General features: G+C 59.6%; 47 protein-coding genes and 7 pseudogenes. 27 read left to right on the forward strand and 27 right to left on the reverse strand.

Annotated elements, in window-relative coordinates; genetic code table 11:
• Both ABIB91_RS22845 and ABIB91_RS22850 read left to right on the forward strand, forming a co-directional pair.
• Window positions 1-123: pseudogene (locus ABIB91_RS22845) on the forward strand (LabA-like NYN domain-containing protein); the annotation flags it as partial.
• A 124-nt stretch (window positions 124-247) separates the two neighbouring features.
• Complete coding sequence (locus ABIB91_RS22850; RefSeq protein WP_354166979.1) at window positions 248-580, forward strand: hypothetical protein; 333 nt, start codon at window positions 248-250, stop codon at window positions 578-580.
• Window positions 581-849: 269 nt separating this feature from the next.
• On the opposite strand, the gene ABIB91_RS22855 is transcribed toward ABIB91_RS22850, so the two are convergent.
• The gene (locus ABIB91_RS22855) at window positions 850-1062 is read right to left on the reverse strand and encodes a hypothetical protein (protein ID WP_354166982.1); all 213 of its coding nucleotides are present in this window, start codon (window positions 1060-1062) and stop codon (window positions 850-852) included.
• Between the two features lie 914 nt (window positions 1063-1976).
• On the opposite strand from ABIB91_RS22855, the gene ABIB91_RS22860 reads away from it, so the two are divergent.
• Both ABIB91_RS22860 and ABIB91_RS22865 read left to right on the forward strand, forming a co-directional pair.
• Window positions 1977-2192 carry a hypothetical protein gene (locus tag ABIB91_RS22860; protein ID WP_354166985.1) on the forward strand — a complete coding sequence of 72 codons (216 nt, stop codon included), beginning with the start codon at window positions 1977-1979 and terminating at the stop codon, window positions 2190-2192.
• 4589 nt (window positions 2193-6781) lie between these two features.
• A complete protein-coding gene (locus ABIB91_RS22865; RefSeq protein WP_083869768.1) occupies window positions 6782-6997 on the forward strand; it encodes a hypothetical protein in 216 nt (71 codons plus the stop codon).
• Between the two features lie 265 nt (window positions 6998-7262).
• Here the strand turns inward: ABIB91_RS22865 and ABIB91_RS41755 are convergent.
• The 9 genes and pseudogenes from ABIB91_RS41755 to ABIB91_RS22905 form a co-directional block, all read right to left on the reverse strand.
• Window positions 7263-7454 (reverse strand): annotated as a pseudogene (locus ABIB91_RS41755) (hypothetical protein); the annotation flags it as partial.
• 1431 nt (window positions 7455-8885) lie between these two features.
• Window positions 8886-9050 (reverse strand): DUF2934 domain-containing protein, encoded by a 165-nt coding sequence (locus ABIB91_RS22870; protein WP_009859288.1) that lies wholly within the window; start codon window positions 9048-9050, stop codon window positions 8886-8888.
• A gap of 1053 nt (window positions 9051-10103) precedes the next feature.
• A complete protein-coding gene (locus ABIB91_RS22875; protein ID WP_354166989.1) occupies window positions 10104-10403 on the reverse strand; it encodes a nitroreductase family protein in 300 nt (99 codons plus the stop codon).
• Between the two features lie 124 nt (window positions 10404-10527).
• Entirely contained in the window at window positions 10528-10725 is a 198-nt protein-coding gene (locus ABIB91_RS22880) for a nitroreductase family protein (RefSeq protein WP_256375780.1), read from the reverse strand.
• A gap of 170 nt (window positions 10726-10895) precedes the next feature.
• Window positions 10896-11537, reverse strand: coding sequence for an HD domain-containing protein (locus ABIB91_RS22885; RefSeq protein ID WP_354166993.1), 642 nt, complete (start codon window positions 11535-11537; stop codon window positions 10896-10898).
• A 176-nt stretch (window positions 11538-11713) separates the two neighbouring features.
• Complete coding sequence (locus ABIB91_RS22890; protein ID WP_354166996.1) at window positions 11714-12688, reverse strand: GlxA family transcriptional regulator; 975 nt, start codon at window positions 12686-12688, stop codon at window positions 11714-11716.
• Window positions 12689-12782: 94 nt separating this feature from the next.
• Window positions 12783-13169, reverse strand: a complete 387-nt coding sequence (locus tag ABIB91_RS22895) for a cupin domain-containing protein (RefSeq protein ID WP_051058374.1) — start codon at window positions 13167-13169, stop codon at window positions 12783-12785.
• A gap of 131 nt (window positions 13170-13300) precedes the next feature.
• On the reverse strand, window positions 13301-13945 hold the full coding sequence (locus ABIB91_RS22900; protein ID WP_009859292.1) for an HD domain-containing protein: 645 nt from the start codon (window positions 13943-13945) through the stop codon (window positions 13301-13303).
• 76 nt (window positions 13946-14021) lie between these two features.
• Window positions 14022-14957: an NADP-dependent oxidoreductase gene (locus ABIB91_RS22905; RefSeq protein WP_354167344.1), complete on the reverse strand. Its 936-nt coding sequence runs from the start codon at window positions 14955-14957 to the stop codon at window positions 14022-14024.
• 359 nt (window positions 14958-15316) lie between these two features.
• Here ABIB91_RS22905 and ABIB91_RS22910 point away from each other — a divergent pair, with 359 nt between their 5' ends.
• From ABIB91_RS22910 to ABIB91_RS22920, 3 genes are read left to right on the forward strand one after another with little or no spacing between them, the layout of a single operon-like run.
• Window positions 15317-15628: an ArsR/SmtB family transcription factor gene (locus ABIB91_RS22910; RefSeq protein ID WP_009859294.1), complete on the forward strand. Its 312-nt coding sequence runs from the start codon at window positions 15317-15319 to the stop codon at window positions 15626-15628.
• On the forward strand, window positions 15625-16149 hold the full coding sequence (locus ABIB91_RS22915; protein WP_354167000.1) for an SRPBCC family protein: 525 nt from the start codon (window positions 15625-15627) through the stop codon (window positions 16147-16149). Before ABIB91_RS22910 ends, ABIB91_RS22915 begins: the two co-directional genes overlap by 4 nt.
• A 51-nt stretch (window positions 16150-16200) precedes the next feature.
• Window positions 16201-16614: an MAPEG family protein gene (locus tag ABIB91_RS22920; protein WP_354167003.1), complete on the forward strand. Its 414-nt coding sequence runs from the start codon at window positions 16201-16203 to the stop codon at window positions 16612-16614.
• Window positions 16615-16711: 97 nt separating this feature from the next.
• Here the strand turns inward: ABIB91_RS22920 and ABIB91_RS22925 are convergent.
• Window positions 16712-17082 (reverse strand): annotated as a pseudogene (locus ABIB91_RS22925) (efflux RND transporter periplasmic adaptor subunit); the annotation flags it as partial.
• Window positions 17079-17312, reverse strand: a pseudogene (locus tag ABIB91_RS22930) (FixH family protein); the annotation flags it as partial. The pseudogenes ABIB91_RS22925 and ABIB91_RS22930, both read right to left, overlap by 4 nt.
• A gap of 290 nt (window positions 17313-17602) precedes the next feature.
• Here ABIB91_RS22930 and ABIB91_RS22935 point away from each other — a divergent pair.
• Together ABIB91_RS22935 and ABIB91_RS22940 are read left to right on the forward strand one after the other, a co-directional pair.
• Window positions 17603-18037: a hypothetical protein gene (locus ABIB91_RS22935; RefSeq protein WP_354167006.1), complete on the forward strand. Its 435-nt coding sequence runs from the start codon at window positions 17603-17605 to the stop codon at window positions 18035-18037.
• A 299-nt stretch (window positions 18038-18336) separates the two neighbouring features.
• The gene (locus ABIB91_RS22940) at window positions 18337-19101 is read left to right on the forward strand and encodes an outer membrane protein (RefSeq protein WP_354167009.1); all 765 of its coding nucleotides are present in this window, start codon (window positions 18337-18339) and stop codon (window positions 19099-19101) included.
• 137 nt (window positions 19102-19238) lie between these two features.
• Here ABIB91_RS22940 and ABIB91_RS22945 read toward each other — a convergent pair.
• Window positions 19239-19340: pseudogene (locus ABIB91_RS22945) on the reverse strand (LuxR C-terminal-related transcriptional regulator); the annotation flags it as partial.
• A gap of 301 nt (window positions 19341-19641) precedes the next feature.
• On the opposite strand from ABIB91_RS22945, the gene ABIB91_RS22950 reads away from it, so the two are divergent.
• The 7 genes and pseudogenes from ABIB91_RS22950 (at window position 19642) to ABIB91_RS22980 (ending at window position 27116) form a co-directional block, all read left to right on the forward strand.
• Window positions 19642-19836, forward strand: a complete 195-nt coding sequence (locus ABIB91_RS22950) for a hypothetical protein (protein WP_354167012.1) — start codon at window positions 19642-19644, stop codon at window positions 19834-19836.
• A 363-nt stretch (window positions 19837-20199) separates the two neighbouring features.
• Entirely contained in the window at window positions 20200-20409 is a 210-nt protein-coding gene (locus ABIB91_RS22955; RefSeq protein ID WP_354167015.1) for a hypothetical protein, read from the forward strand.
• A 980-nt stretch (window positions 20410-21389) separates the two neighbouring features.
• Complete coding sequence (locus tag ABIB91_RS22960) at window positions 21390-21794, forward strand: hypothetical protein (RefSeq protein ID WP_354167347.1); 405 nt, start codon at window positions 21390-21392, stop codon at window positions 21792-21794.
• A gap of 143 nt (window positions 21795-21937) precedes the next feature.
• Window positions 21938-22567, forward strand: a complete 630-nt coding sequence (locus tag ABIB91_RS22965; protein WP_354167017.1) for a lysozyme family protein — start codon at window positions 21938-21940, stop codon at window positions 22565-22567.
• 1084 nt (window positions 22568-23651) lie between these two features.
• Window positions 23652-24974 carry an MFS transporter gene (locus tag ABIB91_RS22970; RefSeq protein ID WP_354167020.1) on the forward strand — a complete coding sequence of 441 codons (1323 nt, stop codon included), beginning with the start codon at window positions 23652-23654 and terminating at the stop codon, window positions 24972-24974.
• A gap of 145 nt (window positions 24975-25119) precedes the next feature.
• Window positions 25120-26037, forward strand: coding sequence for an NADP-dependent oxidoreductase (locus ABIB91_RS22975; protein WP_354167024.1), 918 nt, complete (start codon window positions 25120-25122; stop codon window positions 26035-26037).
• Between the two features lie 659 nt (window positions 26038-26696).
• Window positions 26697-27116 (forward strand): annotated as a pseudogene (locus ABIB91_RS22980) (cupin domain-containing protein).
• Window positions 27117-27721: 605 nt separating this feature from the next.
• Here ABIB91_RS22980 and ABIB91_RS22985 read toward each other — a convergent pair.
• Complete coding sequence (locus ABIB91_RS22985; RefSeq protein WP_035992154.1) at window positions 27722-27916, reverse strand: hypothetical protein; 195 nt, start codon at window positions 27914-27916, stop codon at window positions 27722-27724.
• 762 nt (window positions 27917-28678) lie between these two features.
• On the opposite strand from ABIB91_RS22985, the gene ABIB91_RS22990 reads away from it, so the two are divergent.
• From ABIB91_RS22990 to ABIB91_RS23005, 4 genes are all read left to right on the forward strand, one after another.
• Window positions 28679-29056, forward strand: coding sequence for a c-type cytochrome (locus tag ABIB91_RS22990; protein WP_049824144.1), 378 nt, complete (start codon window positions 28679-28681; stop codon window positions 29054-29056).
• A gap of 116 nt (window positions 29057-29172) precedes the next feature.
• Window positions 29173-30648, forward strand: a complete 1476-nt coding sequence (gene gorA / locus ABIB91_RS22995) for a glutathione-disulfide reductase (RefSeq protein ID WP_354167028.1) — start codon at window positions 29173-29175, stop codon at window positions 30646-30648.
• Window positions 30649-31901: 1253 nt separating this feature from the next.
• On the forward strand, window positions 31902-32189 hold the full coding sequence (locus ABIB91_RS23000; RefSeq protein WP_354167031.1) for a hypothetical protein: 288 nt from the start codon (window positions 31902-31904) through the stop codon (window positions 32187-32189).
• Window positions 32190-32295: 106 nt separating this feature from the next.
• Window positions 32296-33165 carry a COG3904 family protein gene (locus tag ABIB91_RS23005; RefSeq protein WP_502917012.1) on the forward strand — a complete coding sequence of 290 codons (870 nt, stop codon included), beginning with the start codon at window positions 32296-32298 and terminating at the stop codon, window positions 33163-33165.
• 499 nt (window positions 33166-33664) lie between these two features.
• Here the strand turns inward: ABIB91_RS23005 and ABIB91_RS23010 are convergent, their stop codons facing one another.
• Window positions 33665-34288: a hydrolase gene (locus tag ABIB91_RS23010; protein ID WP_009859334.1), complete on the reverse strand. Its 624-nt coding sequence runs from the start codon at window positions 34286-34288 to the stop codon at window positions 33665-33667.
• Between the two features lie 20 nt (window positions 34289-34308).
• Window positions 34309-34827, reverse strand: a complete 519-nt coding sequence (locus ABIB91_RS23015; protein WP_354167037.1) for a RidA family protein — start codon at window positions 34825-34827, stop codon at window positions 34309-34311.
• 808 nt (window positions 34828-35635) lie between these two features.
• Between ABIB91_RS23015 and ABIB91_RS23020 the strand changes: the two genes are divergently transcribed.
• From ABIB91_RS23020 to hemC, 5 genes are all read left to right on the forward strand, one after another.
• Entirely contained in the window at window positions 35636-37036 is a 1401-nt protein-coding gene (locus ABIB91_RS23020) for a cbb3-type cytochrome c oxidase subunit I (protein ID WP_354167040.1), read from the forward strand.
• A gap of 8 nt (window positions 37037-37044) precedes the next feature.
• Window positions 37045-38355, forward strand: a complete 1311-nt coding sequence (locus ABIB91_RS23025; protein ID WP_354167043.1) for a c-type cytochrome — start codon at window positions 37045-37047, stop codon at window positions 38353-38355.
• A gap of 9 nt (window positions 38356-38364) precedes the next feature.
• Entirely contained in the window at window positions 38365-38607 is a 243-nt protein-coding gene (locus ABIB91_RS23030) for a hypothetical protein (RefSeq protein WP_354167046.1), read from the forward strand.
• 4 nt (window positions 38608-38611) lie between these two features.
• Complete coding sequence (locus ABIB91_RS23035) at window positions 38612-39067, forward strand: cytochrome C (protein ID WP_354167049.1); 456 nt, start codon at window positions 38612-38614, stop codon at window positions 39065-39067.
• A gap of 571 nt (window positions 39068-39638) precedes the next feature.
• A complete protein-coding gene (gene hemC / locus ABIB91_RS23040; RefSeq protein ID WP_354167052.1) occupies window positions 39639-40574 on the forward strand; it encodes a hydroxymethylbilane synthase in 936 nt (311 codons plus the stop codon).
• A 676-nt stretch (window positions 40575-41250) separates the two neighbouring features.
• On the opposite strand, the pseudogene ABIB91_RS23045 reads toward hemC, so the two are convergent.
• The 4 genes and pseudogenes from ABIB91_RS23045 to ABIB91_RS23060 form a co-directional block, all read right to left on the reverse strand.
• Window positions 41251-41454 (reverse strand): annotated as a pseudogene (locus ABIB91_RS23045) ((2Fe-2S)-binding protein); the annotation flags it as partial.
• Between the two features lie 152 nt (window positions 41455-41606).
• Window positions 41607-43373, reverse strand: a complete 1767-nt coding sequence (locus tag ABIB91_RS23050) for a GMC family oxidoreductase (protein ID WP_354167055.1) — start codon at window positions 43371-43373, stop codon at window positions 41607-41609.
• A gap of 24 nt (window positions 43374-43397) precedes the next feature.
• Window positions 43398-44150, reverse strand: coding sequence for a gluconate 2-dehydrogenase subunit 3 family protein (locus tag ABIB91_RS23055; RefSeq protein WP_354167058.1), 753 nt, complete (start codon window positions 44148-44150; stop codon window positions 43398-43400).
• Window positions 44151-44189: 39 nt separating this feature from the next.
• Complete coding sequence (locus ABIB91_RS23060; RefSeq protein WP_354167061.1) at window positions 44190-45455, reverse strand: DUF3095 domain-containing protein; 1266 nt, start codon at window positions 45453-45455, stop codon at window positions 44190-44192.
• A 986-nt stretch (window positions 45456-46441) separates the two neighbouring features.
• Here ABIB91_RS23060 and ABIB91_RS23065 point away from each other — a divergent pair.
• On the forward strand, window positions 46442-46768 hold the full coding sequence (locus ABIB91_RS23065; protein WP_354167064.1) for a helix-turn-helix domain-containing protein: 327 nt from the start codon (window positions 46442-46444) through the stop codon (window positions 46766-46768).
• Window positions 46768-47643 (forward strand): LysR family substrate-binding domain-containing protein, encoded by an 876-nt coding sequence (locus tag ABIB91_RS23070; protein WP_354167067.1) that lies wholly within the window; start codon window positions 46768-46770, stop codon window positions 47641-47643. The genes ABIB91_RS23065 and ABIB91_RS23070 overlap by 1 nt, the downstream gene beginning before the upstream one ends.
• A 1034-nt stretch (window positions 47644-48677) precedes the next feature.
• Here ABIB91_RS23070 and ABIB91_RS23075 read toward each other — a convergent pair.
• The 7 genes from ABIB91_RS23075 to ABIB91_RS23105 all read right to left on the reverse strand — a co-directional run bounded on the left by ABIB91_RS23075 (window position 48678) and on the right by ABIB91_RS23105 (window position 56751).
• The gene (locus ABIB91_RS23075) at window positions 48678-48911 is read right to left on the reverse strand and encodes a DUF6894 family protein (RefSeq protein ID WP_009859344.1); all 234 of its coding nucleotides are present in this window, start codon (window positions 48909-48911) and stop codon (window positions 48678-48680) included.
• A gap of 108 nt (window positions 48912-49019) precedes the next feature.
• Window positions 49020-50963, reverse strand: a complete 1944-nt coding sequence (gene nhaA, locus ABIB91_RS23080; protein ID WP_354167070.1) for a Na+/H+ antiporter NhaA — start codon at window positions 50961-50963, stop codon at window positions 49020-49022.
• 27 nt (window positions 50964-50990) lie between these two features.
• Window positions 50991-52052, reverse strand: a complete 1062-nt coding sequence (locus tag ABIB91_RS23085) for a two-component system sensor histidine kinase NtrB (protein WP_354167073.1) — start codon at window positions 52050-52052, stop codon at window positions 50991-50993.
• A gap of 1311 nt (window positions 52053-53363) precedes the next feature.
• The gene (gene bfr / locus ABIB91_RS23090; protein ID WP_009859347.1) at window positions 53364-53852 is read right to left on the reverse strand and encodes a bacterioferritin; all 489 of its coding nucleotides are present in this window, start codon (window positions 53850-53852) and stop codon (window positions 53364-53366) included.
• A gap of 113 nt (window positions 53853-53965) precedes the next feature.
• Entirely contained in the window at window positions 53966-54229 is a 264-nt protein-coding gene (locus ABIB91_RS23095) for a (2Fe-2S)-binding protein (protein WP_354167350.1), read from the reverse strand.
• Between the two features lie 132 nt (window positions 54230-54361).
• Window positions 54362-55156 carry a caspase family protein gene (locus ABIB91_RS23100; protein WP_354167078.1) on the reverse strand — a complete coding sequence of 265 codons (795 nt, stop codon included), beginning with the start codon at window positions 55154-55156 and terminating at the stop codon, window positions 54362-54364.
• 1400 nt (window positions 55157-56556) lie between these two features.
• The gene (locus ABIB91_RS23105; protein ID WP_354167081.1) at window positions 56557-56751 is read right to left on the reverse strand and encodes a peptide-methionine (R)-S-oxide reductase; all 195 of its coding nucleotides are present in this window, start codon (window positions 56749-56751) and stop codon (window positions 56557-56559) included.
• Window positions 56752-57671: the final 920 nt, after the last annotated feature.

The following is a 57671-nucleotide window of genomic DNA, read 5'->3' on the forward strand; positions in this document are numbered from 1 at the left end:
GTCGAGCTGCAGTCCAAACTCGGCCGCGACCCGTCCGAACGCCCGGCCCCGCGTGATCGTGAAGCGCGTGGACACATGCCAAAATTCTTGCAGGAACCGAAGGGAAACGAGCCGCACGACTAGACCCTGAAGGCGGCGCCCGCATTCCGACATTTGTCGGTTGAGATATGTTGGCGTCGGCTCGATGTCGCTTGCATGAAAGGGGTAGCATCCTGCATCATGTTTTTGCTGGCGAAGCGAACCTGCGGTGGCTCTGAAGAACCCCGACGCTATTGCCGTCATCGTGACCGCCCTCCGGCTTTCTCACGGCGACGAAGCTGCACGAGCCATGCTGGTCGGCGGCATGAGCCTGGCCCTGTTGATAGAGACGATGTTCTCCGCACCGATCGGACGACGCGATGCCGTTCACAACATCACACGCGCGCTGGACGACTTCGCCATTTCGCCGGAACTTGGTCCGGTCTGGCACCTTCGCTACGTTTACGAAAGTCATGGCTCGTTTCGCGTCGTCGATATGGAGATTGCGACGCCAACCGGCACACTGTCCAGTAAAGACGTTTGGCTTCGTCTGCTTGTCTAGCTATCTCGCCACCTCTGCGATGTGGCCGGTGCTGTCGACGATTAGCGAGCGCGCGGTGCTTTCCTTGACGGCCTTGTAGGTCTTGATCTTTCCGGTCGGCACCTCCTTGGATCTGCGAGTAGCCTGCGGCGCGAAGCTTAGCGATGATCTTCTCAGACGTCAGGCAGAGCGCGGACGAGGATCCCCAGACCAGTGCGAGGGCAGCCATGATGAAAGATCGCAGCACTTGGCTCCTTACGCACTCGCCACCATCGGATTGGCGCCTTAGCTTAACCGCCGACCGGCCCCGACAACGTCTCCAGGCCGGCCTCGATTGCCTCGATGTCCTGCTCGATCTGCGCAATCGACAACCTGCAGTCAAAGCCCGCCCAGGCTTTCAGCTCTCCGGCAAGGCGCCGGCGGTGCATCCTCAGCTCCTCAAGCGACTGGCGGTCTTTCAGACTCGCGTAGCCGTCCACAATCAACTCAATCGCACTCGACATGACGCTACTCCACAAAAACAATTCGGATCTAATCGGATGAGCTTAGTGCAAGCCGAAAGGCTGGCGCAACTTCTACGCTGGCTTCTACACCCAGGCCCTTTTGACTGCAGGGCCCAACCAAGCTTTCGGCAAAATAGGTCAAGATCATTGACGAGTTGGCAAGGGAGTGGACGCAGTCCTGAGGCAGTGAGCTGACGTATTGAGATCCGCGATTTACCGGTGGGACTCGCGCCATTTGCTCTGACGCCATCCTGATAGTGCTTTTTTTGTGCTGGGGAGGACATTTATGCGAGGCTCTCGCGCAATCGTTTACGCCGAACGACTTAGCGAACTCACTTCTCAGCTCTCAGAATTGGAATATCTTCGAGGCCTGGTCGAAGAAGCAGAGCGCCGCGCTCGCGGTGTGCCCCCATTACGCTTGACACATCCTCCTTCGCGCCGCCTTCGAACTCGTAAACCGGGCGCCATGTCTGTCCGCCTCCGTCGCCACGCGCCACTAGCGCGGAATGCAGGAGCTCTCAGGCCCCCTGACAACGACAACCAAGTCGATCGGACTTTGCTAGAGCCATTCCCCGACGGATGGTGGGCTTCCTCCTAAAGCCACTAGAAGCGCTGACTCGACGAAGAGAGCGATCCAATGCTGGCGGCCCACCCACCCTGAGGAGCAGACGGGTAGCCACCATTCCAGCCCGCGGGTGCCGAGGCTGGTCCGGCCGCACCTATCAATTCTGGACCACCCTTCGCCAAACTCCTGCAACCTGCAACGGCGAGAGTGAGACAGGGAAGACGGTCAGCACGACCTGTGCGGGCTTGAGGTGAGCAACTGCAAAAGCGAATGTCACTTGTCGGCGAGAACACCGGCGTCAAGCGGAGGTCATTTCGTAAAGATTGGTTTCAACACCTCAGGAATTGCGATGACGAAAAACGACACCGTGTTCGACACGATGCGACCTGATCCAAACGGACGGAGACAATGGGCCGGCCGACTGGGGACGCGCCAGGCAATAAAACGGGATGGTCTGGAGCTCGACCCTGGCTCGCTCGTTTACTGTCCCCACGAGTGGATCAATGCCGCCGGCTACGTTGACCTCGAACTGGTCCGCAAATACCCGCTGATGTTCGCGGTCTAAAGTCGTGACGAACCAGAGCCGACGCGCAAGCGATCCGCCGTCCGACGAACCAGCGACTCGACGGCTGCTAAGCCGAGCGGTAAAACGCAGGCGTCCAAAGCCGCCTGTGGCACCTGTGCCGTTTGGTACGGAAACAGATCCGAATCGTGAATTTTCTCGGGCCGAACCGGAGGCCGTTTGGTTCTTCGTCTTCTTGCCGATCTTCGTGCTGCTCTATGCGATCGTCGAGACAATGCACGTGAGATAGCACAGGCCTAACGTGTCGCAGGTGCCGCAAGCCGCCGGAGATGCGGCGGAGAAGTGTCTCGCCGATGCGAACCTGCCATGGCTCTGAAGAGCCCGACGCTATTTGCGATAGTCGTGACGGTTCTACGGCTTACTCACGGCGACGAAGCTGCAAGAGCCATGCTGATCGGCGGCATGAGCCTGGCCGCCGTGACAGAGGCGATGTTCTCCGCACGGGTCGAGCGACGCGATGCCGTTCGATACCTCAATTTGCCACCTCGAACGTCCGCCAGCCGCTCAAATTCTAATCCTCCGGCGGCGCCTTCCTTCAGCCCAGAACGATAGTTTCAACTCTCAGGCAGGGCATGCACCTGTAGGCATAGGCGGCGGGCAGGTTTGCAATTGCCGGCAGCGACGCGAGAAACTCCATTGGACGCTGACATCTGTTGCAGATGAGGGCTGGTGCCTTGTCCGTGCCACCGCCTTGCGCCATTGCTGGTCCGCCAAAAGGTGAGAACGGTAGTTCCAATCGCCGGCGTTTACACCTCCGGATGACTACCGGGGGGCCATATCGAAATAGGCCCCGCCAGCGTGAGCCGCTATTGCTCCTGAACCGAGACTCAGCTCTGATTTCGATCATTGCGGCCAAATTGCTTGCGGGAGGCGATCGTGAATGGCGAAGCCGGATGCACCGTTTGTAGCCAAGCTCGACTGCTCAAAGCTGTTTTCCCCCTGACCAAAGGCTACGAACTGAAGCGTTATGAATGCGCCAGCTGCCGCAGCGATCTGTGGCTAGTTACGAGAGTGTCCCGATCATCCGCGCCTAAGCAGCAAAGCGGAAGATCCCGCCGAGGTACGCGGCCTAAGACCATCGAAGCGGCCTTGAAGGGCGCCTCTCGTGCCGCAGGTAATCCAAAGCCGAAAGCCCCGCCAGCGTGAACCGCGGCGCTCTTCTTGCCTGGGGTGAAGGCCTTCTGCCGGCTGTGAACAGATCATATGCGGTGAGAGCTGAACCCGCCGCCATTGCAACCTTGCACGAAGCCGTTTCCCCGCCCCGGCGAAATCTCGCTGAAACAGAGGGGGTCGAAGGTGCCGGCATCGAACACGGGGGATGCCACATGCTAGTCCTGATGAACCTGATCTGGCGGCGCCTTGCCTACACGATGCTGGCCGGTATGCGGTCCAAACTCGTCCGCCAATGACGAGAAGGGCGGCTGAGTAAGATGGAAAGCATCCGTCAGGACTGTCCACCACCGCGCTCCGGAGCCGGCGCCCTCCCTTTGGGGCCGCGACTTCAACCGCCGGTGGGCCTCCGTACGAAAGGGGCTTCCGTTAGACTGCCAGCGTCGAAGCCGCGACATTCCGCGGCGATGCCACCCTCTTCCGGGGGTGCGCATTTCAGTGTGTGACTCATCTTTCGGTCAGGCTTGCCAAGAAGCGGCGCCAGGAGGGGAGAGACCTGAAGCGGAAAAACTACCTTCCCTCGCCGCCGCAGGGTGATAGGCGAACTAAGCTCGAGACCATGGTGCTTCTGCGCTAGACCGTTACTCACTGCCCGCAATGGGCCAAAAGGTGAACCGGCGCGCCTTGTTTACTCGCCTTGCGCGCGTGCTGAGCCGCTAAGCCATCGACTCTCGCCGCCATGGCGCGTGAATACCGGCATGCGGCTTCAGAAGATCACCTTTGGTGAGATGCGCGAGATGGCCTAAGCGGCTCCTGATCTGCTGCCATTGCGGTCGCAACTCCCTGGCCGGACGATGTTCGCTTGTCTGGTATCGAGCCGCGCTGTGTGGCGCCGGGTGCGGCTACCGAGGGGCGGAGGTCAGGCCGGACTTAGCAGCGGCAAGCGGCCTCAATTTGCAACCTCGAGCGCTCGTTAGGCAACGCGTATTTTGCCAGGGGGCAAGGAGCGCCAGCTTACGTATGCGCGATTACGGACTCGCGGCCCGACGCGTCCTTGTCCGGTAAGACGCGCCGGGCCTAACCATTCCCTGCTTTCCCCGTAAGGTTTGGCTGAGCCAGCATAGAGCGATTTTACAAGCGGCTGATACGTCTGCGTCTTTGTGCAGCGCTCCTCGCGCTTCGCAGCAAAAGGCCCATGTCCGCGGCCACACGTTTGACGGACGCGATATATCTCCCAAGCTCGGTGGCGATCTCGGCCGCCGTCGACCCTCCGTTGATCGGCTTCGCACGCGCCAAGCTCCGGTTCGCGGGAGAATAGCAATATCGTTCCGTTCTCGGAGCAAAATGCCCACTGCATGGATTTCGATTCCACCGAATTGTATTTGCAAATGAGACCAAGCTGGGGCAGAATTTTTTGCACCGGGGCTGGCTGCATATTTCACTTGGTCCTTTCGCGCCTGGTCAGCTTTGCTTCCCATGCATGCAGGCGATCACGAACTCCCGCTTTGCGCGACCTTGTCCCTTTCCTCTTTCGCCCGCACTCGAAAAACCACGTTCGGCAGCGAGCTGCTGGCACTTTTCCAATTTCTGAGCGTTGCGAGGCGCGCCCTGCTGAGCCTGTACAGCGCCTCCGACCAAAGCCAAGCAATGGAAGCAAAACGGCCTAATCATTCTGCGCACTCCCTACCTGCCGTTGATCAAATCGCTACAAGATAATAGTGGCACCTGCCTCGGCATCGCTCTCAATCAACTCGAGCAGAAGGACCCTCGATCCGCCCCTTGGATTGTAGCATGGCAATGCCAGCGTGAGCCGGCGGGCTTTGGCGTATATTCTTTAAAAGCGAACTGAACCTCCACACCGCGCGCCTATACTGATCAGTATCCGGGATTTTTGCTAATCCTGTCCCGGGGCTGGACGGATATCAGGCCGCCGGGACAAGGTATTGTTTGCCCGGCGGCTTCATTCTCGTTTGTCGGCTCAGGGGAGCACCTGCCGGCGTGAACCGGCGGAGCTTCAGGGGAGGTTTCCCCACTTACGAGAGGCGGTAGCTCGCGCGCGTTCCGGGCTACTAGGGATCGATAATTTGCGAGATACCTAAGATGCCGCTTTGATGGCGGCATGCGCACTCGCCGATACACGAAATGGGCCGGCCATTATCCGCCCCGCAGCCCTACGGAATGGCTGACTGACGGCCATGTGACTTGCAACATCCAATGCCTGAACGGCCTCTGCCATCGTCGAGTCGACGTGTGGCTCGACACACTCCCGCCGTGGTCGAGGCTCGGCTTGCGCCTGGTCTGCTCAGCATGCGGCGCCACAGGATCTGTGCATATCGTCCCAAACTGGCATGACGGTCGCGGGCAAGTCAGGCCAAGCATGGGCGACAGTCTAACGCCGCCCGTCGTTCGACCTTCCACGCTCAGCGATCGTTATTAGGCATACACGACCCCGGCCGTCGGAGCTGGCAATGGCGTTGCTGCACAGTGAGGTCGAAAGCAACGCTGTGATGGTCGGAGGTGTTACGGCGGCGAACCTGCCGCAGGATCTTAAAAATTCGCGTCGATCGTCTGCTTCTTGAGAGGACATTCGCGCCTCCTATGATTGCTGAAATAAGTAAGTGTTAGTCGATTAGAAATTAAGTAGCTCAATCACGAAATGTAGCCAAAAATCCCGTCTCAGTCGGCGGACTCTTTTACGCGCGGCTAGAATGAATGAAAAGAAGACTCCTGTTCAGTACGCCGCCTGATTTGGTATGCAGTCGAGCGCGGCTGGCTCGATCTGCACGAGAGCGGTACCTACGTGCGGCTGCTAACACTCGGGCAGGATCTTCTGAGAGCCGTAGGAACATAGCAATCACTGCCCGGCTTGCTGTCTCGCTAGCCCTCTCCGTCGAGCTGGCGGAGCGGCCCCGGCATCAACACTCAGGCCCCCAAGCCGGGGTCGTCTCTCGTTCGATGGAGGAGAGTCCTCATGCTCCCGGACAGTGCGCCAGCTTACGCTGAATTGCCAAAATATCCCGGTGTCTTCCGACGGTCGCCTTTCATATGCCAAATGACATAGGCAACGGCTAAATCAAACTGGCGCCAAGGCAATGCTGCAAAAAAGCCGGCCCCAGACGATGATTCCTGAGGCCGGAAGTTCTACGCGTCCGCTCCGAGACATCGCCCGGAGCTGGAGGCGAACGCGCCCGGATTGCCGGTTGTTCCCGATCCTCATGGACCTTAAGAGCCGGCGCACTGATGCATGTTAAGCCTTCTGCCGATTGTGAAATTGATCATATTGCGAGCCAGAGATGCTGCGGTACGATCATCGCACCGGGGCTGGCTGCATATTTCACCTAGTCGTTTTCACCCGGAGTTTTTGACCGCGCGGGCCGCAGCAGCAGTCCCCCTGCTGCGGATTCGTGTTCACGGCTCTTAGTACCAACGAGTTCGGTGTCCTGTGCCATGGAGAAGATATTGTGTCCAAAGAGAAAAATTGCCTGATCGTTCGTGCTGCGGGAAGACAACTGGACCTTTTACGCGGCGAAGCCTCCCGCATCGCGAAAGGCAGTAACGTCGATTGGTGGATCGATCAGGCGGAGGTCGGCACTCGCTTCTGCTTCGAGGATACAAAAGCAAAAGAGTCCTTCGCTCTCGCTTGTGACAACTTCGGTATTCCCTGCCAAGACGGCTAGCCCGCAATCGAGCTGTAAGCCGGCGGCAGGGCCGCACAACCATCATAGAAGTCCGGCGCTAATGCGGCTCCCGTGCCCGGAGGTCCGCACCTGATCCCAAGGACGCGAACCGAGCCCGTCGGCGCCGCCGAGAGCGGACTCATGAAGCGGCGCACTGGCCAAGATGAGGGTCAAGCTGTTCCACTGAACTCGTTCGTACCCGCGCTGAGGCCGCGCAGTGAGATCAGATTGCGCTGTGTACAGCGCGCCTGAATGGGACGCGAGATCAGAACCAGCTGCGGTTATTTTGGAAACATGCCTGTTTGGTGCGGTCCCAGATAAAATCCGCGCCGCCGCAGGGTGGACGGGGGCGAGAGGTCGCCGGGCATTCGTTCCGAACCTTGGCTCCCGTGCCCCAGCCGTCAACGACACATGCGCCACCGCTTGTCCTGTGACAGCCCTCGCCACACCCGCTCAATGGCTGCGCTCCCCGGTTCGAAGCTGTTGATCCAGCATTTTACGACCTGTGGAAAAGGCGGTTAGGTCAGCGCAGCTGCAGTTTTCGAATCATCCGCCTGTATGCGTACTGGAGGGACGTTCTGTTCCGGGTGCGCGTGTGAGCCACTTTTTCTCAGTCCTGCTATTGCTGACCAACTTGATGCTAACGCTATGTTTCGGCGTCGCAGCGTGGCGCGTTTCCGATGGCGGCGGCGCTCATAGCGGCGTTGAAATTGGAGCGTCTGCTTGGGTGCAGACATTGGCGAACGAGCCGCCTGCCCTTCTGCAGTAGCTTTAGCCGATCGCCTAGTGATCTCGCCATCGCCGCCGCGGGCGACCCACCTGCTGTTCTATGCGCGGCGGCGCCGCTGTGCTCTTACGGAAACGCCGTCATCGAAACAGCTAACGTCTAGAGTGGGTCGCAGGCTGCCGTCGAGGCAAATTCATATAGGCGTCCGGTTGCTAAGGGCCAATAGGCGCCGGTTCGGCGCGGGGCCGCAAATCTCCAGACTAGTTCGAAAGGGGGGACGTCCTCGGCTTCGGGCGGCGAATCCATCCAGACGGACGAAGCCTAGACAAACGTGGAAGGTAACGGCTAGTCATTCGCATGAGTTGGATTCCGAACTGGCTGCGACGGGCAGATGTCAGCCTACGACCTAGAGCCGGCGCTCAGGTCGACTTACAACCGCTGTCGGAGCGCAGCGGCCGAGGGCTGAAGGCAAACTTGTTTCGCTTCCCGGGCGCAGTGTGGTCCTGGAAGCGCGGCTGTGTAGAGCTGTCAGAAGGCGACGTGATTGCGCTGCATCTTGTTGTCGAGCGGATCACGGAAGCCGGGCTGAAGGTGCGTCTGTCAGGGCGCCTTCGCGGCTGGGACGGTGCGTCGCCTGTTTGGACTTTGCTGGTGCGCAAGCGTTAGCGGATTGGGCCCCTCCTGAATTGGACGGTGACGAATGACGGCTTGGGGTCAGAATCGTCGGTTTGACAGCGCGCGATGTCCGGTCTGGCTCCGACTACGGTCGTGCTGAACGTTGCCTCCATGTTCGCTTGCGGGCCAAGACCCGTCATCGGTTGGGTGGGCATTCCATCTAATCCGTCGTACAATCGGATCCAAAGTGGATCGCGGGCCATGGCGCAGGAGCGGCAAGGGCGGGTCGAGCGCAGATTGGCGGCTATATTGGCTGCCGACGTGGATGGCTATTCGAGGCTGCTTCACCGAAGGCTTCGCGACGCATGATCTAAAGGAGGCAAAGGATGGGCCCGATGGCGTTGGGATGGCAATGCGCGGCGACACAGTACCCAGCATTGGGCGCATCGAGTCTATCGTGCGTTGGGGCGATCGTTGGATCGTGGCAACGAATAGCGGATTGGTCGCGACCCCATGAATGGCGCTCCTGACTTTTCTAGCTGTTTTCTACCGCCTATCCGGCGTTTCGAGTTTGTGGTTGATCAGCTCTTCATTGAGCTGTCGCTCTGCTTCTAAATAGAACTCCTGATCCCTCTCCTTTGGCATTCCGGCTTGCTGCCACAGTTGATATGCTCGGCGCTCGATGTCCTTTTGGCTTCTGGGACCTGCCATGTGCGTTACTCCCGATGACACCAACTCTGAGGCTGGCCACCCTCTCCAGAATTCGTCCCCCCCTGCTAGAACTCCTGGGTGGTTAGTTGTTTTATCTACCCTGGATCACATCCGTCTGACCACTGGGCGGTTACAAGAAACCCAGTTCCATTACAGCCGGATCGGCTATAACCATGAACGCTAATGGGGCCGGTGATTCCGTTTAAGCGATGATCGAACATGACGTTCACTACGGTAGCGTCGCAGTTGTCACCGCCATGGTGCTTGTAAATTGGAAGACGGCGCCAACTGTCCGAGATGCCGGACGTTCGGCAAACCGACGCTGCGATCTTGCGTCCCGAGCTTCGGTTATCCGGTCCGATGGAGGTGATCGATGGCGACACGATCCGTCACGAGCGGGAGATCTACCCCCTTGTGGGCTTCGACACGCCAGAGCGCGGCGACAAGGCCCGTTGCTAGGACGAGCGGTTCCGGGCGGAGCTAGCCATCAAACGGCTGGAAGAACTGCTTGCTGATCCGTGCGCTCGCCTGGAGCGGGTGGCCTGCGCCCATAACTGGGGTGAGCAAGATACCTAAGCTCTACAACTACGGACCGCTATGCGGATCGCTCAGTGTTGGTGGCCGTGATGTTGGGCGCGATCCTGATCAGCTAACAGCTTCCGCACCCCACGCGTGTGGGGCGACGAGATGTCCGACGCGTCGCCCCTTGTGCAGTTAGAACTTTTGGAGCGCTGGCCCACTGCAGTTAGCCGCTAGATGCCGACTTCAGCGCCGGAGCAAAGCGTTCAGAGAAGTTCGCGGCCTTCGCATCCCGAGCTGCAGAAAGGGAGGCGGAGATCAGGGTTGAACACCCCACGAATGCGATCGCCAGTAGAGCGGCGCCGAAAAATAATGATCGCATTTAACCCTCCTGGTAGGACGTCAATGCCATTCAGTCTTGGACGGCTTTGCGTCATTTCGCGGAAGGAAGAAACGGCTTCATACACGCGGTCGTGATGCAGACCGTTCACGGCGTGCCGGCGACAAACTGCTCGCAAAAAAAAGCTGCACGACCTAACCGGCCCTGCGGCCTGTCCGGGAAAATCGGGTATTTACGTAATGACAAGCCCGGTTGGCCGCGGCAAGGTAGGAGTCGAGTTCGCCGATTTGGGCGAGCAGAAACTCAAAAACATCGACCGCCCGGTCCGGAATCGAGAGTAGCGGGCGCAAGATCCGGCGATACTTCGAGAACGTCTCCGGCGGACACTGAAGTCCGCGTCCCGCTGCCGCGAGCATCACGTTCTGCAGGAACATGCCGAGGTCGAGCCAGCTTCCGGTTTCCAGCCGACGATCGATCGTCACGATCAGTCCCACGGGCGCTCCGAAGAACGTGTAATTATTTGCGGTTTGCCTGCTTCTTGCTTCGGCATCGGCTTGGCCAATTCCCAGCGACCCGTAGAACAGCCGTCCGAATTCCTGTCGCCGCTCGAGGTACGGATCAGGTAGGTCGCTGGCGTAATATTTGTATTCCGAGACGTGCTCGTCGCGGCGCGTTTCGTTGCGCGTCCAGCAGCGCCGCCGAGACTCTGGCCTTTGCGGCGCCGCCCAGCACGTGGACGTGCGAGGGCTGAATGTTCGCACCGCTGGGCGCGAATCGCGCGACATGGAAGATCTGCTCGATTGTCCCTCGCGACACCGGAGCTTCGCAGAATTCACGGCACGAAACCGGCGCGTCATGATCTCGTCGATCGAGCTATGCGTAGGGACGCGCTCCTCGCCTGATCCGATCACGGCTCGTTCAGGCTCGCACATCCTGGCTCGACTGGCGCTCATCTGGATTTTAGTCCGCTTCGCAGCAATCAAAGGTCAGTTCGGCCAGGCCGAACCGAGGATGATCGAGCAGAAGTTCTGGCGGACATAGGCCATGTCATTGAGCGCAAGGACGTCAGCCTTTACGTTCCCGAAGGTCGTCAGCGGCTTCTTGATGATGCCTTTAGCGAAGTGATCTAAGATGTTCTCCTTGAAGTTTGCTTCCCGGGGATGATGGACGCAGACATGGTCACGCTGTTCATGAGTAAAATCGTGATAGGCGATCCCGAGAACATCCATTTCCACCCCCGCGGTCACCAGCGCGATAGTGGGTCGCATATGCTCAGGAATTCCGGGGGTAGTGTGGAGCGCGATCGCGGTCCAGACGTCCTCGATTTCACGCTCCGGCAAGCCGTAGCTTTTCATGAAATCACGAGCGGCATTGGCACCGTCGACCTCGAAGCGCAGGTCGGGACTGGAATATTTCTCTGTGAGCCCCACGTCGTGGAACATCGCGCCGAGGTAAAGCAGCTCCGGTTCGTACTTCTGGGCGTGGCGCTCGGCGGTGAGCGCGCCCCAAAGGAAGACACGGCGGCTGTGATTGTAGAGCAGGTCGTCCTCAGTATCGCGCACGAGCTGCGTAGCGGCGCGAGCGATAGCGCTGTCAGGCACGCGGATGCCGGCGATGATCTCAGACATGGAGCACTCTCCTTGTTTGCGTAGAGGGCTGGTTGCTTGCCACTATTTGCCAACTGAGTACCGCTCCGTACAAGGAAGGGCATCCTGCGGATCAGGACAGCCGTACGTCTTTTCCTGACATGACGGTTCGTAGCGAAAGCAGGATCGCCAGCGTCGTTCTGGTAGGAACGCGCGATCTATTCCGGGGCCGTCCGCCTGAAGCTCGCGCGATATTGGATGGGACTCACGCCAAGACGGGCGGTGAACACGATCCTCATCCGATCCGCCGACCCGAAGCCGCAGTCGAATGCAACCGCCTTCAGCGGCCGGTCGCTTCCTTCCAGCATCATACGCGCCGCATCGATGCGGGCGCGCTCGATGAACTCGTGCGGCGTGATCCCGGTCGCCTGCACGAAATGCCGGGCCAGATTTCGTGCGCTCATCCCGACGACAGCGGCAAGGGACTCCAGCGAGTGGCGATCCCCGACGTTCGCCATCACATGGTCCTGGATACGGGCGATAGGCGATTCCGGATCGGCAGGCGCCGTGAGATAGGGGCTGAACTGAGACTGTCCGCCTTGGCGCTGGGCGACTACGACCAGCCGCTTGGCGACTTTGAGCGCCGTTTCCGCGCCATGCCGCTGCCCGACCAGCGCCAAACCCAGATCTATTCCCGCAGTCACACCCGCCGCGGTGATCAGCCGGCCATCGCGCACATAGATCAAATCAGGCTCGACTTTTGCTCTTGGGAACCTGGCCGCCAGCGCCTGCGCATCCTGCCAATGGGTCGTAACACGCCGATCGTCCAGCAGACCGGCAGAGCCAAGGACAAAGGCGCCGGTGCAGATCGATCCGTAGAGGCTCGACCGCCAGGGCAGCTCCTTGACCCACTGGAGCAGGTGCGGGTCGGGCTCCGCTTCCGGCGGCGTCGGAGTGCCCGCGACGAGAATAATGTCGAAGCCGCCCGTCGCCTCCTCGAAGGTGAGGTCGGCCAATAGTCGGATGCCGTTCGAGGTACGCACCGGATTGCGGTCCGCAGCAACCAATACTGTTTCATAACGATCGGCACAATCGAGGAAGGTGTTCGCCTCGCTGAACACGTCCATCGGCCCGGCCACGTCCAACGCCTGAACCCCCTCGTAGACGACGATCGCGACAGCTTGTACCGGCACCTTTACTGCCTCTCCAGTCGGGCGCCTTATTATGCATGTCGTTCACGCAGTGCAAAGGCCGGGCGGTGCCTGGGCAGGCGAGCCTGCCGCGCAGTTATTTCGGTGCTGCGTCCTTGTCGGGGATCGTCAATGTCCCGTCTTTGGAATCGACCACGAAGACCGCGAGCAAGCTGGCTGGCTCGGTGTCACTCGCGTTCTCGCTGATCCTGTGATGTGAGCCTGGCGTTTCATAAAATCCTTCACCTATGTGATAGACCTGCGCAGGGTCATTGCCGACCTGGCTCCGGATGGCCCCGGACAGCACATAGGCGTAGATAAAGGCCGACTCTGCGTGGCGATGAGGCAGCGATTTGCTCCCAGGAGGGTAACTCACCAGGACAGCAGCTATTCTCTTTCCTTCGACATTCGGGAGTGCGTGCTCGAATACGAGCTTAACTTGCTCCCGATCCTGCGCGGTCGCGGGCGAAGCTCCCACAGCCATGACTGTTGCTGCCAGTGCGAACGACGCCGTCCGCGTTGCCCTCCTCACTATCCTTGCTGCAACTCCTGAACGGTTTGACAGCGCACCAATCCAATAGGTGAATCCATGATCGGCATCTCGCACCTCCTCTTCTAATGAGCCCAGGGAGAACCGGCGATCAAGTCGCAGGCGTTCGGGCTCTTGAACTCCGGCATGAAGTGTTCGCAGACTCCGGCGTTGACCGTGCCGTACGTGGTCGCCGGCTTGTGCGCAAACCCGGCGAAATACTCCCGAACGAAGTCTTCCTTGAAATTCGTGCGGGGAAATTTGGCGACGATCTCCTCGCGAAGCTCCGCGGGAAACTGATCGAACCCTACCCCGATCACATCGAGCAGAACCCCTGAATTGAGGAGCGCGACCTCGGGTCCCATGTACTTCGGGATGCCGGGAGTGGTGTGCAGCGCGATGGCTTCCCAGACCGTCTGCACGTCGTCTTCAGCAATGCTGTGGGCGGTCAGAAACTGTCGAGCGGCATTTGCACCATCGACCTCGAAGCGTTCGTCTGGGCTCGAGAACTTCTCGATGAGGCCGAGGTCGTGGAACGCCGCGGCCACGTACAGAAGTTCAGAGTCAAAGCGCAGCTTTCGCTGGCGGCCCTGCTCCGCCGCAAACAGGTAGACGCGGATCGAATGATTGAAGAGAAGGTCCGTCGAATGTTCGCGCAGAACCTCTGTAGCTTCTTTCGCAAGCAAAGAATCGGGAATGACGAGAGCGGGGGCGGGATTTCGCGGAGTCATTTTTTGTCCTTTCAACAGAAACCGTGGGCTCGGCTGGCGCATTCAGACTGGCGAGCGGAAGATGAGACGCGATCAATCAGTGCGCTCCGACGGCGAGCACGATTTTCCCCTTTGGCCGGGGTCGCGCGCCCTCCAGCATGAAGTGAGCCTCGCGCGCATCCGCGAGGGGTAAGACTACGCCGACGTTTGTGCGCAGTTTTCCACCGTCCAGGAGGCGCGCGATTTCCGTCAGATACTGGCTCGTGACCTCGACCAAAAAGAAGGAGGCGTCGACACCGTGATGTTTCGCAAGATCCTGATCCGGGCGGGACACCGCGGAAATCAGCTTGCCGCCTCGACGAAGGATCTGGAACGAGAGGGTTTGCGTTTCTCCGCCGACCAGATCGATGACAGCGTCGGATTCCCTGATTTCTTGCTCGAAGCGCTCGGCCCGGTAGTCAATCACCTTATCGGCGCCGAGATTGCGCACGAAAGAAACGTCGCCCGTCGATACTGTTGCAACGGTTTGGACACCCGCATGACGGGCCAATTGAACCGCGTAGGATCCCACGTTACCGGCCGCACCGTGAATGACCACCGATTGACCTGCTTTGAGTTGGGCGTGATCAAACAGCGCCTGCCATGCGGTGACCGCAATGACGGGAATGGAGGCGGCTTCAACGTGGGTTAGCGACGTCGGCTTGCCGGACACCATCTCCGCGGAAGCCAAGGCGTACTCGGCGTAAGCCCCGATAAACCGCGGATTGGTAACACCGTAGACCTGCTCTCCCGCACGTTCTGGCGAGACTCCGGGCCCAACAGCGACGATTTCACCGGAAAGATCCGACCCGAGAGTGAGCGGGAGCGGCTGCGGCAAAGCGCTCTTGCCGGCTCTGATCCAGCCATCCCATGGCCCTACTCCGGCGGCTTCAACTTTGATGAGGACCTCGCCGGGCCCTGGCTCAGGACGTAAGAGGGTCTCAAACTTCATGACCTCAGGCGGCCCAAACTCGTGCACACGCCAGGCCATCATCGTTGACACAGTTCGGGCTTCCCAACCTAGAGGAACGATGCCGCTGGGGGTCATCTCACACTCCTTGCGCTCAGCTTGCCTCGGCTGCCGGTTAGGATCGATGGACATGCTGCTTGTGGCAACGAAGACAATCCGAGGGATCAGGACAGCGGTGCGTCCTTTCCGGACAAGGGCCCTTCGCCGCTTCCGCCAGCTGACCGTGCGCTCGCCGGCACTGCTCATCCCGGCCTCGCCGGCATCGCGTGGCCAAAGGACGACCGGCAAGGACGGTCCCGTCCATCCAAAGCCTCAAGCGCAGCGAAAACGCGGCATGTTCAACAAGGATTGACTTGATCATAAGTCTAGACTAATCATAAGCCATGACTGTTGATCATGCACAGCTGGCCGCGCTTGGCGACTCGACTCGTCGAACGATCTTCGAGCTGATCGCGGAGCGTCCACGTTCGGTCGTTGAGATTACCCGGAAGGTACCGGTCTCCCAGTCTGCCGTCTCACAGCATCTCAAGGTGCTGCGCGACTCGAGGCTGGTGCGCGCGGAGCAGAAGGGCGCAAGCAACGTCTATCACATCGACCCTCACGGGCTTGGCCAGATGCGTGCTTGGCTCGACCGGTTTTGGAGCAAGACGCTGGCCGCCTACAAGGCGGCCGTCGAGCAACAGGAGCCACAATGAACACGCGTGTGGGACTTACGGCCGTGAAACAATCCATCGTGGTCGAGGCACCGATCGCGCGCGCATTTAAGATCTTCACCGAGGGGTTCGGGAGTTTCAAACCGCCAGAGCACAACCTGCTCCGCGTCCAGATCGCCGAGACGGTGTTCGAGCCACGGGTGGGTGGGTACATTTATGACCGAGGCATCGATGGGAGCGAGTGCCGCTGGGCGCGCGTGCTGGCCTACGAACCGCCGGACCGGGTGCTGCTCAGCTGGGACATCAGCCCCCAATGGCAGATCGAGACTGACCCGGAAAAAACAAGCGAGTGGGAGGTCCGGTTCACTGCTGAAACGCCGCACCGGACCCGAGTCGACCTTGAGCACCGCAACCTGGAACGCCATGGCGATGGCTGGGAAGCCGTGCGGGACGGTGTCGACGGTGATCAAGGCTGGCCGCTTTATCTACGGCGCTATGCCGATCTTTTCACCCAGGTTCCTGACGGAAGTGCCTCGAAGCGCTCTGATAGAGGCAATCAGTAAGGATGATTGTTTCTGGCCGCCGTCAACGCGATAAGTTCAATAGAGGCCAGCATGGAAGCTTACAGCCTAAGTACTATCGGAGTGCTCGCGCTCTGTCTCGTGTCGATCCTTTTGGCGGTCCATTCAGGCTACTCCAAGGGACGTGCAGGGGCCCTCTCTGGTCCAGTGCTTCCGGCCGACGATGCGAACCTCCTCTATCGCATCGACCGCGTGCACATGAATTCTGTGGAGGCGCTGTCACCGTTCGTGGTCCCGGCCGTCCTGGCGATGATGGTTGGTGTCGGTCCAAGCACGCTCGCGGTGCTGGTATGGACCTATGTTGCGCTCCGCCTTGTTCACACCGCCATCTACCTGCGCGGCGGCAACGCAGCTAAAGGCGGCAGCTTAAGAACGGTCCTCTACGTGTCCGGTGCGCTGGTCACGGTGATCCTTGTTGCCGTGACCGGCTGGGCAGCCATGCACTGAGGAGATCGTCGCCAGCCGATCTGAAGCCGCCCGCGCAAAAAAGAGCAGCCGAAAAACATCAGCGCACGCGGCTGACTTGAACTTGGGCTCGCTATCCCTTCTTCGGCGTCGGCGATGTGTCCGGCAGGCCCATGGGATTGCGGTAGTATTTGATCTTGCGCTCTCCGGAGGCGCCGGCCGGTGTCGCTGGCGGCGGGGCTGCCACCTGCTCGTCGTCGAAGCTGACGTCGGCGCCGGCGGCACGGCGCGGAAATCCCGGCCATCCCTGGTCTTTCTCGGCACCAGCGAGTACGACGGCTTGCCGTCCGGATCCTGGTAGTAGATCGGGGCGCCGCTCTCCTCGGCCGCAGCGGGGCCGATCACGGCGGCGGTTCGCGCCGTCGGCCGCTGCGGGCCGGCGACGACGAATGCGAGGCCCGCCGCCGCGATCAACGCGGCGGCCAGGCTTGCTGCGACGGGCCGGGTCACTTCTGCGCCGTGATGACGAGCTTGTTCTCGACGGTGCCGGTCTCGCCCTGGACCTTGGCTCCGAGCGAAAGCTGCCACCGCCCCGCCATGCCGAAGCTCGCCTTGAAGCGGTACGTGCCCGGCTCCGTCCCCGGCATGGGCGTGACCTTGGTCGCCATCTCCTGCATGCCGTCCGGAGCCATGTCCAAACGGCTCGCGAAGATCACCGCATCCGGCACCGGTTTGCCGGTCTAGAGCCGCCCATGGTTTGCGAAAGATGAACGTCTTCGCGAGGGTTTAGCGCCCACAGTTTGGAGGAGTAGATATCCGCAGACCACGAGTTATGATAGCTACCGCGGTTAAGGATCAGTAGAGGTGAGCCCTGCCAAGTCAGCCGCAACCTGGCCAGGAGCCGACTAGTTGGTAAGGTTCGCGTTTGAACTCTCCCGGTACTGTGATTGGATTGCCAATTGCCTGCCCCAGCTGCGCGGATGGTGTCGATGGACAGCTTCGCGGCCGGGTTCAAACGAATCGGAGCACCATGTCCTCTAGCTCCAACGCCGGTATCGCCAAGAAAGCGCGCACCAAGGCTGAGGCGGATTTTGCCACCTGGCTCATGATGGCCAAGCTGGGTGGTTTCGATGACCTGCCGTCCAGCGCCCAAAGCTTTCTGACAAATTATCAAACTCGGCTCGAGACAATGAGCGAGGCCGAGTCCACGGCTCTAGCCGTTCGCGAGGTCTACAGCGTTTATTACAGCGAGATGGGAGGCGTAGGCGCGGCTCCGGAACCAAAGGCTCGGACGCCTACGACAGAGGGCAAACTCGTGCGGTCCCAGAGACCGCTTGGACCTCAACACGGTCAATCGGCTGCGCGCCATACGACGAGGCCAATGACCCGAAAATCCCTCCCGGCACTGCTAATTCTCGGAAGCATGGTGGCACTGGTTGTCGCAGTCGGATTTCTAGCGCAGTAAGACCGGCCGCGAATTCTGTGCAACGTCCGCTTTTCCCCCCGCGATCCGACTAGGGGAGATCGTGCACTTCGCGTTTGGGCCAACTGGCGACACCGCGGGAGCAGCCTCGAAGACTTGGATCCTTTAGTTTGATCGGTCAATAGCGCTGACACAACTGAAGCGCGTGTATTGCCGAATTTTCCCGGTTGTTGCAGCCTAGGCACACCGCCTGCTGATTGAATCAGCTAGCTTAACGCTGGAATGCCGGACAGCAAAAGAACCGGCGTCGTTTGGGCTGAAACGTGGATGGAGCGCAAGTAATGAAGAAGCTTTTGTTAAGTGGCGTGGCTTTGCTGGCAGTGAGCATGGCGGCACCTGCATCAGCGGCTGATCTGGCTGCTAAACCTTATGTCAAGGCCCCGCCCCCGGTGATCGCGCCGATCTATGATTGGACCGGGTTCTACATCGGCGCCAACGGCGGTTGGGGACAAAGCCACGGCTGTGTGGATTTCGTGACGCCAGCAGGGACGGTCGCAGGTGGTTGCGCCGATCGCTCCGGCGGCCTCGCTGGCGGACAGATCGGGTACCGCTGGCAAACCAATCAGTTTGTGCTCGGCCTGGAAGCGCAGGGAGATTGGGCAGAAATCAAGAATACGCGCGTCAGTCTGATCGACCCGCTGATTTCGACCACAGGAAAGATTGACGCCATCGGACTCTTCACGGCGCAGCTCGGCTGGGCGTGGAATGCCTCGCTGTTTTACGTGAAGGGCGGCGGCGCCGTGACGCGCAACCGATTCGATATATTCAACAACGTCACCGGGGTCGGCCTGGCATCGGCGGGCCACACGCGCTGGGGCGGCGCCCTTGGCGTGGGCTGGGAGTACGGCTTCACGCCCAATTGGTCGTTCGGTATCGAATACGACCATCTCTGGATGGGCCGTGATAATGCCGGCTTCGCAGGCGTAGTCACTCCCGGAGGGTTCGTCCTCACCGGCAGCGGCGTCAGCCAAGATGTGGATATGGTCACGCTTCGGTTGAACTACCGCTTCGGTGGATACGGCGCACCGGTCGCGGCAAGATATTGATCGCACCCGACTTGGTAAACCAAAGCCCCGGCACGCCGGGGCTTTTTTGTGGTTATGATTTTCTTGGCCTTTGCTACCTCGCGGTGTCTGAGTTGGAAGCGCACGTTCGACCGTATCAATCATCGCGGCCACATTCGTTAAGCAAGCAATCCGAGCCGCTGAGCTATGGTGACCAGCTCTGCCAGAGACCGCACTTTCATCTTCTCCGTCACTCGATGACGATGTGCCTTGATTGTCCGCGCGTACCGGCGCTGGCACCGAGGCTCGCGGCGGGACAATCTGCCCGCACGAAACTTGTGTTGTTGGGCACCACCGGCGGTCCGCCCTTGCAGGTTGGGCGAGCTGCACCTTCAAATGCCATTGTAGCCGGGGGCTCCCTTTACGTTATTGATTGTGGCAACGGCGTTGCCCGATAGATCGTGCAAGCTGCGCTTAGGCTAAACGCATTAAAAAGCATTTCATTACGCATCAGCATTCGGACCACAATCTAGATTACGGAAACTTGTTCTATTTGCCTGGTATTCGAGTCTGCGGAAGCCGGTGGATTCTTATGGCCCGCCACCATTGGCGGAAATGACAAAGAAGGTTTTTGAGTTGAATGCTTTCGACATCGACATTCGAATCCGCGATGAAGGCAAGCCCGCTCCTAGGGCAATGCTTGTTCCGCACGAGATAGAGTTGGCCGGGATTGTGATGCAAGACGAGAATGTGAAAGGTCAGTTGTGCCTTGGCTGACCATCCACCCCTTCCGGTCGCGCTATCGTATCGCTTTGACACTGCAGATCGCCGTGTCGGCGCTGCCGTGCAAGAGCAACCACACGGGGCGAATCCGTGAAGACGGCGGCCGCCGCTTCCCGCTCGATTCCGCCCCCAATCAACAGCATCCGAAACACATCGTGACTGAAGTAATTGCATACGCAGCAATTTGACGGCGGCCGGGGCTTGCTTCAGTTCGTTCCGTATCCGGAACGAACTGAAGGAAAGTCGCTGGCGTTGCAGATTTACAACCCGCACAGCCGACCGAAATACTAAGCTCGGTCATTGAGACAACCGAAAAATATTTCATTCTTAGTTCAATATGGTCAGCGGGGACAAACGATGTTTGACGTCTATCGCAATGACAAGCGCGGCTTGCTCGTTCTAAGTACAGGCTCCGCCGTACCTGCGGTTTACTCTGCACATACCTGGCGCAAGAGCAGAAAACGAGTTCTCAAGGTTAGCAACGAAATCAAGTCAGCCGTTCAGGCACAAGGCTATTACATCCGCAGCCTGCGGGCCACTAAGGAACGAATGATCTACGTCAAGTAGGTCGGCGGCTGGTGTTCCCCATTTGCAAATCTCTATGACATCGGCAGGAGCCAATCCGCCACGATCGCGCTTCGTCCACTGTCGACGCCCGCGCTTCGATGCCACGGGCAAGTCTGTTTGGTTGGTTGGGACTGATCGCCGCTTGCTCGGATCTGACCGCCAACGTGACCGCGCGCTTTCCGACGGAGGTGAACGCTCGAGGCCGGTGATGTCCCAGGGTGGAAGGTCGACGCAGCAGCCAGCGGCCCCTCCTGCAACAACGGAACTGAATGCCCAGTAACCACATTTCGGTTCCAGCGAAGTATTTTCGCCATCCGGACGAATTTTGCGCTAAAACTTCGACGCCGGGGCTGGCCCGATATTTTACTTGTCCATTGTGACCCGGCGTTTTGACCACGCGCGGGCCGCAGCGAGTTTTCCCTCGCTGCGGCCTTCGTGCTTTTCCACCGCGTGGACCGGCGGCCTCGCTTAGAAGTCTCAGATAGCCTGCCGACCGTTTGCAGTGATCGCTCACGATTCCGTAGCTCACCCTCACGTGCTGCCAAGCTGCTGAAGTCGTCCACGGCGGAAATGTATGTCCGTCCGCCGTCCCCCTTGCTGTTTTGAACCAACTCACAGACGCACACCTCCCGCTGCAAAATGCAGTCGCGAACTTGCCAGGGCGTAGTGAGGACGAGACGGCGTCGAGCTGGGGTTCGGTGACATTTTCGAAGTGAGAAGCCGCCGGCGCCTCATCGGGTTGACTATGCCCTTCACTCGGCCAGTTCGCATGATCCGCGTTAACCCTGTCTTTGATCTTCTCCCATAGCAGCGCTTCCCGGTTCACCTCTGCCGCTAAGCGGCCTTATTGGACCTTTGCAATCCGTCCTTGATTTCTGGAGCTCATTTCTAAGAGGATTTGAGTGAGGTTTCTCGTTCGGAGAGCGTGAAATCAGATGAGAGTAGCTCTCTTCCTAATTGGCCTCGGTACACTCGCCGTGATGAAGCTCGAGGCGCCGCCGCGCATCACAGACCCTGTGAACGAGCCGCCGGCTCTGGCAACGGTCGGATTACGTCCCTCACACGATACACTGACCAAGGCAGACCGGTTCGACATTCCGCAATTCGAAGCGTCGCCGCAGCCGCTTTCCTCGAGCGAACTGACGCATCCGCCGGACCACATTGCGATCGTTGCACGAGCACATTCGGAGATCGTCGAGCAGAAAGGCAACGCAAGCGGAAAATCCGCGATCATGCTGCCCAGACCTCGGCCCCGGCACGGAATTTCCAAGGCAAGCGCAGGCGCCAGTCGCGCCAAACCAATCGCGGAGGCAAAGCCGTGCCTGTCAGGTGCCTTCGATGGCGTTTTGAAAGCATTAAACCTGCAGACGCGATGCCAGACCTAGAGCACGGATTTCTCTACGTTGGGACGACAGCCGATGGCAACCCGCGGCTCCCGCCGCATGTGTCAGAGCAAACACGCCGCGACGAGGAAATCCGACCGCCTCGCCCCGACGAGCGTGGATCCGTTGTCGCCGCGCGGAAGTGGTTGTCCGCGGAATTCATCACGCTCGTTGTTGGACTGGCAATCGGCCTGGCTTTCGTCGTAAGTTTCGTCCTTTTTCGCGATGTTCAATTGAAGGGGAAATCGATCGACAGAGCGGCTGCGAAGGCATTGGTCGAGCGCATTATAATAGCCGAGTCCAACGGTGACCCGAATGCAAAGAACAAGCGGTCGAGCGCCACTGGCGCCGCCCAGTTTCTCGATCATACGTGGCTCGAAGCCGTTCGAAGGCACCGACGCGATCTGATCCAAGGCCGCAGCGACAAGGGAGTCTTGGACCTGCGGGGAGATGCCGAGCTTACGCGCGACATTGCCGCACGGCTGGTCGAGGAACATGCCGCGATGCTGACCAAGCGCGGTCTGCCCGTGACGGCCGGTTCTCTCTACCTTGCCCATTTCGCGGGACCGGCGGGCGCCGTGGCGCTATTATCCGGGGCAGAAAGTGCCGACGCTGCTTTAGTTATGGCCGCCGCTGACATGACGGGTCGGACCACACGCGAAAAGCTGGTCAACGCCAATACGTTCCTCAAGGCGATGACAGTCGGCGATATCAAGAGCTGGGCCGATCGCAAAATGGCGGCGGGCACTCGGCCTGGCCAAGAGCGGCTCAGGTAACTGGCGATTTCGGGGTCGCGAAGCTCTCGGCCATAAACCAGTTTGCGTATCCGGACGCGAAAATAGCACCCAGACTGACCGGAAAGACACCGATACTGCTCCGGTCGAGCAGCTAAGCCACTCGCGGCAGCAGGGTTAGTGAGGAGAGACGATGACGAAGTGGTCATTCAGGATGGAGTCGCCTCGATGTCGATTGAGTTATCCGAGCGGTCGTTCAAAGTCGATCAACACTGCGGTCATGTGTGCGACGCGTGTGCTGGTTTCCTCCAGCGTTGGAAGCCAAGTACAGGCCCCGAAGGAGATCACCATTCACCGTCGAATCGCTAGACAATCGTTATTGCCGCTCGCCGCGCGCCGTGACGCGGTCGCCGGCTGCGCAACGTACCTCGGTTATGACTAGAAGAGAGGACTGTCGCAGCACAATTCCCCGCGGGTATGAAAACTATTCGTATCGGGTATTGGAAACTTTCGTTCCGCGCTGCGACCAATAACAACTCACCGCCGCGGATTAATCGAATAACACCAGGGCAACCATTTCAGTCAACACGAAGCAGGAATCCGTGATGTCCGGCTCCTATCCGCTCCCTACTGAACCCGAAGGCATTGTCGCGCCGCTGCTCAAGCGATTTCACTCCGGTGAGATGAGCGCGATAATGCCCCCGTACGACGCAGAGGCCGTATTCATCGCGAGTAAGAGGGAACCATCACTGATCACACCGAAATCGCCGCCCGACTCGAGCGCGATCTCACGGTCTGATGGTGAAGGCCAAGGCGCGACGTGTGTTAGTTGCTGGCGATATTGCCCGATCGTGCTGGACCGTTCAATTGTGTGGCACAGGTCACGACGGCAAGCACCTCGGGGGCGGAGATTTATCATGCGCCGCGCCGGATATCGACGATTGCGCTACCTGATCGACAATATTCGAGGGAGGCTAATTCGAAAGGCCGCCGGATATATGCGCGGCACGGCAGCTCTCACCCATGCAGCCGCTCTTCGGCCTGGCGTCGACGATTAAAGCCAGTTGGTGAAAATACCTAATTGGAGAGTTTGGACCTGCGCGCCCGAATCTCCGGGAGACAACGGATGCACGGCTCGCTGCAACATCTGGCACCAGTGATCAACCAGGCTCACCGGGGCGGCACGCTCCGGCTCGCATTCGTATCCGCAGTAGTCTCGCTAGTGGTCTCGTTTGCCGCGGCGGCCGCTCCGATTCCCCTTTACAACATCTACCGGGCGGAGGACGGCTTCACGAATGTCGGCATCTCGATCGCTGTCGTCGCCTACGCCATCGGCACCATCGCCGCACTCTTGGGGCTGGGACGACTGTCCAATCATCTGGGCCGCCGGCTCACTGCGATCATTAGCCTCAGCCTGGTACTACTGGGCTGCGTGCTTTTGCTGAATGTGCACGACATCGCTACCCTGCTGGTCGGTCGCCTCCTCGTGGGTCTCGGTACCGGGTCGGCCAGCAGCAGCCTGACATCCTACATCGTCGACGCCGCACCCAGTAGACCGGAATGGTTGGCGTCCGTCGCCTCCAGCCAGGGACCGATGCTCGGCCTTACCGTCGGCGTCATCGCCTCCGGTGCCTTGGTCCAGTTCGGTCCCTGGCCACGCGACCTCATATACCTAGTTTGCATCGGCTTCCTATTATTGTCTGCCGGACTCATTGCCATCAGCCCTGAAACAGCAACTCCGACGCCAGGCGCTTGGCGATCACTGCTACCGCGGGTCAGCGTACCCGCCCGGGTCAGGCACCTGCTCCCTGTTGCGGCGGCGGTGTTCCTGGCCACATGGGCAACTGCGGGCTTCTACCAAGCATTTGTGCCCGCGCTAGTCGAAGATCAACTCCATACCCGCAGCCCCCTCATACTCGGACTGGTGTTCGCCGGCTATATGATCCTGAGCGTTCTCGGCGCTCCCATGGGGGCCCGGTTCACATCCGCGCAAGCCCAACGCGTCGGTATGATCATTTTTCTGGCCGGAATGATCGGCCTCTGCACGGCGGTCACCGCCAGCACACTGGTTTTGTTCATCATCGCAACCATCGTCGCCGGAGCCGGCCAGGGAATCGCCATTAGCGCCGCCGCCCGCGGCTTGCTGCATGGCAGCACGCCAGCCGAACGGGCGCCGATCTTCAGCGCGATCTACCTTATCTGCTACGGCGGTGCCGCCTTCCCTAGCCTTGTCTCCGGCCAACTTTCGAACACGTTCTCGCTACCGCAGATCACGCTCGGATACGGCGGACTTGCCGCCGTCGCAACTCTGTTCACTGTCGTCGGCGCACGCAATCCGCATACCGATATGACGGGAAGCAGCACCTGCGACAGCTCGAACGCGACCGGTTCATCAAACAGCGAACGCTCTCATGAGAATGGTCGCTGGCCTTGCCGTCACGATCGGTGAAGAAGGCTGCGTAGTGGGACGGGCCACAATCGACCAGCAATTCCGCCGCGCCCCGGTGTAGCGGCGAACCGTACCGCCGAGCGCGAGCTCAGGTTCTCGCCGGAGCACATCCAGTAAAGAGACAAATGATCGGAGAGAAATTATCATGCAGGCGATCGTTGTGACTGACCAGGCTGCGGGAACGGCCGGGATGAAACTGATGCAGCAGCCCGAGCCGCACGCGGCGATAAACGAGGTCATCGTTCAGGTTCATGCGTCGGGATTCACCTCCGGTGAGCTGACATGGCCTTCGACCTGGACCGATCGCCTCGACCGTGACCGGACGCCGACAATTCCCGGCCAGGAGCTGGCGGGTGTCGTCACCGCTCTCGGCTATGGCACGACCGGGCTGTCGGTGGGACAACGGGTGTTCGGTCTGTCGGACTCGTATCGCGGAGGGACCTTGGCTGAGTATGTGGCCGTGGAGGCACGCAACCTCGCGCCGCTTCCGGGCGACGTCGATTTCACGGTGGGTGCGGCCGTAGCGATGCCGGGCCTCACCGCGTGGCAGGGGCTGTTCGTGCACGGCCGCCTTGGGGCGGGGCAGAGCGTCCTCGTGCACGGCGCGGCCGGCGCAGTCGGTTCGATGGTGGCGCAGCTCGCACGTGAGGCCGGCGCCTACGTCATCGGCACCGGACGCGCTGCCGACCGCCAGAAGGCGCTCGACTTCGGCGCGCAGGAGTTCGTCGACCTCCAGAACGACGTCCTCGAAGACGTCGGCAGAGTCAATCTGGTTTTCGATGTCATCGGTGGCGACATCGCGAAGCGGTCCGCGGACCTGATTCAAGCCGGAGGAACGCTGGTAACCATCGCCGGGCCGATCGAGGCGCGGCCCACCGACGGCCGGGCGATCGATTTTGTCCTCGTGTCTGATCGCCGACAACTGGGTGAGATCGTCCAGCGGGTGCGGGACGGACGACTGCGTACAAACATCGGCAACATCGCGACCATCGAGGATGCGGTCGCCGTTTTGAATTCGACCAAGCGGACCAGCGGGAAAACCATCATCCGAGTTCGTCCGTGAGGAAACAGAAAAGGCGAAAGGTTCCCCTCTCCCAAATGGATTGTTGGCGCCCTCCCCTTTGGCCCGCCTGCGCTCCACGCGCCGCGGCGGTACTGCGAGGACCGCGCGCTAGGAAGGATTCCCAAAGATTGAAGCGAGGAGTCTATGATTGAAATCATCGCCGACGTGGAGACGACCATCAAGCAGGCGATACTGTCGTTCGTCGCGACAGTCAACGAGCACCGAACGCCCAATCGTTCGCCGAGGCGTCTCTGACCGTCACAGACGGCGTTCTCTACTACTCCGATATCGCATCCCCGGACCATACTAAACTTGAAACGCAATCCCGCCATCGAAATTAACGTGGTCGACATCTTTCCAGAGGCGCAGTTATCGATTCAAGGGCCGTGCGTTGATACTGCCGCCTGACCATGACAAGTCTTTGATGATCGCCAACTCAGTTCGCGTGACGAATGGCCAAGAATGTCCTGTTGATCACGTTGTCACAATCGAGACAGCTTCTATCACCCAGTTGCTGTCTCCAGCCCATGTCTTTGCCCACCCTCCTCGAAGTCAGGACGAAATCAGGAATAGCTACTATCCTAAGTACGGTGTGAAACCCCTCGGGACCTAGATGATGGCATAAACGAAAGCGACCGACACCTAAAGCGAGAAAGCCCATGAAGATCCGAACCATCATCGCCGCTAACTGCGCCGCCCTCGCCATCTTGATGGCCGGTCCCATGTACGTCCGTGATGCCGAAGCGCAAACCGTCACGAAGAACTTCGAGGCTGCAATTCCTAACATACCTGGCAAGTCGCTGATCGCCTTGGAAGTCGACTACGCACCCAACGCAGCCTCCGCGCCCCACACCCACGCGAGCGCAGCCTTCATCTACGCCTAGGTGGTTTCGGGCGCGATTGTGTCGAAGATGAACGATGGCGAGATGCGTATCTATCGGGCAGGTGAGAGCTGGTCCGAACCGCCCGGTGTGACCCATTCGATCAGCCGCAACGCGAGCACGACCGAGCCGGCGAAGCTGCTCGCTGTTTTCGTCCTCGACACCAATGACAAAGCGCTCACCACTCCCATCAAATAACGCTTGATACGCACTCGGCAGCGCCTAAGGATCGAGGCTCGCAGCGTGCAAGACCGGCCCTCCAAAAGGGCAGGGCAACCCTGGGGCCAGGAGTCGCGTAGCACTCCGCCGGGACGACGCATGCAGCGGTCGTTCGTTGACCTCGGCTTTGAAGCCTCGTGCTGGTCGTAACGAGGGTATAAAAGCCCGGCGACGGGACCGCTGTTGCAACGAAGCGGGTGTTAGTTCGGTCAAGTTGGTGCGCTCGGGAGCATACGCGCCTGCTCTGCCGTCGGCGTCGATCCGTGCGATCGTGGGCGGGGAAAGCAGGGGCACGATAACGCGCGAGCGGCGTTACCATCCGTCTAACGTGGGGTCCGCCGCAAACCCGGGCGTTCTCCCCCGGGTTCATTGTGTGCAGACGTCGGGATGTCGCCGCAACCCGTGACGAAGATGATCGTTTGCCGCAGCTACCTCGCGCTGGAAAAACGCGGCATCCCTCCAAGGTGTTGTTTCGCGATGTGCTGTTCGCGTGGCCCCACGCTCGGCTTGCGGCTGAACTGCGATCCCGTGGGCGAGATCGCCGCTGGGGAGGCTGCCCGTCAGCTCATGTATGCTCGTCGTATTCAGCGGTCTGCGGATCGAGCTAATGCCTTAGCTGCATCGTCGAGCGAAGCCTTCTCGGCTCGCCGCTCGTAGTAGTCGGCAAGAGCCTTAAGCTGAATCGCAACCGCTTGGTCAGTGATGGTTTCGGCAGTGCGCAGCAAAGTCTGCGCTGCCTTCAAGCATTCCTTGCCTCGTCGTGAAATCTGATTCCTCATGACGCGCTCGTGCGGTCTTCGGGCGTTTGGTCGAAAGCGATCAGGAACCCATTGTGGTCACTCTGGTGTGCCTTGAAGCGATCGATGCACTTCTTAGAGCAAAGCGGCGTTCGCCATGAATAATGCCGGACGAGACCAAAGTCGCCCTCACAGACTGCGCGTTGCCTGCCCTTGTCAGACCCAAGACGTTCGAAGCGGTAAGGCATTGTCTTCCCCTTAGCCTGTGTGCAAGTCGGATGCTCCAACACTAAGAGGATCGCCACTAACGGATCAATTGAGCACAGGTTGAGCTGGGGAAGTCCAAACAGGGCGTTGCGATGATACGAAAGCTTAGGGTGCTCGGACGAGACGTACAACGAGCCGGCTTGAAATGCCCCGGGACGACGGCGCGCTCGCAGTCACGAACTAGGAGCCGCGTCACCCGCTCGACAGGACGCCGCAAGAGCTATCCGGCCGGGGCACGGATCGGGGCGCGACGCATAGTGTTGTCCTGGCGTTGCGACCCGACATTGAGTCATCGCGAAGTGCTCTTTCATGTCCTCATACACCGCCCGACATCCCGAGTGCAGTACCACACTCGCCGGACGCCGGCGCGCATAGCGCTCTTGGCCGACGATATCTCTCGCCTATCGAATGCATATCCAAATGGAATTTCCAATTTCGTCCGCTGTAGCAAGAATCGCCGCCTATCACCGAAGCAGGCGACAACTACATTGCGCTGCCGTGCTACTTCTGAACCCGATCCAAGGAAGGATGTTGCCAATGGAAAGCGCAGGAAAGATCGGCGCGTTTATTGCGGTGCTCGTACTTGCGGGAGCAACAGCGAATCCCGGCTACGCACAGGACGCCGAGCACGGCAAAGCGATCTTCAAAGCCTGCGCTGCGTGCCATGCCACGGATCATGATAATCGCATCGGGCCGGGCCTGGAAGGAATCATAGGCAGAACGGCAGGTACGGTTCCCGGCTTCAGCTACAGTGACGCTATCAAGAATTCCGGCATCGTTTGGGAGGCAAAGATCCTCGATGCATATCTGGAATCGCCACAGAAGGTGGTTCCCGGAAACAGGATGCCCTACGCGGGGCTGAAGGAATCGAGGGACCGGGCAGACCTGGTTGCCTATCTTGCTACGTTGAAGTAGCAGCTTCTGGAAACAAGCGTCAGCAATGCGCCTGCGCGGACATGAGAGCATTCCGGTCCCGCACAGAAAAGATTCCTGAGTTGAGCGATACAGAAGCATTTCAGGAGCCCCCAGGCGTGTCGAGACAAGCCGCCGAGGTTTCAGAGCCTTCTCGGGAAGCGGAGTCCGATGTCGATTTGTTCGTGATTGGTGGTGGGTCAGGAGGGATCCGCGCTGCGCGCGTCGCGTCGGGACATTTCGCGAGAGTAATGCTCGCGGAGGAGTACCGGCTGGGAGGAACGTGTGTCATCCGCGGCTGCGTACCAAAAAAACTGTTCGTCTACGCGAGCCGTTTCAGCGGCACGTTCGAGGAGGCCGCAGGATTCGGCTGGCGCTTGTCGGTCCCACATTTCGACTGGCCGTCATTGATTGCCGCTAAGGACCGCGAGATCACACGCCTGGAAGGGCTCTACGGCACCGGTCAGGAAAGTGCAGGCGTCGAGGTGGTGAGGTCTCGCGCCGTGCTCGAGGACGCAAATACGGTGCGCCTCCTCAAAAACGGCCGTCGCGTACGGGCACGCACGATCCTGATAGCGACAGGCGCACGGCCCGAATTGCCTCGCTTCGACGGCATCGAGCTCGGCATCACCTCGGATGCCGTTTTCGACTTGAAGACATTCCCGAGAAAACTTGTGATCGGCGGCGCCGGATACATCGCAATGGAGTTCGCTGGCCTGTTTGCCGCGCTGGGAAGCGACGTCACTGTCGTCTGCCGCGGAAGCAATGTCTTGCGCGGCTTTGACGAGGACGTGCGCCAGGCGATCGCTGGGTCCTACACGAACCGTGGCATTAAGCTGATGTTTAGCGACAGCATCCGCCGCCTCGAACGGCGGGACGGGGACGTCCGCGACGGCGACCATGCAGGAAGGATCGACGTTACGACTGAACAGGGCGGAAGGTTGATGGCCGACCAGGTGCTGCTCGTCATCGGCCGCACGCCGAACACGACCGCGCTCGGGCTCGACCGCGCCGGGGTCAAGACTGGGGCAGACGGCGCTATCATTGTCGACGCGAGCTCCCGCACGAATATTCCGAGCATCTACGCTGTGGGTGACGTGTCGAACCAGTTCAACCTGACGCCCGTCGCGATTCGCGAGGGGCACGCGTTCGCCGACAGCCTGTTCGGCAAGAAAGCGTGGCAGGTCGACTATTCCAATGTGCCGACCGCGGTCTTCTCCAGCCCGGAGATCGGCTCCGTTGGCCTGACGGAGCTGGAGGCGAGGGCGCAGTACCCTGCCGTCGACGTCTACAAGGTTCGCTTTCGGCCACTGAAGGCCGCCGTGACGGGCGATTGCGAGACCGCGCTTCTGAAGGTCGTTGTGGATTGCGCAACAGACCGGATCCTCGGGGTCCATATCGTCGCCGAAGAGGCCAGCGAGATGATCCAGGTGCTCGCCATAGCGATCCGCAGCGGAGTTACCATGAAAGACTTCGCGTCAGTTATGGCCGTGCACCCGACGGTAGGTGAGGAGATCGTCGCAATGCGGAGTCCGACGGTGCGGTACGATCGGCGCGACGCGTCGACACCGCTCGTCCCAAGCGCTGCCGTCTGATGCCAGCGGCGCGTATTCGGAAGGCCCGCTCGGAAAGCCGCGGACCTTCGAGCAGCTCACTAATCTAGACTAAATGCTGCAGGCCTCATACAGACGGAATAAAATCGATAGCGCCACCCGCGCCAGTGAGGAGTGCGCAAGCAGTGTCGCGCAGGATGCCTGAACCACCTGCCCCACGACTCGCCGCGTGTTTGCGCTTGCGTGCCAACAGTCCGCAATCCTAAAGGTGAGCGCGATGAGTTCTTCCATTTCCACACGACGCCCAATCAGCCAAAGTCGTGGAGCAGTGGCGATAACGTATGGGCTCCTATCGAAGTCGACACGAGCAGGGGCGAGCAACACCGCTGTCAATTCGCACCGTCAACCTCCGACGCAAGGTGCCCGCCATCGTCGACACCGAACCCTTGGTGGGAAAGGAGCAAGGTTTTCGTCTCGATCGACATTTTACTACCTCCACCGAGAGTCTTGCTGAGCTGGCGCGGCACCGGCGCCGCGAGCTCGTTCAACGGAAGGGGACTCGTGATCGAGCAGGTCGCCTGACACTGCGACACTGAGGTTCGAAAGCCGCCTGCCCCTAGTGTGTAAGGCAGCTGCCGGGCAGCTGCGACATTCCCATCAGCCGCTCATCTTGAAGATGCGCGCGAGGGGCTTACTCAACAGGGTTTGACCTGGTGACGTCCCGCTGGTCGAAGGTAATGGGTATATTCCGTCGGGATCAATTATCTCGATCAACCTATCTGGTCGCATTCGGTGTTGTATGCCGGGCCGATAGCGGGCGCCACAACGGCCAGCCCACGATGATTGAAGCCAATGTCGTCGACGAAAGCGAAGTATTTGCATTGCAAACCCGCATCTCCCGGCTAGCTAGCCCGAGCAAACGGAGCACAGAATGGGTCCGTCGCTACGCGATTGCGAAGGCCTTGCGTTAACTCGGTTGTGGCAAGCTCACGTACATCAAGCATCAGTCCACGGCCCGCCAAGCTGCGGCGATCGCTAACTCATCACTCTATGCGGCGCGCGGCCCTCTGATTAATCATCCTACTTCAACAGCGTCATCCGGCTGATCGACCGATTTCCCTCGGCCGAGGTAGGACGTGCCAGCGCATCTCCTACACTTAGGTATGCTCTTCTCAGCCGAAGTACCACACGGATCAACCTTCTGTGCAATGGTGTTGGCAATCTCCTTGTGACTACGCTTGGGGTACAGCCGCACCGATTTATCGAACCGCAAGACGATGGCCAAGAGTTCACCCATGACAATCATAGATGACGCCGCGTTGTTTGGTTTTGTCCTCAAGACGGCTAAGTCAGCCTCCGACGTCGCCGAGGTCGTTCGCAATCTGTTCATGGACGTGCGCGACTGTTACCGGCCCGGGCTGCACTACATGCGCGGCCTCGGCCTTAAACGGCGCACCAACCATCAGGCCTGGCTAGTAGATTCTGAAGCCGTGCCGCTGCCCGGGCAGCACCAGCCGCCGCCGGTGTACATACCCCCCCTGCGACGCGGCAAACCCGGCTCGATAACCCGGCCAAGGTTCTAACATGTTCGTCCTATGGGGTATCCTGTTTGCCGTCTCGCTCTCGATTAATCTGGCGACATGTATTGTAACCTCTGCCCGTAATAGTTGGGTGGCAACTCGAGGCTGGATGCGGCACGGCGTCGCCGCCATTTGCATCGCATTGCTCGGCCCGGCGACGACGCCGGCTGGTTCGGCGGGTGCCGGGGTCACCCTCGAATTGCGAAAATTGCCGATGAAGTTTAGCTGGATTGCTTGCCAGCCGAATTGCCGAGGTTGGGTCAGCGCGGTCGGCATCGTGACCGCCGATACTCCGAGGGTTTTCGACGAATTCGCGCTAGGTCGACAGCTTGACGGCGCGACCATCGTGCTGGATTCCAGCGGCGGTGCGGTCAATGAAGCGATCGCGCTCGGGCGGCGCTGGCGCGATCTGGGGGCGCTGACCACCGTTGGCGTCAGCGTTCAGACCAACACTGCACAGAGCGCTCCTTCCGACAAGGCTCCCGTGGCTTATTGCGAATCGATGTGCGTGTTCCTGCTGCTCTCGGGCAAGACGCGTTTCGTGCCCGAGACTGCCCATGTTCGGGTGCATCAGATCTGGATCGGTGACCGCGCCAATGATGCCAAAGCCGCGACCTACAGCGCGGATGATCTGATGATCGTGGAACGCGATATCGGTCGTCTCGCGAAATACACTTTCGACATGGGCGGCGCGGGTGATTTGTTGTCGCTGTCGCTGAACGTGCCGCCCTGGGAAGATCTGCATGAACTGTCGCAGGAGGAGTTGCGGCTCACCGGGCTGGTCACGACCCGTATGCTTGATCAGCCGGGCAACAAGGCAGCGGTGGTCGAGCTGACGCGCAAACCGGTGCGGGGGCGCTTCGTAAGCAGCGCGGTCGCGACCAAGACAAATCCAGAGCCGGCAATATCGACCAAGTCGGCTGAAGCTATGGGGCCCGCGGGCAGCGTGAGCGCTGTGGGCCCGCTTGGGCAGGACTAGCGGGTACCATGTTGAGGACCGATTGAGGAATTCCAGCAAAGCCAACCAAGCGAACGAAATATTCACGCTAGATTTCCGAAACAGTCTCGGTCGTGTGAGCGGCTCGCTGGACGTCGACCTTAGCGCTCATATCAACAGATCCCCCCGATTACCCGAACAACGTTTCCGACGTGCCGTGCCCATTACCGCGGCGAATTAAGCGGGTGCACATGCCGATTGCTTCGCGGCAGCAGCCCTCCCCAATTAGCCGAAGGGTTGGTATCCGCATTGCAACTTTCGAGACCTGCTCAGGGTCTCCCCAACAGTGTGGCTCACAAGAAGCTTCTTTCCGACTTGAAGATCGAGGCAGCCAAGCGGTTGATCTCGCCAGCAAGGTTCTCTTGCTGGTTGCGCTGTTTTGCGGCTTCGAGGATCAAGATTAATTCACGCGCGCTCTCTCGCGCGGCGTGGGCGGCAGCCCAGGCTCGTGGCGCAGGCCGATGGATAATCGGCGCATTTCTTACGTAGGCTTGATCATATCCCGTGCATAGGCCAAACCGATACCGTATCCGCCGCCGTGAGCCTCCACGATTGCTCGCGCTCCGTCATAGGTCTCGTGCCGGGTCCAGTCGCGCTGGAGTTCCAGAAGGACCTGGATCCACGACGTCGGCTTTGCGCCCGCCGCTTCCATCCGTCGCATCGACAGATCGTGACTGACCGGAGTGAGCCCGCCGCAAGCGTCGCCGACGACGTGCACCTCATACCCCTCCGCGCGAGCGGAGAGCACCGGAAAAGTCACACACGCTTCCGTCAACAGCCCCGAAAAGATCAGCTTCCGTCGTCCCGTCGCCACGATAGCAGCGCGCGCAGCGTGGTCCTCCCACATGTTCATGTTGCGGCGCTCGATCGCGACTACTTCAGGAATCGCAGCGTGGATCGCTGGCATCAGAGGACCGCTGTAGACCTTTGTGGCGGACGTGGAAGCCACGATCGGCATGCCGAAAACGGTGGCAGTGCGCGCTAGAGCGATCACGTTGTTCAGAAGCGTTTGGCGATCGATCGACCCGACGCCGAAAGCAAGCCCGGCTTGCTGATCGACCAGCACCAAGGTGCAATCCTTCGGCTTGATCAGGATGTCGGACATCGCCGTTTCAGGTCCTTGTGTCATGTTTCGTTAACTCGGGACATCGGGGAGTTATCGTGGCGGCTTCGCTTCTGTTCCGACAGCCTAGCGGTAAACGTGATCTCAATGAGCTGTTCAGGAAAGGCCAGTCTCAGCACACCTATCAGGTTGCTGGCGCACTGAGGTCGTGCCGTGCCGTAGGCGTCCTTGCGCACCCTGCCCGCAACGGCGAATGCGGCACCGACATCGAGGACATACAGCGTCTCCTCGACGACATTGTCCAACGTCGCCCCGAAGCGCGCCAAAAGCTTGGCGGCATTGGCGTAAGTCGCCCGCATCTGCTGTTCCATCATCGAGAACTCGGCCGGCTTGCCGGATTCATCGAGAGAAGCAGGCGCGATTAGGTTCCCGTTCTCGTCGTGGCTGAGCTGACCGGAGACATGGATCGTGTCACCAACCTTGATCGCCTGTGCGTATCCGTAGGCATCTTCCCACGGCACATCGAAATAGACGGTCTCCTTACAGTTTATTGCGGCGGCAGTTATCTCGTCGCGTTGCATATGGAGCCTCCTGGCTTCTTAATCCCGTCTCGATGGCGGCACTGACTTTCGTTAGGACGATGCTTTGGAGAATAACCTTGCAAAGCCGGCGAAGGAAATCACCTCTCGTCATAGATTCGATAGACCATCGTTAGCGCCGTCGCGCCGCGTGCTCTAGTAACGGGAAATGCCACCAGTCCCGCCTGCAGAGAGTTCCCATTGTCGCCCGCGCTGAAAAACGAGGACGAGCCAAAGGAGAGTTGAGTGAGACATCCCACTCGCGCCGATACGTGGAACGAACGTTGACGGGTTGTGGATGCGTGCATCGCGCAAGCCGCGCAGATGCGACCTGGCCGGTCGCGACGCTCGTATTCGAAGCTTCGCGGAAAATGTCTTTTAAACGGATATTCGTCAGAGTGAACTGAAGGTCTCGGTTGGCTCCAAAAGACGACCTAACTCGTCGGATCAGCTCAGATCGAGCGGCGGGCCGGGCGAATAGCTGTGCCATCACACCAGACCTGAGGGTGCAAAAACAAATTGATCGTGGCGCGCGCCAAATCCCCCGTAGGAGTGCGTCATGGTCGAGGAGGCGGCGCGCTGCCACCCGTGATCTGGATTGCTCCCAGGCAGCCAGCGGAAATCTCTGCATGTGCGTCTGGTGACGTTCCTCGCTGCGGAGTCACGCGGCGCGGCGGCAATAACGATTGTCTATCGAATCGATGGCGAGAGGTGATTTCCTTCGCAGGCGTTGCAAGGGCATTCTGCAAAGCATCGTCGGGCGCGCTTTCGAGCAACGCTGGACAACGACGTCGAGGGGACGGAGAGTCGGATGAAGCCATACACCGCTACGGCCATGCCGCTTCGGACAGCCGCTCCGGATGACCCCGCTCTGGCGCGGATGTTAGCGGCTTACGTAGCGTCGGCGACAATCTGGCTTGTATTGACCACGGCCGTGGGAGTCTTAGTCAGCTTCAAGTTCGCCTATCCGGATTTTGCGACAACGCCGGCGCTGTCGTTTGGACGGTTGCGGGCGATCCACACCAACGGAACATTTTATGCCTGGGCGAGCCAGGCGCTGATCGGACTTGCGCTGTTCGTGGCAGCGCGCAGTTCGGGCGCGCGGCTCTACAGCGAGCGACTCGCATGGATCAGTCTTGCGCTCCTTAATGTCGCCGCTGTGCTGGGCACCGTTACACTCGATTTCGGTTTCAACTACGGCCAGGAGTATCGCGAGTGGCTGTGGTGGATTCGCGTAATCCTCGGGCTTGGTTTGATCACTGCGGTCTGGAATATGATCGCCACTGTCGAGCAGCGGGATGCCGAGGATATCTACATTTCTAACTGGTATACTATCGGAGGCACGCTGTGGACGATTGTCATGGTCGTGGTGTCGCTTCTGCCATGGTACCAGTTCGGACTGGGTCAGGTCGCGGTACAGGCCTTCTTCATGCATAACGCCGTCGGACTGTGGTTCACGCCCCTATCGCTCGGTGTGTCCTACTATGCGCTGCCGAAGCTCCTGAACCGTCCGATCTATTCGTATTCTCTTGGCGTCTTTGCATTCTGGACCAATCTCATCTTCTATCCGATCGTCGGCGCCCATCATTTTGAATTCAGTCCATTACCGTGGTGGCTGCAGACTACGGCCATCGTCTTCAGCGTGGCCATGCTGGTCCCTGTGCTGAGCGGCACTGCGAACTTCCTTCTCACCTTCCGGGGGACTCACGAATGGATATATCGCTCGCCCGCGGTGTTCATCCTCGTCGCCGTCTACGGCTATCTACTGGGTTCGACGCAAGGCACATTTGAGGCGTTCCGCTCGCTGCAGCAGCTGTGGCATCTGACTAATTACACGGTAGGGCACTCGCACCTGACGATGTATGGCTTCGTTACCTTCGCGATCTGGGGCGGAGTCTACGCACTCTTGCCGCGCGCCACCGGCAAGTATCCCTACAACCTGGCTATGGGCGTCCATTTCTGGCTTTCCGCAGTCGGTGTTGTCATCTACGTTGCGGCGCTGTCGGCCGCAGGAACCATTCAGGGGCTCGATTGGTTTCGAGGACTCACCTTCATCCAGTCGGTCGAAGATGCCGCGCCATATTGGTTGTGGCGCTCCGTCGGTGGCTCGCTGATGTTCGCCGGCCATCTCGTCTTCGCTTTCAATGTCTGGACAATGACTTACGGCCGGTCCTACGCCGAGCTTGCCGCAGCCAAGACGGTGCCGGTATGAATAGGTTGTTGGCGATTTCCGGTGGTTCAACGCTGATCTACACCGGATTGGCGGTTCTTATGGGCGTGCTGCCGGGCATCTGGCTATCGAAGGTACCTCCGACGCCGGGCCTTAAGCCACTGACCCCCCTAGAGGCGCGAGGGCGGGATGTTTATGTCTCCGAAGGCTGCTTCTATTGCCATACCCAGCAAGTACGCCCCCTCTCTGGAGATAAGTCCTTTGGCCGTCCGTCCGCACCGGGCGATTATGCTTACCAGACGACGGAATTGCTAGGTTCGGAGCGCAACGGTCCGGACTTGAGCAATATCGGCAGTCGGCAATCGAGCAGCATATGGCAGTTCATCCATCTCTATCAGCCGCGCGCAGTGGTGCCGCAATCGATCATGCCAGCTTACCCTTGGCTATTCAGCGTTGTGGACAAATTACCTCCCGAAGAGAAAGCGGTGTCATTGCCGCCTGAGTTCGCGCCAGGCGGTACCGTGATTCCTAATGACGACGGCAAGGCGCTGGTGGCCTATCTGTTGTCGCTGAAGCAGCCCGCGCTCGCTCCAACGCGGCCCGGCACCGTGCCATTGAGTCGCTCGAGCGGGCCGCTAGGGTTTGATGCCGGCAAAGGTGCAGCATTGTTCGCCAACAACTGCGCATCCTGCCACGGCGCGGAAGGCAAGGGTGTGCCCGGAACGTTTCCGCCGCTCGCCGGAGATCCGGTGGTTAACGCCGCCAATCCGACGGCACACATTGGCGCTGTGCTGCATGGACTTAGCGGAAACGTGATCAATGGCCAAAAATATGAAGCTCCGATGCCCGCGTTCGCGGATCAATTGTCGGATCAGGAGATCGCCGATATCATCAACCACGAGCGCTCCTCATGGGGCAATCGTGGTGCCTTGATCAGCGCGGCTGATGTCGTCGCGGCGCGCGCCAACGAACCACTGCAGAAGCAGCCGACGAAACCGGTCTCGCCGATAGCGGCCCCGGCACCGACATTCGATCCCGCGGAAGGATCGAAGCTGTTCGCCGAGAACTGCGCCGCCTGTCACGGTGCAGAGGGCAAAGGTGTGCCCGGCACGTTTCCGCCGCTTGCGGGCGATCAGGTCGTTAACGCCACTGACCCTGCCGAACACATCACCACCATGCTGCGCGGCCTTGGTGGGAAGGCGATCAACGGCCAGAAGTACGAAGTAGAGATGCCGCCGTTCGCTGACAGACTATCTGATCAGCAGATCGCTGATATCATCAATCACGAGCGCACGTCATGGGGCAACCACGGGCCGCTGGTGACGCTCGCGGACATCACGAAGCTCCGCGCCAAGAAATAGGAGGCGATGATGACTGATACGATTACCGCTTGGATCCTCTCGGCGCTTGGCTATCTCTGCACTACGCCTACGATCGCTAATGCTGCTGGCGATCATAGTCTTACCGGACCACTACTTGGCAACGTGCTGGTGGCGGGCGGGGCTGGGCTCGTGACCCTTAGCTGCATCGTGGCGGCGCTGTGGATGCTCTTCGACCCCGGCGAACGGGATCCCAATCATCCAAAATATCGCGTCTTGGACACCGACCGTTAGAGGAATGCAACACGTGCCCGACCCGCGCATCCGCATCTATCTAGACGACACCCCAGATCCGGTCGCCGATCAGCGGCCGCCGACCGAGATAGCGCTCGACACCAAGAGCCTTGCCGACGGCGAGCACGGCCTGCGCATCGAAGCCCAAGATGCCACCGGCCAGGTCGGGGTCCGGCGCCTTCGATTCCAAGTCCGCAACGGCCCCGGGATCACGGTCACCGGGCTTGGTGATGGTGCCGTCGTCCACGGTACCGTGCGCCTCATGGTCAACGCGTTTGGAGCGGAAGAGCCGTTCGAGCCGCACCGAGCGGAATCGCCCTCGCCGACGCCGGTCTGGGTGTGGGTGCTGACGCTACTGATCGTTGCTTGGACCGCTTGGTATGTCGCAACTCTTTGGAACGTTCCGGAGGATTACGCGAAAACACCAACTTATTCCTCGTCGATGAATCCATTCAAATAGCGCGCCCCAAGATCAAACGAGTCAACGCTGTGGCTGCTGACCCATCCGGATCTCCGCAAGTGAAGACGAATATGCTCGTGCATGATCCATTGCGTGAGGCGAAGGGACGCGGTCTCATCGACAGGCGTTCGCTCTTGACGACGGAGGCGTCCACTTAAGTTAGCGTGATGCCGCACGTAAAGGTTCGACACCGTTCGATCACCTTGATCGTTCCGGTATAAACACAGGTGATGGCAGCTCGCTGCGGCGTTTGAGCTCGACCGCTTGAAGTTGAAGCGATGTACGGACGCATTCAGCGCGCTTGACATCCGAACGGTGCGCAAGCTCCATTCTCCAGGAGCCCGCACCCTTCTCGACTTAGTCCAGTGCCTTTATAAAGTTGCGAGCTATTGGCTGCTTCTCCGTTTTCGGGGCGACTGTGGATAGATGTGAATATGGCGTGAGAGAAGATATCCATGCAAAGACTACCACACCAGAGTCACGCTGTGCGGCTAAATGAGCAGGCGCTGATCATAGCTAGTTGCGCAACGCTATAGGTTCGCGAACTGCTGAAGAAGCAAGAGGTTTCATTGTGGAAATTCGACTCGGCACCAGGCGTAGTGATTTGGCCATCTGGCAAGCCAGTCACGTCGCCGACCTTATTCGTGGCGTCGAGCCGGCCGCTGAGGTACGCTTGGTCTTCGTGAGCTCGGTTGGCGATAGAGATCGAAGGTCGGCCTTTCATCAGCTTGGCGGCATCGGAGCGTTCACGAAGGAGAGCGAAGACACGCTTCTGCGCAACGAAGTTGACCTGGTCGTTCATTCCCTCAAGGATCTTCCAACCAAATTGCAGCCCGGCTTGGTATTGGCAGCCGTTCCCAAAAGAGAGGATCCTCGGGACGCGATTTGTGGCGTTACACTAAGTCAGCTACGGCCGGGGCTGCGCGTCGGCACTGGATCAATTCGCCGTAAAGCTCAACTTCTCGAGTTATGCAATGGTCTCGATATTCGACCTATCCGAGGGAACGTTTCTCCAAGGCTGTATAAGGTAAAGAACCGACAGGGAATAGACGCGACTCTATTGGCGGCGGCCGGGTTGTCCCGACTAGGATTGCTGCATGAGGCTTCACAGATTTTAGACGCTCGTGTTTTCCCGTATGCAGTCGGTCAAGGTGCTCTCGCGGCCGAAGCTCGCGAAGAGGATACGGCGCTTATAGCGCTGCTTCAAAAGATTGAAGACCGGCAATCGCGCTCCGAAGTGGATGCAGAGCGCGCATTGATGAGAAGTCTCGATGCGGGTTGCAGCCTCCCCGTCGGGGTCTCTGCCACATGGCTCGCCGGGACGTTAACACTTCGAGGACAAGTGACTCATCCGGATGGCCAAAGGAAGATCGCCGATGAAAGTGTGGGTCTGGCCGATCAAGCCGACGCAATAGGCAGAAGTCTCGGGCATAAACTTCTTCAGCAAGGCGCCGAAGAGATACTGAAGGCTGCGCTCCGTACCGTGGAAGAGCAAAGGACAATCTGAATTCGCTAGTTGACTTGACGACTTATGCTCTTGGGAAGCCAGCATAGCGCAGGCGCTCGGCTTTCTTGAGCAGTGTGGAACCGATTACTGTTGCGCGAAATTGCAACGGCCCGGCTGGCGTTCTCCATTAACGATCTGCACCTGTGCCGCAGGGCAGTTGCCGCAGCTTCGTCAAATCAGGGAACCGAGCTTGGCCGGTGGGGCCCTCTCGCCCCGCAAAGGCCTAACGACCGGCGCTTTCCAGGTTGCAGATGCTGCTGCGCATGGGTGATTGCGCCGCGGAGACCAAAGATCAATGTCGATAATCGTGAGTAGGTCAACCGGTAGCTGGGCCGGGTGGCGAACTACGCGCGTGAGTGTGTCTTTGCTATCCGGGCAGCATCAGCCGGCCGAGCGCCAAACGAGGCGATAGACGATGAAGTCCGGCCTCCCCGCGCGCCACGCCTATGGAGCCAGTTGCCTTCGAAACTTTCGGTGAAGAGCTGACCACCGCGCAGGACGACGTTGCAGCGGAAGCGGCGCGCGATCACCAGGAGCTCTACGATCCGCCACGAAGGCAAGCAGATCGTTCTCGCGGCGCTGATATCAGGTTTGGGCACGTTGGGAAACCGTTCCGCATCGCGGATACGGACATGCCCGGACCGCAATAACCTCCGCGGTGATCACTCGGCGACCGGACGCTGTCAATCGGAGTGATACAGGCTCTTGTCGCCGCGCCCTCGAGATGCACCGTGCACGCGCCGCACAGCGCCATAGCCATACCGCATCCGAACTTGGTGCCAGTCATTTGGAGCATGTCGCGAAGCACCCACAGCAGTGGGGTGTCGCCGTCAGCGTCCATCGTATGCGGCTTGCCGTTTACCGTGAGAACATATGCCATTCTGCACCAGTGATATTATCGCGTGTGACGGTAAGGCGCCGTAAGCGCCCCAACGTTGGCGTACATCGGCCGCTCCGGAATAACCTCAGATCGTGCTCCATGGGGTCGCGTTCTACTCGATGGCTGGCGCCATCGGCGCGGGTCCGACGTGCTCAGCTCGGGACCAGGCGCCCCGGCGATTTCAGATACTTCGTTGTGATTGCATCGGCCGCCCAATAGGCCAGAGCTCCGACAGTGCCCGTCGGATTGTGCGACGGGTTTTGCGGAAAAGCGCCGGCGCCCAAAACAAACACGTTGGGAACATCCCAGCTTTGCAGATAGCGGTTGACAGCGCTGGTTGTCGGATCGGCTCCCATAATGGTGCCGCCTGTCGTGTGCGTCGTCTGGTAAGGGACGATCGAATAAGGGCCCTTGCGATAGTTGATGCCCATTTTGTCCGGGTTCATGTGCTTGGCAATGTCGGCTGCACGATCGGTGCAGTACTTCGACATGTCCAGATCGTTTTTGCTGAAGTCGAACGTCATCCGCAGCAGGGGATTGCCGAAGCCGTCCTTATAGTTCGGGTCGAGGTCAAGATAGTTGCTGCGCTGGGCTGTGACGCTGCCGAAAGACGCGATCACGAAAGTTCGGTTATACCAGTGGGCAACCGATTGCTTCCAGCCTTTGCCCCAGCGAGGCTCGCCTGGTGGCAGGTTGCGGAAATCGATCGGCCGTTGCCCCTTGCTCTCGACACAGATGTAAGAACCACCCACGAAGCCGAGCGGCCCATGATCGAAGTTGTCGTAGTTGAAATCATCTATGATCATGGCGCACGCGCCGGCGCCCATGAACGGATTGAAGACTTTATCGTTGAAGTGCGCGGTGACGCTGCTGGACATCTGGTAGGCATAGTTGCGCCCAACACTACCCTTACCGGTCTTAGGATCGTAGATGCGACCGATTCCCGAGAGCATCATCAGCCGTGCGTTATGCAGACCAAATGCGCAGAGCAGTACCATATCGGCGGACTGTTCGAACTCCCGACCTTGCGAGTCGATATAGGTAACGCCGGTTGCCTTTTTGCGGCCGGAGTCAAGATTGACCTTAGTGACATGAGAAAGCGTGCGTAATTCAAATCTAGGGTCTTTCAGCAGAAGTGGCAGAAGCGTCGATTGCGGGCTTGCCTTCGCTGACATTTCGCAACCGAAGCGCTCGCAGAACCCACAGTACACGCAGGAGCCCATGTCCACACCCTCAGGGTTCGTGTAGGCCTGCGTAACGTCGGAGGATGGCTGAACATAGGGGTGAAACCCCATTCCCCGCGTAGCATCCTCGAACATCTTCATTTGAAAGCTGCGCTTCATCGCCGGGTTCGGATATTCGCGCGCACGGGACCCTTCGAAAGGATTCCCGCCCTCCTGGATCACGCCGTTGATGTTGCCGGCCTTCCCGGCGGTGCCGCAGAGATATTCGAAGCGGTCGTAGTAGGGCTCAAGTTCGTCGTACGTAACTGGCCAATCTTGTATCGTCATTTCTTTAGGAATGAACGTCTTGCCGTATCGTTCGCCATAGTGGCTGCGGATCATGAACTCGCTGGGCGCGAACCGATAGTGCTGGCCGTTCCAGTGGACGCCTGCGCCGCCCACACCATTTCCCGGCAAGAACGATCCCCAGCGCCTGATCGGCAGCGCCGTCTGGTCGACGTTGTTGCGAAAGGTGAGAGTCTCGCGGGAGGCGTCCTGCATTAGGTCATGACGAATGGCGAAACGCAATTCGTCATGTATCATCGGCGCGGCAAAGTTCGGGATAGTGTCGCGCATCCCGCCGCGCTCAAGCGCCAGCACGTTGAGTCCCGCTTTTGTGAGTTCCCTGGCCAGCACAGCCCCGGTCCAGCCAAAACCAACAATGACTGCGTCGACGGGTTTCAACTTCGTCGCCATCGGAATTCTCCTTCGACCTGAAAATCAGCTCAAGTCAGCGATGCTTTGGCTTGGTTCGGTGTAAGGCTTGTTGTAAGTCGTCTCGATCAGGTCGACGAAGTTCCCGGTCGCCCCGCTATAGCCGATCATCTTCCACGCAGCCTTATCGCGATTGCCGCCGTAAGCGGGATCGCTGAAAAAGCCTTCCATCACGTTCTGATAAAGCAGATCAAGGAAGAGGCCAGCAGGAAGCGGTCCCGAATCCGCTTTGCCTGTGCCGAGATCATTTAAGATCTCATCGCGCTGACTTTCCGTGATCGATGAAAAGTCCTTGCCGTAGGTCTTGGTGCAGTATGCGTTGATCGCCGGGATGGCGGCGCGATAAGCTTCCGCAGGAGAGAGGCGAACCTGCCATCCTTGTTGGGGCACCCCAGGATGCCATGGACCTTGCATAAACATTTTACCGCCTTGCCCGAAACCGCCTGCCAATTGCTGATCGATGAAATAGGCAATGCCCAAATCGACGCCGCTGGCCGTCAAGTCATCGGCCGGAATCATATGATTGACCGCCGCCTCGACCCAGGTGGCCTCATCGGGATTGAGGAACGTGTAAGCGCGCTTCTCGGGTGGTGCGGAAGTTGCCGTCTGTGCGGGTGAGGATGCATGAGCAGTCTGCTTCGCGCCCATCTGCATCGCATGCTCTGCCGATGCGGGTTGTGGGGCGACTGATCCGCCAGTTACGCCGAGGACGCCAATGACGCCCGCTCCAACAACGAATTCACGACGTTTGATGGTCATGGCTGACCTCGCCCTTCAAGTTGTGACGGCCCGCAAGTGTCAAGGTGCCGCCGGAGTATCAACTGCTCGCGCTGCTGCCATGCCTGCCATGACAGCGGTCTTGCCTGCTTTGAGTTTGGCCGCTGCCGCGGCGTAACCTCCGTCGGCCCCATCAACGAAGTGGACGTGATCTGACCGGATGTTTGAAGGCACGTAACAGGTGAGATGCGCGCTCGTCTGACGATGTGTGCCCGCTACACAAACGCCAGAGAGCTGGGCCGAAACCAGTCGAGCCTCGATAGCATCTGCGATTTCCGGCGAACAGTCCACCGTCATTTTCAGGCCATCGTCGAACTTTCGGAAATCCGTATTGTTCGAAATCTCTCGTCGATATTTGAGGGGTTTGAACTGGCCCATGCGAATACCTGCCGAAAGAACGAATCGCGTCTTGATGGCTCGTAGTGCATCTGCGATGGCCGTCAGAAGGTGCGCGTGTGAGGAGTGCTTATCAAGCAATCTCTGGATTTTGCCTCCGAGCCAGGCGGGCAACGGACCGCCCTCCGGCAACGGATGGCCCGATCGACGCGACGAAAATTCGATCAAGGCCAAAACATCCGCCACCAAAGCCGCATACGACCTTTGCTCTTCGACCGGAATGGCGATGATAGAGAGGATGGTGCCCTGCTCAGTAGGGATTGGCCCGAATCCGCAGTAGAGCCCTGATAAATCGGGCTTGGCATTCAACGGTGCGCGGCGTACTTTGAATTCTCCCTTCTTGAGTTGTCCTTCCGCCCACGCCATGCCGCCGCCGGTGAACATGGCGTACGAGACGTTCTCGGACGCGGCATATCGCGCGACACGAACATCGTGACCGGCTGCGCGGATTGCAGAAACCGGAACGATCGCGACTCGAAGTGCAAGATCGAGAGTATCGTCTGCCCATGCCGCAGTTCGCGCCAATGCATACTTCACTTCGTCAAGATACTTGCCGGGGATCGCTACGGTCGCTCCGTCGCCGCCGAAAACATAGGGAAAGCAGAGTTCAGGTAACGCGTTGGTTATGGCGACCAGCACCGCAGCGCCCACCGTGTTGACGGCTTTGTATCGGCCGGTCTTGATCGCCGTCGTCGATTGGACGACATCGGCAATTCCGATGAACCAATCGCGCGGTAAGGGGAGATAGCGGTCGAAATGCGTTATTTGTGAGAAGTTATCGAACGGCTCCAGATCGGCGTAGAAATGCTCTGTACTCGCCCTTCCCGTATTCGTGCTTGAGAAGGCGCGTTCATGAGCTGATTTGCCCGTCAAGCTGTCTTGGAGCGCCATTTGCTCGCTCCTTTGTCGTTATCCCAAACCGTCGCAACAGGACCGGGATGCGCGCGTGAGCTTACCAATAAGCCTGTTTCACCGTTAGCTACCACGTCGTCACCGTCAGTGATGAGCTTCCGTTGATTCTTTGTTGCGATATCCTCTTTGGACCACTCGGCCAACTGAACATCCCGCATTCGGTGAATAACCAGCACCGAGCTCGATGAAATGCGCAAGGATAAGGCTGAAGACATACGCTCGCGCTAACTCTTTTCAGCTTGCTCCAAGAACGACGTGCGAATGATCGAGGAACGCTATGATGTCTCAAATACATGTTGGCTAGCGGCAGCTCGAGGGAGCCGCACACGGCCAAGCTTTGGCCTCACCGGGATGGAAGTAATCATAGGTTGGATAGCCCCGGTACGAATTATCAGTAGGATAACCTCGCCGCACCCGATAGCGCACGTCCGTCGTCGCGGCTAGTACCGCCGCCTTGATCGACGTGCAATTGATCGGAGCAGCAGACGATTCGGCCGTTGCAGCCACCGCGATAGGAACAGCAATCGCGAGGCCGCGGACTTGAATAGTCACGGTAGCTCCTGTTCGCTTTGAAGATGACTATCCACCACCCGACGAGAATGACCTTGCAACGCCGGAGAGGGAAATCACCTCTCGCCATAGAGTCGATAGACGATCGTTATTGCCGCCGCGCCGCGTGATGCCCGAGCGAGGAATGCCACCAGCTGCATCTGTAGAGACTTGCCGCCCTTGGCGCAATCGAGGTCGCGCGTGCCAACGCGCGCCGCCGTCCGAAGCAGATGAAGAGGATGCGGCAGGGCCATTGAAGGATAGGCTTATTGCCGAACTGACGGAGCACCGTACGAATGTAATAACGTCGATTGGTGGACCGATCGCGCGGAAGTCGGCACTCGCTTAAACCGGGCAAGTGGCGAGCAACCCCGTCGCAAAGCCAGATCAAGTGGGCATGTCGCTTATCGCGACAAGTGGAGAATCGTTCAAACAGGCTGTCGTTATGTCGTGGTCGAGCGCGCAGCTTGCCCGATCACATCAACCACGACTTCCGGGTAAGTGACGGCGCGCGCACGGCAGACATTCTTAATATTCGACAGTCCACTGTAAGTCGTCGGATTCAACTGCTAGAGCGACGCATTGGGGTTCAACTGTTCGAGCGGAGCCGATCTGGTGCGCGCACGACACTTGCCGGGGAATCCTGTGGGAGGCCGCAGTCGGAGCGGAACATCTCAGAGAGGCCGTCAACGGACTTACGCTCGCCCGACGAGGTCATTTCGAAGAGCTGCGGATTGGGCTGATGGCTTCGTTGGCGAGTGGCTTCCTGGCCGATTTGCTTGGAGCGTACCATCGCAGATTTCCGGGGATTGAGATAAAGCTGGATGAGGCGACCTCTCAGGTGAATGCCAGCGCCGTGCTCAACGGCCGACTGGATGCCGCCTTTATACCTGGCGATCCAAAACTACCTGGATGTCGAGCGGAAAGACTGTGGGATGAGAAAATTTGTGTTGCGGTCCCTGACGCTCACGCAATGGCCGCTCTCGGAGCGGTCACTTGGGATGATGTAAGGCACGAGACCTTTCTCGTGACTGCGGATGCAGCAGGACCGGAGATAGAGGATCACCTGGTAAGGCAGTTATCCGGCCCTGGATTTCACCCGAGGATCTCGGTTCTTCATACAATCCTTGCAGCGTCTGACGAGGTAACCCAGATGCTGCTCATAAAATGTATTGTCCATCGTCCGGATATGGCCGTTCTTGCATCTTTCCGCTGTTCGGCGATTGTCAGCCGACCGCTGTATCGCGAGCCTCCACGTTACGGTTACTCGGACTTGCGCCGCGGCTTGTTCATTGGCCTTGGCAAGCCGCCTCGCCTCGTCAGCCCACTCGGGGTGCAGCTCGCAATGCTTCTTGAAACGCTGAGGGGTGACCAATGCAGGGCCGCATCGCTTGTCGCCAGACGTGATCCTTCGAAGCGTCTCCCCTGCGTTGAGCCGCTGCATGAACTCGCCGGCAAGCTCGGGTGTCATTCCGGGAAGGGACGTTTATCCACTTCCGTCTGGCCGCGCTACGCTCCTCATGCGAACGATAGCACCTACATGCGATGGACGTTCCAGCTCGACCCTACTGGTTCCGAGACCTGTCGGCTTCAAGATGTGATGGTCCACCAGATGTGATGCGCGAACGGCAATCTCGATTCAACCGTTTCACAGAAGCACGACGGCGAGCAAATACACGCCGACCAGCAACGTGAGACTGCTAACAGTAATCGTGAGATAGATCTGTTGCATTGCGACCTCCCGGAACCGGCGCCATTCAGTGTTTGTGATTCAGGAGAGCCTCTTCTTACCGGTCGTTGCTATCCGAGCTATACATAATTGGGACCCTTCAGTGATCGGAAGCGAGCCGAGAAAAGGCCGACGGGCGCTACGCCGCCGACCTCTTCTTGCAACTGCCGGCTCGCGGGTCCGGTTCCGTTGCGACTCTCGGCACGGAGCCGTTGGACTCACTGCTATCTCAGAACGATTTCTTAGGCCATGGCACGCTTGTATCGCGTTATCGTGCTGAGGGAGGATCGCATTCCACAATCGGAATGGTCTGATCATACGTTGGTCTAATTCTAGCCTGCGATGAGCAGTATCGGCATTGAAAAGCTCAGTGTCTTCGGTTTCATGGCTGTTGGATAAATTGGAGGTTGCTCCAGCTTATCCTAAGCGCGTGCACCCTAAATGCCGTGCTCGGCGACAGGAGTTCGTGCGCTTTCCTGCATTTTTCAGGATCGCCGCCCGCACAATGTGCGTGTCGGCTGTCATAGCGGCGAGTTGCGCTATTCCCCGCGAGATCGCAGATGCGCTTCACTGATGAGATGTCGCTGTCCCGAGTAGCGAGCCTCTAACACATCAGCCTCGGCCACTCGAGGGCCTCCCCGCCGTCTTGGGGCCGATGTTTTGTGCGGCTATGTCTTGTTTTCCACTTCGGCACGCCGCACGCGCTCGATGATCAATTATTGTCCAAGGCGTCCGAGAAGTCACATAGTTCGGTAGCAACTTGACAAGCTCGCGATGCCGGTCTCAACCGCTGCGTTTCCCACCCGATCCGGCGCCGTTCCCGCCGGGCCTGACGGAGGCGGCAGGTAAGGTGTGCACTTTGTTGACCCGACCCCGACGAGGCTGACGAGTCGCGGGCCTCCAGCCGTCTGATATATGCGCCCTCAATTCGGCTTGCCGAGCACGGAGGTGAAGGGCACTACGAAGAGCTCATCGCCGCTGTCGTCGCTGACATGCAGGACCCAGTCACGCCAATCCTCGAGACTTCGCTCGCGGGTTAAGGATTGGACGACACGGGTTGCGTGATCGCGTGCCTCAGCAAGATCGTCCACCACAGCGCCGCGGCGATCGACGAAAACCGTCTTCGTGTTCGAACAGTGAAAATAAACCTGGGTCATGGTCAACCTCCTTCAAATGTGACGGTTCGCTGCGATACCGCAGCGCGTTGGTGTCCTCGACGGCGGGATACGACTGACGGAATCGATGATGTCTCGCGGATTTGGCCGTCAGCGACTGCGACTCTCATTTTCATGGCTAGAATCATCCAAAAATATCCGCGATTCCGCATAAGCACCCGCGGATTTCGACACTTGCATGCCGGTGCTCTGCAGCGCCTCTTCGATAAGCTCTTGGCGCGGAGCTCCCCAGAGCAGGGCAATCCCAACGACGGCGGAAAGAATTGACGCAGCGAACACGGCAATCTTGGCGGCTGAGAAGTCAGTGGCGCTTGGAAACGCTTGCCCGGCGATGAACAGCGACATCGTGAAGCCGATCCCAGCCAGGGATCCCGCCCCGGCCAACTGCCGCCACGTGTACTCCGCCGGCTTCACGGCTATGTCAGCGCGCACGGCCGCAGCGGCCGCGAGGAAGATGCCGACCGGCTTTCCTATGGTGAGGCCCGCAATGATCGCGGCCATGAGCCAGTTATGCCCAACGAAGACGCCGGGGTTGATTGCCACACCCGCATTCGCCAGTGCGAAGATCGGGAGCACTGCGTAGCTCGACCGCGCGCCGGCGTGTCGCAGCAGCCGGTCGGCGGGCGATTCAAGTCGGTCGTAGATCGCTTCGAGCGCGTGCAGCGCCGGGGTGGAGGGGCCGTGCCTGAGAACCTCGCCCTCATGCTGGGCCTCGGAGGCAATGATCGTGCTGGCCTGCGTGATCAGGGCAGCCAGGTTGGCAGGCGGGCGCGTCGGAACGAATAGCGCCAGTACCACGCCAGCCACCGTCGCGTGGAGGCCGCCCGCGTAGACGAACGCCCACAACGCGACGCCTAAGAGAGCATAAGGCGAGAGAAGGTAGACTTTCGACCGGCTCAGCAGCGCCAGCGCGACGACCACGGCCGCGGCCGCGGCCAAGTAGCCCAGTTGGATATCGCCGGAGTAGAACACGGCGACGACGACGATCGCACCGATGTCGTCGACGATGGCCGCCGCGGTAAGGAAGATCCGCAGCCCAACAGGAACGCGGGCGCCCATCACGGCGGTCAAGGCAATCGCGAACGCAGTGTCGGTCGCCATCGGAATGCCCCACCCGTGCGACCACGGCCCCGCAGGGATGACCAGCGCATAGAGAAGCGCCGGCACGACCATCCCGCCGAGCGCGGCGGCGATCGGAAGCGCCGCGGAGCGGCGGCTTGCGAGGTGGCCAACTGTCATCTCACGCTTCACTTCCAATCCCACGACGAGGAAGAACACCGTCAGCAGGCCGTCGTTGACCCAACGGAGGATGGGCATTTGAAAGGCCGCCTCACCCAAGCTCACGCCCAACTCCTGGCGCCAGAGCGCCTCGAAAGCCGGCCGGATCGGCGAGTTCGTCATGACGATGGCCGTCAAGGTCGCGAGGACTAGCAAAATACCCGCGGACGGGCCCCAGCTCGCGAACTCCAGGGCTGCCGTACGGACGCGGTGGCCAAGCGTGCCAAGCATCGCGTCGACGAGAGAGCTCTCGTCCCAGGGTCCGTCATAGCGTCGGCGGTTGATGTAGAAAGTCGGCGTGATTCTCACCCCGCTTGCGCGTGCGCTTGCGACGTCCGCCTCCACCCTCGCCCTCGCGCGCCGTAAGGCGTCGCTGTTGCCAAGCGCGAAATCGGCGCTCACACCGAGGTCCGCGGCCACCGCGACGAGGTCGTCCTCTGTGAGCTGCATCGACCTCGTCATCAGCTTGATGTGCGCGGACCAGAACGCCTCGGGCGTCTGAGCATGCTCAGCGAGCTCGGCGGCCCGAAAGGAAATGCTGTTGTCCGCGAGCGGCTTGTGGCGGAAGGCATAGCAGACGCGGTTGCCAAGTTGGTCGCGTGCTTGCGCGATGCGCTCGTTGGCAGCCCTGCAGTGCGGACAGGCGTAGCTGCCGTACTCGACGAGCGAGATCTCAGCATCCACGGCGCCGAGCACGTGGTCCGTCTCTTGGTCGACCGGACGGTCGAGACGGCCCGGGGGGATCATGAGCTGCATCACTGAACGGTCGGGTGTTCGCGCCGGCTACGACGTCGGCGCAGCTGTCGCCGGTTTGATGACGTGGAATACACCGCCGTCAGGTGACGGCGCGTAGGCTATTTTCGTGCCGACGATGCTGCTGGGGAGCCCAGCCGCGTGTACGCGCGGGAGGAAGAGGCGCACCAAGGTGCCTAAACCCTGCTTGCTCTCTATACTGATCGCGCCGCCGCGGCCTTCGGCGAAGCGCTGGACCTGGGGGAGCCCGAGACCGGTGCCGCTGTCCATGGGTTTTGTGGAGAAATACGGGGTGAATGCCTGCGAAAGGACCTCCTCAGGCATGCCCTTCCCGTCGTCGGCGACGATGATCTCAACGAATGCCGCGGCCGCACCGGAGGAAGGTTCGACGTTCCGCGCCGCGACGGTGATCACGCCGCGGTCCGGCATGGCATCGGCCGAGTTTCGACAGAGATTGAGTAGCGCAAAGTACAGTTCTTCCGGATCAGCGTTGAAGTTCCATAAATCAGAGGCAATCTCGGTGCGGACTGTGATATCCGGACGCAACGCCCGGTCAAGCGTGCCCGCTATTGCTGTGAGGCGACTGCCTGAGACGAACTCATCGGTCGACTTGGGGCGCGGTCGCGCAGCGTCGAGGAGCTGCCGGGAAAGCAACGCGCCTCTCGTGATCGCCTCCTGCATTTTGTCGGCGGTGGCCTTTCGGTGCGCGGCTTCGCTCTGGCACTCCAGCAGCTGCAGTCCGCTCCCGATAACGGCGAGAAGGTTATTGATGTCGTGGAGGAACTGCTTCAGGTCCGCTGCCCTCACCCCTGCCCGCTCGCCAGCCGCGACCGCCCCTCCGGTGTCGGGCCGCGGACTGGTGCGGCACAAAATTCCCGAGACCTTGCCGTCGGACCCGACGAGCGGGATCTCAACGTACCTGGACGCGATGAGGCCGCTACCATCATCGCGTGCGCCCCGCACGCTTGCGTTGCTCGCACGCTGCACTCCAAGCGCAAGCCCGGCGCGGTCCCTGAGCACGACGACATCCTCCAGCGGCGGGCTTTCGACCGCGCCGGGGAATGAAACGCCGGTTGTCTCTTTGATCTGCATGTCGGACCTTTTGGCTTGCGACTGTTCAACGGAAGGTCGATTTCGGCTCTTACCCGAGGGCCGGCGACCATGGGTCGAAGATTGAGTCCATGTCGGTCAAAAGGAAAATCACCTCTTGCCATGGAGTCGATAGCCGACCGTTATCGGATCGAGAGAGACGCTTGGCGGCACCGCGGGCGCGCAGCGTTGCCCTCTGCACCGCCTCGCCCGACCAGAAACTCTCGGCCACCGAAAAGGTGTTCCACGTGCCTATCTGGATAAGCCTAAAGCGGTTATCGAGACGATCATAGCTTTACCGGTCCATTCCATGGCAATGACATTGGTGCCGCGAGCGCGGTCGTGAGGCCGAAGCGCCGCCGTACACCCGCCGCAATTAGAATTGGGAGTATAGCCATGAGCAAGTATCGCAGGACAGCCTGCCCTTGAACTCGAGCCCTACTGGATCGAAGCTCGGGGAAGGGAACGTTCGCCTCTCACGAGGAACTCGCCGCGCGCCACAGGCTTCTCTCTTCTTTCAGTGTTGGTGCGGTGGCTACCACTCGCACCGATCTCCAATTCTCCAGAGGTTGGCTCACGATCCCCGCAAATGAGGACCTCGGAAACGCCGCAGTCCAGACTGCATCGAGGGGCCTACGTCAATGCGCGCGACAAGTTGCCCTTCGACCAGTAGCGCTACGGCCCCGGACCCGTCGCCCACGAGGGCCATTCGTCGCGGGAGTTCTTACCACCACTATGGCCCACTACCGCACCGGTGGCACACCGCGGTTCGTTGCCATCGGACGCAGATCACGCCTTCGCAGAGCGTTAAGGCTGGCGGAGCGTTTTCCTCTAGCGTAGGCCTCCAATTCTCTCTGAAGGAGCCGAGCCTGCCGACAGCCGGAACAAATCTTGCTGAACTCAATCCCGAGCAGCGCCGTGGAGCAAAGCCAACACGCTAGCTCGTCGTGTCGCGCACCTTATTGTCAACGGCGCGGATCCGGGCCGAAGACTTCCAATGACCTTCTCGCGACAAGCGGCTACAGAGATGGCCGACCAAGTCCACCTCATCTATGACCGAAAGACTCGGCCGACCCGATGAACTTGGTCCGGCTGAGCAGCGATTTTCCACCACTGAGTGCCAATGGCACTTGCCTCGCCATGTACTCACGTTCCGTGAACGCGGAAACGTCACGGAGGGGGCCCTGGACCGGTTCTCTCCTTGCTCCGCCAGTAGGACCAGTGAGCTGAAGCAACCGCTCGCAGCCTACGCGGAGGCAAAGCAGGCGCAGAACGCGAACTTAGGACTGGCAGAAGGGACTATCGACGTAAATTTCAGTGCTCTTCGCTCTTGAGCTCACCGACATGATTCTGGGTGTAAAGCTCGATCCCGATCCGGTTGATCAAATCAAGCTGCGTCTCGAGGAAATCGATGTGGTGTTCCTCGTCCGTCATCAGGTTCTCGAACAAGTCGCGGGTGACATAATCCTTCACGGAATGACAATGCGTCGCCGCCTCTTGGTACAGCGCACGCGCGCTCATCTCGGCGGCGAGATCGCACTCGATGATTTCGTTGACGTTCTGGCCGATCCGCAAGGGATCGAGTATCTGCATGTTGGGAAAGCCCTCTAGGAATATCACACGGTCGGTGATGCGATCGGCGTGCTGCATCTCCTCGATTGATTCCTTGCGCCAGACCTTGGCCATCTCCGAGAGGCCCCAATTGGCCAGCAGCCGGTAGTGCAGCCAGTACTGGTTGATGGCAGTGAGCTCGTGACGCAATCCCTTGTTCAGATACTCGATGACTTTGGGGTCGCCCTGCATGGTGAACTCCAACAGTTGAGGCGGGTCTTGGAGCCTAGGAGTTTAGAATGCTTCTGGCAAAAAACAAGCAAGCAGGCATTCCAGGCGCGAACCGAGCGGCAAATCCACCGAAGTCAGGGCGCTGCGGGCGCGACTTTGGGCTCATCCCCCGCGTCATCCATGATCTGGCTATGCGGGCAGCCGGCCTGACAGGCTAGCGCACATTCCCTGTATGCCTCTTTGATGATCGTCTTGATGGTGCGGGCGCAGCGGCCGCATTCAGCGCTACAACCAAGGCAGTCATAGATCTGCTTGGCATTGCGCGGCGCGTCATCGGCCGTGTTGACGGCGTGGCGAACATCGTGGTCGCTGAGGACATTGCAGGAGCAGACGATCATGAAGCGCAAGAGACCTCCGGTGATGCGGCGTCGTCGATACGGGACGGCGTCGGAGCGCGTTGAAGGTCCCAAACAACGCGGAGATGAGTGAATGGCGCACTCCAGGGAAAGTGAGCCCTTGATCCTTAGATCTCAGCAGAACTCTGTTTGATGACTCGCGGCGGCGGCCAGCTGCGGAGCCGACAGAGCACACGGCAGCGCGCCGTTGCGTATCGGCGAAAGGTTAATGTTCTCGGTCAGCGTAGACGACACAGCTGGAATCTGTTGGCCCTGGGTAGCAGCCACCACGGCGTTTCGCGTGTTGTTGAAGACCTCCTCGATCCCTTTCGAAGACCCGATGCGCTCAAGAAGAGCGGTCATCAGCTGGCTATGCAGTTCGTCCACGTCTTCGACGACTTGGCCAGGCGCCGCTGAGCTCAGGATGAGCGCGTTTTCACTCGTTTGAATAGGCGCAAGTCCGTGTGAGTAATTCCTGAAGCGTCGCTCGTAGGGATTGCGCCGCGAGGCCTCAATCACTACGAGCCGTACGCGTGCTCCGGAAGACTTGAGTTGCGAAAGGAGGCGGTCAATACTTACGCCTTGTCGGCGGACATCTTCTTCAGTCCAGATCTTCGCATCGACCGGAATCAGATAATTCTGTCCGTCAGATTGGACACCGTAACCTCCGAAATACACTAACACAATTGAGTTAAAATGTACTTTTGCCGTTAGACGATCAATTGCGCGGGTAACGTCGGGACGCGTCGCATTGTCAACGGCGTCGACCAGAAAACCGTCGTTGCGAAGAGCATTTGTCAAACCTTCCGCATCGCGTGTCATTTGAGAAAGAGGAGAGTCGGCATCGGGATAGGTTGAATTGCCAATCACTAGAGCTAGCCGATTAGTACCGACGGGGGCAGATTCACCCGACCCAATGCGCGCGCTCATAGACCGAGGCGTCTCCAACCGCATTGTCCTGTCGAGGCCGGTTGAGAACAAGCCGAGCAGGACTGCGATGCCGGCTAGTATTCTGGGAACTGTCATTTCATTACGGTCTCCAGTTCACCGAGGAAATGCTCCTTTGCGTAAGACTTGGCGTTAACAGCATTCGCGCACTCGCATCCCGTCGCGTGCCCCGTCGCGTCCTTCAATTGCGGCGCGCGGTCCAGTAGCCCGAGCATCGTGCCATTCCTGAGTGGCCGCTCCAGGTCCCCCGACCGGACGTTGCGAACAATTTGCCCGCACCGGCGGCAACTTGGTCTTGGACCGCTACCGAAGCGCGAACCGCGCCGGACCTTGCAACGTAACCTCGAAATTTTACGAGATTGGGATGCGTGACAATTCCGTTGGTCACATCGACAGTAAAGCTGTAACTGGAATCGCAGGTTCCCCTTTGCGTCACGAAGACGAGGTCCCAAGAGCCGTCGTAGGCCGAGCGCCCATATGCTGCCGGTGCAAATGCAATGAAACAGCTTGTGGCCGTGATCATAAGCGAACGTTTTGTCATGATAGTTCTCCTATCTAGGTAGCAAGAGTTTGTCTCGATCGATCCAGTTGTGGCGGGCATTCGCCCGGAACCGGTACGGTCTCGGATCAAAGCATTGGGACGCTGGCGTGGAGAGCGCTTCTCAGATACCACGCCATGCGTACCCAGCCATTTAGGGCCAGGCTCACGCATATAATGACGTTCGGTCCGAAAGGGGTCACAGGCGGTCTCGAGGAGCTTGCTGCATCTGCTTTTGATACTCACCACGCATTGGCAAAGCGGCGCTATGTATGACTGAACCGCCGAGCATGCTGACTTCGATGCGACTTCTTGCCGTTTGCCGCACCTACGACGCGGGCCGCCTTTGAATCGCCAACGGCACTTGCGATCATCGCGTATCAGCGTGTCTTGGCGAAGTGAAGCACTAGCAGTGCCTTCCAGATGCCCTTCTGGAATGCGGAGCCGACGAGTTCGAGGCTCGATGTGGAAGGACCTCCGTGTGCCCGCCGAGAAATGGCTGAGCTGGTCCTCCGCGCGCTCAAGGATCGGGTGGTCAACAGCCTCCAAGAGTTCGCCAAGGCGCACGCGCTTTAGATCGAAGTTTTCCAAGACCACCGCTAAGGTTTTGTGGCTCATGAGTTTGAGGGGTCCCCCGGTGTTTCAATAGCTTTATAGAAAAACGTCACGTCGACCTCCGTTAGACTGACCGCGCCGTGTCAGCGTTGCGGCTTTCGGACGGGCCGTCGCTGTTTCGTACGCACGCGGTAGTCCCTCAAGCTTTGGGTATCTTGGGAAGACGACTTCGAAGGCGTGAAGTGCACTTCAGGCTTTGGCGGGCGCACAATGTTTCCATGAAACTCGGTCATCCCGTTTCGCTGTCGAGCTTGTCGAAGCATGCGAATGGCGGCTTGCTGGAAACGTCGATGTAGAGACCAGACTTCCTGTTGTCCCAGTATTCGTTGGAGAAGGGAACGCTTGGTCCCATCAGTCTGCGTCTCGCGATACTGCTCGGAGTCAACTTCGAGACCGCTTCGGCGGTGTTCCTGTAGGTCGGCATCCGCCGTACTCCGTGGTGTGCTACATTGAAGATATGTATCGGGTCGTCGACCGTCCAATCACCTCCAGCTATCGAAACGATGCCATGAGTTTGCGCGAGCGGTCGCCGGCGGCGACGGCGTCTGCTTCAATCCCGGCTGAGGTCGGGTTAGGCTCTTTGCGTCCTGCGAAGTACCGGCCGAGAAGGTTGTCGCGTTTGTTCTCGGGCATGTTCCCCGGTCTCACCGCAGGTTTAGGAAAGGCTGCGAGGTTTCGTGCGACGTATGCGCACTGCCCGCGCAGCGAGCGCGGGGGTCAATTCGCCCCCTGATGCTCTGAAGGATCATTTCCGAGCCCGGTGCCAGAGCCATCAAAGCGGTGACCGAGGCGAGCGCCGCCGCGGTCCATATCACGTGCCGGCATGCCTGAACAACAGTAACGGATGCAAAGGGCTGACGCGCAGTACAGGATCGGCAATGGTGGGGCCAACGACGGTGCCGCCGTCATGTTGATGGACTAGCCCAACCGCCGGCGTCTCGAGATCTAAAGCGCTCGCGGAATTGAGAGAGTTGAAACACGACGCCGATCTGGCGCGGCGCGTCGCGTCACTTGGCAACAGCGAAGGTTGATCAGGGGGTCATGCTGCGGCTTAAAGTGCCCGCAGCACATCACGCCCGCTTCCGCGAGCTCGAGCAAGCGCTCGATCCGGTCAGGTACTGCATCTTAGACTGGAAGGCGAGATGGGGGCGTTCAGAGCCGCCGGTTCCACCCCGGTCAGCGCGGCGAGCAGCTGAGCACGAAGTCTGGGACTGCGACTCAGTGCCCGATCGGCGCTCGGCCGATGACCTGCCGTTATGGACTGCATGATCAACAAGCATGAGCGCCGCGGTGCGACGCGTCCTAGTCTTCGAGGCGGTCCGGTCGCTACCGGTAGCTGAAACG

Source organism: Bradyrhizobium sp. JR4.3 (assembly GCF_040547695.1).
Classification (GTDB): Bacteria; Pseudomonadota; Alphaproteobacteria; order Rhizobiales; family Xanthobacteraceae; genus Bradyrhizobium; species Bradyrhizobium canariense.

Bases quoted from the DNA above. Each gene is read 5' to 3' on its own strand.
- ABIB91_RS23105 (WP_354167081.1), bottom strand. From the start codon at position 56,751: ATGCCGACCTACAGGAACACCGCCGAAGCGGTCTCGAAGTTGACTCCG.
- ABIB91_RS23015 (WP_354167037.1), bottom strand. From the start codon at position 34,827: ATGCAACGCGACGAGATAACTGCCGCCGCAATAAACTGTAAGGAGACC.
- ABIB91_RS22895 (WP_051058374.1), bottom strand. From the start codon at position 13,169: ATGGCTGTGGGAGCTTCGCCCGCGACCGCGCAGGATCGGGAGCAAGTT.
- ABIB91_RS22860 (WP_354166985.1), top strand. From the start codon at position 1,977: ATGACGAAAAACGACACCGTGTTCGACACGATGCGACCTGATCCAAAC.
- ABIB91_RS22885 (WP_354166993.1), bottom strand. From the start codon at position 11,537: ATGTCTGAGATCATCGCCGGCATCCGCGTGCCTGACAGCGCTATCGCT.
- ABIB91_RS22870 (WP_009859288.1), bottom strand. From the start codon at position 9,050: ATGGCAGGTCCCAGAAGCCAAAAGGACATCGAGCGCCGAGCATATCAA.
- ABIB91_RS22900 (WP_009859292.1), bottom strand. From the start codon at position 13,945: ATGACTCCGCGAAATCCCGCCCCCGCTCTCGTCATTCCCGATTCTTTG.
- ABIB91_RS22955 (WP_354167015.1), top strand. From the start codon at position 20,200: ATGTTTGACGTCTATCGCAATGACAAGCGCGGCTTGCTCGTTCTAAGT.
- ABIB91_RS23075 (WP_009859344.1), bottom strand. From the start codon at position 48,911: ATGACCCAGGTTTATTTTCACTGTTCGAACACGAAGACGGTTTTCGTC.
- ABIB91_RS23000 (WP_354167031.1), top strand. From the start codon at position 31,902: ATGACAATCATAGATGACGCCGCGTTGTTTGGTTTTGTCCTCAAGACG.
- ABIB91_RS22910 (WP_009859294.1), top strand. From the start codon at position 15,317: ATGACTGTTGATCATGCACAGCTGGCCGCGCTTGGCGACTCGACTCGT.
- bfr (WP_009859347.1), bottom strand. From the start codon at position 53,852: ATGCAGGGCGACCCCAAAGTCATCGAGTATCTGAACAAGGGATTGCGT.
- nhaA (WP_354167070.1), bottom strand. From the start codon at position 50,963: ATGCAGCTCATGATCCCCCCGGGCCGTCTCGACCGTCCGGTCGACCAA.
- ABIB91_RS23020 (WP_354167040.1), top strand. From the start codon at position 35,636: ATGAAGCCATACACCGCTACGGCCATGCCGCTTCGGACAGCCGCTCCG.
- ABIB91_RS22920 (WP_354167003.1), top strand. From the start codon at position 16,201: ATGGAAGCTTACAGCCTAAGTACTATCGGAGTGCTCGCGCTCTGTCTC.
- ABIB91_RS23095 (WP_354167350.1), bottom strand. From the start codon at position 54,229: ATGATCGTCTGCTCCTGCAATGTCCTCAGCGACCACGATGTTCGCCAC.
- ABIB91_RS22970 (WP_354167020.1), top strand. From the start codon at position 23,652: ATGCACGGCTCGCTGCAACATCTGGCACCAGTGATCAACCAGGCTCAC.
- ABIB91_RS23060 (WP_354167061.1), bottom strand. From the start codon at position 45,455: ATGGCGCTCCAAGACAGCTTGACGGGCAAATCAGCTCATGAACGCGCC.
- ABIB91_RS22985 (WP_035992154.1), bottom strand. From the start codon at position 27,916: ATGAGGAATCAGATTTCACGACGAGGCAAGGAATGCTTGAAGGCAGCG.
- ABIB91_RS22975 (WP_354167024.1), top strand. From the start codon at position 25,120: ATGCAGGCGATCGTTGTGACTGACCAGGCTGCGGGAACGGCCGGGATG.
- ABIB91_RS23005 (WP_502917012.1), top strand. From the start codon at position 32,296: ATGCGGCACGGCGTCGCCGCCATTTGCATCGCATTGCTCGGCCCGGCG.
- ABIB91_RS23085 (WP_354167073.1), bottom strand. From the start codon at position 52,052: ATGCAGATCAAAGAGACAACCGGCGTTTCATTCCCCGGCGCGGTCGAA.
- ABIB91_RS23055 (WP_354167058.1), bottom strand. From the start codon at position 44,150: ATGACCATCAAACGTCGTGAATTCGTTGTTGGAGCGGGCGTCATTGGC.
- ABIB91_RS23070 (WP_354167067.1), top strand. From the start codon at position 46,768: ATGGCTTCGTTGGCGAGTGGCTTCCTGGCCGATTTGCTTGGAGCGTAC.
- ABIB91_RS22990 (WP_049824144.1), top strand. From the start codon at position 28,679: ATGGAAAGCGCAGGAAAGATCGGCGCGTTTATTGCGGTGCTCGTACTT.
- ABIB91_RS23050 (WP_354167055.1), bottom strand. From the start codon at position 43,373: ATGGCGACGAAGTTGAAACCCGTCGACGCAGTCATTGTTGGTTTTGGC.
- ABIB91_RS23010 (WP_009859334.1), bottom strand. From the start codon at position 34,288: ATGTCCGACATCCTGATCAAGCCGAAGGATTGCACCTTGGTGCTGGTC.
- ABIB91_RS23100 (WP_354167078.1), bottom strand. From the start codon at position 55,156: ATGAGCGCGCGCATTGGGTCGGGTGAATCTGCCCCCGTCGGTACTAAT.
- ABIB91_RS22935 (WP_354167006.1), top strand. From the start codon at position 17,603: ATGTCCTCTAGCTCCAACGCCGGTATCGCCAAGAAAGCGCGCACCAAG.
- ABIB91_RS22940 (WP_354167009.1), top strand. From the start codon at position 18,337: ATGAAGAAGCTTTTGTTAAGTGGCGTGGCTTTGCTGGCAGTGAGCATG.
- ABIB91_RS23030 (WP_354167046.1), top strand. From the start codon at position 38,365: ATGACTGATACGATTACCGCTTGGATCCTCTCGGCGCTTGGCTATCTC.
- ABIB91_RS23035 (WP_354167049.1), top strand. From the start codon at position 38,612: ATGCAACACGTGCCCGACCCGCGCATCCGCATCTATCTAGACGACACC.
- ABIB91_RS22960 (WP_354167347.1), top strand. From the start codon at position 21,390: ATGAAGCTCGAGGCGCCGCCGCGCATCACAGACCCTGTGAACGAGCCG.
- ABIB91_RS22855 (WP_354166982.1), bottom strand. From the start codon at position 1,062: ATGTCGAGTGCGATTGAGTTGATTGTGGACGGCTACGCGAGTCTGAAA.
- ABIB91_RS22905 (WP_354167344.1), bottom strand. From the start codon at position 14,957: ATGATGGCCTGGCGTGTGCACGAGTTTGGGCCGCCTGAGGTCATGAAG.
- ABIB91_RS22915 (WP_354167000.1), top strand. From the start codon at position 15,625: ATGAACACGCGTGTGGGACTTACGGCCGTGAAACAATCCATCGTGGTC.